Source organism: Pseudomonas sp. dw_612 (assembly GCF_018449725.1).
Classification (GTDB): Bacteria; Pseudomonadota; Gammaproteobacteria; order Pseudomonadales; family Pseudomonadaceae; genus Aquipseudomonas.
Map to the genome: position 1 here is coordinate 170948 of NZ_JAAVVC010000008.1, position 57671 is coordinate 228618.

Here is a 57671-nt window from a genome sequence, read left to right on the forward strand (position 1 = left end):
GGCCACAAGCTTCATGAGAACGTTTCGCCAGCATTTCTCGTCCTTGTACTGGACGTTCGGGCCAGGTCAGCTTCTTCAATCTGCCTTGTGGGCAGCGTGTATCCGGGAAAAACAGCTCGGCGGTCAGACGAGCTTGCTCAAACATGTTGCCTGGACTCCCGATCGGGGAGACGTCTGCATCATGCAAGGGCAAATCGACGGCGTCAACGGTTATGTAGTGATTATTTTTAGTCACTACATATTGTCGGACAAAGTGGTTTTGGAATTAGGAACGGTGTGCTGGAGGGCTTTGGGGCGGTCTTTCAAAGCGATAGAGCGTGCACGGATAGCCGCTCACCGCCAGTTGATGCGTGGTGAACTCACCTTGGGTCAGAGCGGGGATCACATGGGCCCAAAACAACCGCGCAGGCTGGTTCGCATCGATGTGGAAAATTTGCCACTGACCGGGCAACCGGCTCAAGAGGGCAGAGACGACAAACTTCGCGACGCCTTGGCCACGAAAGCGTCGGCTGACAAAAAAGTAGCCAATGTTGAATTCGGCGTCGGCAACGTGAATGTCATCATCGACGGTCACAAACCCGGCCAGTTCGCCATCGACCCTGATCAAGAACGGGCGCGTGGCCGGTTGCTGCCAGTAACCCGGTTTAGGCTGGATGTTGAATAAACCCTGCTCGCCCAGTTTCAACGGCAACCATTCGCTGAAGTCGTACACGTAGAACTGCATCAGGTTTTCAATGGTTTCCAGCTCATCGCGATGGGCGGCATGCAATTCGATTCGAGACATGGCGGGAGCGCTCTGGTAAGGCCTGATAGTTGTAGCAGCTGCCGAGGCACGAGGCTGCGTTCGGCTCTGTAGCAGCTGCCGAGGTACGAGGCTGCGTTCGGCTGCGAAGCAGTCGTGAAACCTGAGCACGCGGTCTTTCTGACGCACCGCGCCGCCTGATTTCACGGCTGCTGCGCAGCCGAACGCAGCCTCGTGCCTCGGCAGCTGCTACAGAGCCGGGCGCAGGCTTCAGTGGGGCGCGAAGTCGTATTTGCCACCGGTTTTCAACGCTGCGGCATAGGCCGGACGTGCCTGGAAGCGTTCAATCCACGCGGCGATATGAGGATAGTCACGCAACTTGCCTTGGGCCCGGGCGATCTCGCCGATAAAACTCATCTCGATATCGGCGGCGCTGAATTCATCGCCCAACAGGTAATCGGACTGGCTCAGTGCGGCGTCGAGGTAGCTCAGGTAATTGGCCACTTCCGAGTTGATTCGCGGATGTAGCGGCGCGCCGGCCTCACCCAACTTGCCCACGTACAGATTCAACATCAGCGGCAGCATCGCCGAGCCTTCGGCGAAGTGCAGCCACTGTACGTATTGATCGTAGGCGGCGGTGGATGGGTCAGGTTGCAGGCGACCCTGGCCGTGACGGCGAATCAGGTAGTCGATGATCGCGGCGGATTCGATCAGCTTCTGCGCGCCGTCCTCGATCACCGGCGATTTGCCCAAAGCATCGATGGCTTTCAATTCCGGCGGCGCGAGATTGGTTTTCGGGTCGCGCTGATAGAGCTTCAGTTCGTAGGGGATGGCCAGTTCTTCCAGCAGCCAGAGAATGCGCTGGGAGCGGGAGTTGTTCAGGTGATGGACGATGATCATGGTCGGTGCCTTTTCAGAAAGTGGGGCGATCGCCGGGCTTGAGCAACACTAGACCATTCGTGGCTGGCCGAAGTGCCCTCAAGCTTTACTCGCCGGTTTGGCCGCGCGTTTAGTGCCGGTCGCGGGCTTGCGCGGGGCGGTCTTGCGTTTTTTCTTCCATGGTGTGGCGCCTCGACCGGCCGGGCTTGCCGGCCCGCTGATGGTCATGCTCAGGCCCGCACAACGGGCGACTTGCTTGCTCATCCATGCCGCTTGCTTGGTGACGAATTCTTCCAGGCTCATTTCGCCGCTTTGCACCATGTCCAAGGCCTGTTCCCAGATTGCGGTGGTGCCAGGGTCAGCAATGGCTCGCGGTACGGCGTCGATCAGGCTGAACGCGGCCGGCGTGGCGGCCAACGCTTTGCCATTTTTCACCAGATAACCACGATCGAGCAGGCCCTGGATGATCGAGGCGCGGGTCGCTTCGGTGCCGATTCCGGTGGTGTCCTTGAGTTTCTGCTTGAGCAGCGGGTCTTCCACCAGTTTGGCGACGTTCTTCATCGCCTTGATCAGATCGCCTTCGGTGAACGGCTTGGGCGGTTGGGTCCAGAGATCCTTGAGTTTGACGTCATCTACCGCGTAATCGCGTCCTTCGGCCAATGCCGGCAGGGTTTGCGGTGCTGGCGCCTCACGCCCCTTGGCCGGCGCCAACGCTTCGGGCAAGGCACGTTTCCAGCCAGGTTCGACGATCTGCTTGCCCACGGCGCGCAAGGCTTCACCAGCACAATCGAAGTCGGCCTGGGTGCGGTCGTATTCGTGGTTAGGCAGGAACTGCGCCAGGTAACGCGCACGAATCAGGGTGTAAACCGCCCGTTGCTTGCCCACCAGTCGCTCAAGGTTTTTTGCTGCTGCGGTGGGGATGATGCCGTGGTGAGCACTGACCTTGGCGTCGTTCCAGGCCCGGGAACGCCGCTGCGGCTCCAGATGCTCGTTCAAGGCGTTCAGACTTGGGTCGGCCTGGCGCAGCGCGGCGAGAATGCCCGGGGCTTCGCTGTGCTGGCTCAGGGGCAGGTAGCCGCAATCACTGCGCGGGTAGGTGATGACTTTGTGGGTTTCGTAGAGGGCCTGGGCGATGTCGAGGGTTTCCTGGGCGCCGAGGCCGAGTTTCTTCGAGCAGACTTCCTGCAAGGTGCCCAGGTCGAACGGCAACGGCGCGATTTCACGCATACGCTCGGTGCGCAGCTTGATCACCCGGGCGCTCGTCGCACTGCTCATTGACGCCACCGCTTGTTGCGCCAGGGCCTGATTCAAACAGCGATCCTGATCGTCGCAGGCATCGGAAGGCGCACGCCACTGCGCCGTGAACGCCGTGCCGTCATGCAGCAATTGCACGTCGATGGCCCAATAGGCGACGGGGACGAAATCGGCAATGCTGCGATCCCGGTCCACCACCAACCGCAAGGTCGGCGTTTGCACGCGGCCCACCGGCAAAACCCCTTGGTAACCGGACTGTCGCCCAAGCAGAGTGAACAGACGGCTCATGTTCATCCCGATCAGCCAGTCGGCCCGAGAGCGGCCCAGCGCCGAGTGATAGAGGCTGAACGTCTCCGCCCCCGGCTTGAGCGCCGCCAACGCTTTGCGGATCGAGGCATCGTCGAGTGCCGAGAGCCACAACCGCCGGATCGGCCCCCGATAACGGCAATGCTCCACCAGTTCCCGGGCGATCATTTCGCCTTCGCGGTCGGCGTCGGTGGCGATCACCAGTTCAGTGGCCTCGCCGAGCAAGCGTTTGACCGCTTTGTATTGGCTGGCGGTGCGCGGTTTGACCGTCATCTTCCATTTGTCGGGAATGATCGGCAGGTCCGCCAGCACCCAGCGCTTGTAGCGCGCGTCATAGGCATCCGGCGGTGCGGTTTCCAGCAGATGGCCGATGCACCAGGTCACCGTGACGTTCGTTCCCAGCCAGCAACCGTCGCCCCGGCGCTTGGCGCCGAGCACTGCGGCGATGTCTTTGGCCTGGGAAGGTTTTTCACAGAGGTACAGCTGCATAACCACCATCGTTCAAGTCGGTTTGAAGAAGGTGAACAGAATGCGCAGGGATTTTGATTGGAGCAACCTTTATCTGTATGGATATACAGATAAAAGGTTGCCGATGATGACTGAAGCAGGACAACGGTGGGAGCGGCGGAGCAACGATTCGACTTGCTCGCGAAAGCGGTGTGCCTGGCGACAGGGATGCTGAATATGCGGGCCTCTTCGCGGGCAAGCCACGCTCCCACAATGGATGGGGGGTGTTTGTGGAGGGTGTGCTTGGCGCAGTTTTAGTGTGGGAGCGGGCTTGCTCGCGAAGGCGGTGTGTCTGGCGACAGGGATGTTGAATGTGCCGGCCTTTTCGCGAGCAGGCGCGCTCCCACGCTGGCCTCAATGCGACGACACAAACACCGAATTCTCCACCGGCGGCGGCAGTGCAAATGCGCCTTTCATCCGCGCCACTTCATCGGTGGGCGTTCGGCCAAACAGTCTTTTGAACTCGCGACTGAACTGAGAGCCGCTTTCATACCCGACGTCGGAGGCGGCCATCGACACGCTGTAGCCATTGCGCACCATCAACAGCCGGGCCTGGTGCAGGCGGGTGGATTTCAGGTACTGCATCGGCGAGGTGTGGGTGATGGCTTTGAAGTGCGCGTGAAAGGTCGGCACGCTCATGTTCGCCTCCGAGGCCAGTTGTTCGACGTCGAGCCGTTCGCCAAGGCTGGCGTGCATTTTGCGCAGGGCCAGGGAGATTCGGCCGAAGCGGCCGCGGGCGGTGAGGGCGGCGCGCATCGAGCCGCCCTGGGCGCCGGTGAGGATCCGGTAATAAATTTCCCGCACCAGCGACGGCCCAAGAATGCGCCCATCCAGCGGCGAGTCCAGGGCTTCCAGCAGACGCAACACCGATTGGCTCAGGCGTGGCTCCATCGGCGAGGCATACATGCCTTTGGGCTCGGCGGTGGGCGCGTCGTCGAGTTGCAACATCAGGGCGGCGGCGAGGTTGAAGTCCAGGTGAAAATAGATCGCCAGTAGCGGTTCCTCAGCGCTGGCGTCGGTTTCCATGGTGAACGGCACGGGCACGGCAACCGCCAGATAGTGCTGAGCGTCATAGAGGTAAGTCGCGTCGCCCCAATACCCGCGTTTGCTGCCCTGGCAGACGATGACAATGCCCGGATCATAGAGCACCGGCGTGCGCGCCAGCGCCCGGTTGGAGCGCAACAAGCGCACATCAGCCAATGCCGTCAGGTTGTAACCCTCGTTCGGCGCGAGTTTCCCCAGCAGCGCGATCATCCGTTGCTGGTCATCGTTTTGATCAACCCTTGAAGCGCCCACATGCCTTTCCCATTCAATATCACTGGGACTGAATGTGAACCGCTGCGCGACGCAAAGCAATCGGCTCATAGGATTAGGCAAAACACCCACAGTAATTGGCGTTCAGCCGTCACCGCTGCCTCCCTATCATGATCAACAACTTCACAACCCACGGCGGAACACGACCATGTCGGCAAACAAAACCCTCTTCATCACCGGCGTCAGCAGCGGCTTCGGCCGGGCCCTGGCCAACGAAGCCCTGGCCGCAGGGCATCGGGTGATCGGCACTGTGCGCAATGAAACGGCGCGCATCGAGTTTGAACAGCACCCCTCGAAAAACGCATTCGGCCGGTGCCTGGACGTCACCGATTTCACCGCCATCGATGCCGTCGTCGCCGAGGTCGAAAACACCCTCGGGCCGGTGGATGTCTTGGTCAACAACGCCGGTTATGGCCACGAAGGTATTTTCGAAGAATCGGCGCTGGAAGAGATGCGCCAGCAGTTCGACGTCAATGTGTTCGGCGCCGTAGCCGTGACCAAAGCCTTCGTACCGTTTTTCCGCCAGCGTCGGGCCGGGCACATCATCAACATCACCTCCATGGGCGGCTTCATCACCATGCCCGGCATCGCCTATTACTGCGGCAGCAAGTTTGCTCTGGAAGGCATTTCCGACACCTTGAGCAAAGAACTCAAACCGTTCGGCATCGCCGTCACCGCGGTGGCACCGGGCTCGTTTCGCACCGACTGGGCCGGGCGCTCGATGCGCCGCTCCGAACGCAGCATTGCCGACTATGACGCCACTTTCGACCCGATCCGCACCGCGCGCCAGAACAAGAGCGGCAAGCAGTTGGGCGACCCGCTGAGAGCCGCTCGCGCCATGCTCACCCTGATCGCCAGCGACGCACCGCCCGCGCATTTATTGCTGGGTAGCGATGCGCTGCAACTGGTGCGCGAACGGTTAGCGAACATGGCGCAGGAGATCGATGGCTGGGAGGCGGTGACGCGCTCCACCGATGGTTGAACCCTGCAGCTATCGAGAAATTGATTAGCGCCACGTTTCAAGCTGTGTCAGTTTCACCGCGCCTGTAATGGGGCGAGTGACAGGACGATCTCGCCAAGGGATCGCCGTGGTCTGTCGGAAACTGACTACTTTTGAACAAGGACGTAAGCAATGTCTCAAGCAAAATCCCGGGCCAGTGACGCCTACTCGACAGTCGATACGTTCAGCCATGTGTACGACCGTGGCGGCAGCGTTTTGGTGAACGGCAAGCCGTCGTTCACCGCCGATCAGGCGGCGGACCAGATCCTGCGCAAAGGCGCGTCCTGGCACGACCAGAACAGCGACGGCAAGATCGACCTGAGTTACACCTTCCTCACCGCGAAACCGGCGAACTACGACCCGGCCCTTGGCACGTTCAGTGAATTCAGCGCCCAGCAAAAAGCCCAGGCCGTGCTGGCGATGCAATCCTGGTCGGACGTGGCCAATGTCACCTTCAGCGAAGGCACCGGCCGCGACGGTCACATGACCTTCGGCAACTACAGCAACAACACCGGCGGCGCGGCGTTCGCTTATCTGCCCCAGGGCAGCCAGTACGACGGCCAGTCCTGGTACATGATCAACGACCAATACCAGGTCAACAAAACCCCGGACACCAACAACTACGGGCGCCAGACCCTGACCCACGAAATCGGCCACACCCTGGGCCTGTCGCACCCCGGCGTGTACAACGCCGGCAACGGCAACCCGACCTACAACGACGTGACCTACGCCCAGGACACCCGTGGCTACAGCCTCATGAGTTACTGGAGCGAAAGCAACACGCACCAGAACTTCAGCAAGGACGGCAGCGGCGCCTACGCCTCGGCCCCGTTGCTGGACGACATCGTTGCCGTGCAGAAACTCTACGGTGCCAACCTGGACACCCGCGCCAGCGATACGGTCTACGGCTTCAATTCCAATGCCGAAAGGGATTTCTACAGCGCCACGTCGGCGGCCTCGAAAGTGGTGTTTTCGGTGTGGGACGGCGGTGGTAACGACACCCTGGATTTCTCCGGTTTCAGCCAGAACCAGAAGATCAACCTCAACGCCGGTTCGTTCTCCGACGTCGGCGGTCTGGTCGGCAACGTCTCCATCGCTCATGGCGTGACCATGGAGAACGCCGTGGCGGGTTCGGGCAATGATCTGCTGCTCGGCAACGCGGTGGAGAACAGTCTGGAAGGCGGGGCCGGTAACGACATCCTTTACGGCGCTGGTGGCGGTGATTCGTTGTGGGGCGGGGCCGGGGCGGACACCTTTGTGTTTGGTGCGGCCAGTGATTCGACCATGACCGCGCCGGACTGGATCATGGATTTCACCAGTGGACAGGACAAAATCGACCTGTCGGGCATCGCCCAATTTGCCTCGGGCGCGGCGACGCTGAATTTCGTCAGCGGATTTACCGGGCATGCGGGCGATGCGATCCTGACGTACTTTGCGCAGACCAACCAGACCAGTTTGATGGTGGATCTGACCGGGCATGGCGCGGTGAATTTTGCGGTGGGGACGGTGGGGCAGGCGGCGGTGACGGATATCGTGGCTTGATTTGAAAAAAGGCTGGATCAAAAGATCGCAGCCTTCGGCAGCTCCTACGCGCCTGTGGGCGCCGCCGAAGCCTGCGATCTTTTGATTTTGTAGTTCCGTTCGGCTGCGAAGCAGTCGCGTCAGCCAAACATGCGTTATACCTGACAGTCGTGGTCACAGATTTTTGAGGGCTGCCGCACACCGCGTTTTCGTTCATCGCGAGCAAGCTTTGCTCCTACAGGTCCATCACCGTCATGAGGAACGCATTCCATGAAAAGCTCCGGTCCCAGTCCTGTCATCACCATCGCCGAGCAACCCGGTTGCCTGCTGGTGAAGTTCCACGGCATCCAGGTGGCCGCCTCCGCCCGGGCCCTGGTGTTGCTTGAGGCCAACTATCCTGCGGTGTATTACGTCCCGCGCGAAGACATCGACGAAAAGTATTTTGCCCGCACCGATCACACCAGTTATTGCCCCTACAAGGGCGATGCCAGCTATTTCAGTTTGCAGATTCCGGGGCATGAAGGCGCGAATGCGGTATGGAGTTATGAGAACCCCAAGGTGTCTGTGGAGCAGATTCGCAACTATGTCGCGTTCTATCCCGATCAGGTGAAGTTCGAGATCATTGAAAATTTTGAGTGATTGTGGTGAGGACGCTTGCCCTAAGGCCTATTAGTTAAGCCTCGGGCACCACAATCCCTGTGGGAGCGAGCTTGCTCGCGATGACGATCTATCGCTTGGCGCATGTGTCGTCTGCCAGTCCGCTATCGCGAGCAAGCTCGCTCCCACAGGTTCTGTGACTTGACTGACTGGCATCGGGGCAAGCTTCCTCGCCTCAAGGCTTGCTCAATTTAGCGAAGCGCAGCCACCAACGTCGATTCATCAATCTGCCCAATCGACGTCACCCCGGTCAACGTCATGGCCACGCGCATTTCCTTGGCGAAAATATCCAGCATGTTTTCCACCCCGCGTTGACCATCCGCCGCCAACGCATAAGCCATGGACCGCCCCAACAGCACGCCTTTCGCCCCCAGCGCCAGCATCCGCACCACATCCAGCCCCGAGCGAATCCCCGAATCCACCAGTACCGTCAGATCATTGCCGACGGCCTGCATGATCGGCGGCAACGCCTTGGTGGTCGACAGCACGCCATCCAGCTGCCGCCCGCCGTGGTTCGACACGACAATCCCATCCGCGCCAAAGCTCACTGCATCTTTTGCATCCTGCGGATCGAGGATGCCTTTGATGATCATCGGGCCTTTCCAGAACTCACGAATCCACTCCAGATCGCTCCAGCTGATCGACGGGTCGAAGTTATTGGCCAGCCAGCCCATGTAGTCTTCGAGGGTGACGGCTTTGCCCAGGTACTTCGAGATATTGCCCAAGTCGTGCGGGCGTCCCATAAGGCCGACGTTGAACGCCCAATCAGGCCGGGTCATCGCCTGAAGCATTCGCCGCGACGAGGCAAACGGGCCGGACATGCCCGAGTGTGCATCCCGGTAGCGAGCACCAGGCGTCGGCATGTCCACGGTAAACACCAGATTCTTCACCCCGGCAGCCTTCGCCCGCTCCAGAGCGTTTTTCATGAAGCCCCGGTCTTTCAGCACATACAGTTGAAACCAGATCGATTGTTGGCTTTGCGCCGAAACCTCCTCGATCGAACACACCGACACCGTGGACAGGCACAGCGGGATGCCTTTGTTCTCGGCGGCTTTCACGGCCTGCACCTCACCACGCCGGGCGAACATGCCCGTCAGGCCAACCGGCGCGAGGATGATCGGCATCGAAAGCGGTTGATCGAAGAGGGTGGTTTCGAGGCTCAGGGTTTCGACGTTCTTCAGAATGCGCTGACGCAGGCTGATGCCGGTCAAGTCGGCGCTGTTGGCCCGCAGCGTGTGCTCGGCATAAGCGCCGCCATCAATGTAATCGAACAGGAATCGGGGAAGTTTGCGCCGTGCGGCCTCGCGGTAGTCGGATGCGGATGAAATGATCATGGGGCCTCGTTCTGTGGGGTGGCGGGGCTAAAATGTTCATCGAGCTTAACCTGTTGCGAGGTGCTGTAGCAGCTGCCGAGGCACGAGGCTGCGTTCGGCTGCGAAGCAGTCGTGAAATCAAGCAACGCGGTGTTTCAGCAAGACCGTGTGCCGAGAGTTGACGACTGCTTCGCAGGCGAACGCAGCCTCGTGCCTCGGCAGCTGCTACAGGGCGAACGCAGCCTCGTGCCTCGGCAGTTGCTACACGAGCCGAGCGCAGTTGCAACAAGGGCGTAATTCGGGGTGATCAGTTTTTATCGAGATCCACGTTCTTCGTCTCACGCAAACAAATCAGCCCCACAATCAAACTCACCCCGGTAATCACCACCGGGTACCACAGCCCATAAAAGATGTCCCCGGTGTACACCACCAACGCAAACGACACGGTCGGCAGGAACCCGCCGAACCAGCCGTTGCCGATGTGGTAGGGCAGGGACATCGAGGTGTAGCGGATGCGCGTCGGGAACAGTTCGACCATCAGCGCCGCCAGCGGGCCGTAGCACATGGCAGAGATAATGATCAGCACGACCATCAACGCCACGATCATGGTTTTGTTGACCTGCTGGGTATCGGCTTGCGACGGATAACCCGCCAGAGTCACCGCGCCACGCAGGGCCGCTTCGTCGTAGCCATCTATTTTCACGTCGCCGATGCTGACTTGCACGCCCGCGCCCGCCGGAGCGGCAGCGCTGGTGTAAGGCAGGCCCTGTTTGACGAGGAAGGTCTTGACCTTGTCGCACGGGCTGTCAAATTTCGCCTTGCCCACCGGGTCGAACTGGAAGGTACAGGTGGCCGGGTCGGCCAGTACGGTTATCGGTGCCTGTTGGCGGGCCTGGTCGACCGCCGGGTTGGCGTAGTGGGCGATGGATTTGAAGATCGGAAAGTACAGCGCGGTGGCCAGCAACAGGCCGATCATCAGCACCGGTTTGCGCCCGACCTTGTCCGACAGCCAGCCGAAAAAGATGAAGAACGGCGCGCCAATGATCACGCTGACAATCAGCAGACTATTGGCCAGCGCCGGGTCCATTTTCAGGAACTGCGTGAGGAAGAACAGCACGTAGAACTGCGCGGCGTAGAAGGTCACCGCTTGCCCGGCGTTGATGCTGAACAGCGCAATCAGCACCACTTTGAGGTTTTCCCATTTGCCGAAGGAATCGCGCAGTGGCTGCTTGCACAGCTTGCCTTCTTCTTTCATTTTCACGAAGGCCGGCGACTCGTGCAGACTCAGGCGAATCCAGGTCGAAATGCCCAGCAGCACGATGGAAAACAGAAACGGAATGCGCCAGCCCCAGACTTCAAACTGGTCACCGGTGAAGTAGCGGCAACCGAGCACCACCAGCAACGACAGCAGCAGGCCGAGGGTCGCAGTGGACTGAATCCAACTGGTGTGGAAGCCGCGTTTGCCCATCGGCGCGTGTTCCGCCACGTAAGTCGCGGCGCCGCCGTACTCGCCACCAAGGGCCAGGCCCTGGAGCATGCGCAGTACCACGAGAATGATCGGCGCGGCGATGCCGATGCTGGCGTAGGTCGGCAGCAAACCGACGCAGAACGTCGCCAGGCCCATGAGCACGATGGTCGCGAGGAACGTGTATTTACGTCCGATCATGTCCCCCAACCGACCGAACACCAGCGCCCCGAACGGCCGCACGATGAAGCCGGCAGCGAACGCCATGAGCGCGAAGATAAACGCCGTGGTGTCGTTGACCCCGGCGAAAAACTGCTTGCTGATCACCGCCGCGAGGGCGCCGTAGAGGAAAAAGTCATACCACTCGAACACCGTCCCCAGGGACGAAGCGAAGATGACTTTCTTGGTGCCGCTGCTGACGCCCGCGCTGCGCGTGGCTTCCAGGGGCTGAACGTGTTCTGACATATCGGTATCCCTCACAGTGATTGTTTTTGTTGTTCCACTGGTGTTGCGTGTCCGTGAATCAGATGCGAATCCCTTGTGGGAGCGGGCTTGCTCGCGAAAGCGGTGTGTCAGTCAATATCTCTGTCGACTGACCGGACGCCTTCGCGAGCAAGCCCGCTCCCACAGGTGGGGTGTGTACAGCAGGGTTTAGGATCAACTGCGCCGCCTTCTCGGCAATCATCAGCGTAGGCGAACAGGTGTTGCCCGAGGTGATACGCGGCATGATCGACGCATCGGCGATACGTAAACCGGGAATGCCATGCACCTTGAGCTGGGCATCCACCACCGCATCCCCGTCATTGCCCATCCGGCACGTACCCACCGGGTGGAAAATCGTCGTACCAATCCGCGCCGCTGCTTCGTGCAATTCCTCTTCACTCTGCAAACTGTCACCCGGCAAATACTCGACCGGATTAAACGCCGCCAGCGCCGGTGCAGCCACGATGCGTCGGGTCAGACGAATCGCATCCGCCGCCACCCGCAGATCCTCGGGATGACTCAAATAGTTAGGCTGAATCAACGGCGCGTCCTGCGGATCGGCACTGCGAATTTCAATTCGTCCACGGCTCTGCGGCCGCAGATCACACACCGACGCCGTGAACGCAGGAAACCCATGCAACGGCTCGCCAAACCGCTCCAGCGACAGCGGCTGCACGTGATATTCCAGATTCGCTGACGTCTGTTCCGGCCCAGACCGGGCAAACGCGCCCAACTGACTCGGCGCCATGGACAGCGGCCCGCTGCGGTCATAGAGGTAGCGCAGGCCCATGCCCATCTTGCCCCACACACTGCCGGCGATCTGGTTCAGGGTGCGGGCGTTTTCCAGTTTGTAGATCAGCCGTAGTTGCAGGTGATCCTGCAGATTGCCGCCCACGCCGGGCAGCTCATGCACCACGCCAATTCCCAGGCGTTGCAGCAACGGACGCGGGCCGATCCCGGAGCGTTGCAGGATGCTCGGCGAACCCACGGAGCCGGCGCACAGCACGATCTCCTTGCGCGCCTTGAAGGTTTTCGCCTGGCCTTGGTAGCGAGTGATGACCGCAGAGGCGCGACCGTTTTCCAACAATACGCGATCGACTTCAACGTCGGTTAGCACAGTGAGATTGGCGCGATTTCGGATCGGTTTGAGAAACGCCTTGGCCGCGTTCCAGCGAATCCCGGCCTTCTGGTTGACCTGAAAGTAACCGCAGCCTTCGTTATCGCCCTGGTTGAAGTCGTCGATGCTGGCAATGCCGCTTTGCTCGGCAGCGCTGCGAAAGGCATCCAGAATCGGCCATGACAGCCGTTGGCGTTCGATCCGCCATTCCCCGGCCGCGCCGTGAAATTCCGAGTCGCCGGCAAAGTGGTTTTCGCTTTGCTTGAACAGTGGCAGCACGTCTTTCCAGGCCCAGCCCGGATTGCCGTCCGCCGCCCAGCCATCGTAATCGCCCGCCTGGCCGCGCATGTAGATCATGCCGTTGATCGAGGAACAACCACCGAGCACTTTGCCCCGTGGATAGCTCAGCGTGCGACCTTGCAGGCCGGATTGCGCTTCGGTCTTGAAACACCAGTCAGTGCGCGGGTTACCGATGCAGAACAGGTAACCCACCGGAATATGAATCCACGGATAGTTATCGCGCCCGCCGGCTTCGAGCAGCAGCACCCGGTGTTGCGCGTTGGCCGACAATCGATTGGCCAGCAAACACCCGGCCGGCCCGGCGCCGACCACGATGTAATCGTATTCATCCTGGGAGGTCTGCATCCCTTACCTCGTATTTTTTTTGTTGTTGGGCTTCATCCTAGTTGTTAGCTTTCGTATAAAGAATGTTAGTTTTTGCGCAGCTGCTGTGCGTTTTCAGACAGCGTAGCCCTAAGGAAGCCTGATGTTCGATTGGAACGACCTACGGTTTTTTCTCGAATTGCAACGCAGCGGCCGCTTGCTCACCGCCGCCCGCCGCTTGAACACCACCCACGCCACCGTGGCCCGGCACATCGAGGCGATTGAAAAAAGCCTCGGCACGGCGCTGTTCGTCCAGCACGCCCAGGGTTACCAGCTAACCCCGGCCGGCGAGGCGCTGCTCAAACACGCCGAAGCCATGGAAAACGTGGCGCTGCTGGCCCAGGAAGAAATCACCCAATCCACCGCGCCGCTGGGCAAAATCCGCGTTGGCGTGACCGAAGGGTTGGGCATCATGTTCCTCGCCAGCCGCATGAACGGCCTGTTTGAACGCTACCCCGGCCTCGAAGTGGAACTGGTCGCCGTGCCGCGCTTCGTCAGCATCCTCAACCGCGAAGCCGAAATCAGCATCCACCTCGAACGCCCGGCCGCCGACATGCTGGTCACGCGCAAACTCACCGACTATCGCCTGGCGCTCTACGCCAGCCAGGCCTACCTCGACAAAGCGCCACCACTCAACAGCCGCGAAGACCTCGGCCGCCATGCGTGGATCGGCTACGTCGACGACCTGCTGTTCAGCCAGGAACTGATGTTCCTCAACAGCTTCTGTCGCAACCCCCAAGTCGTGTTCCACAGCACCAGCGTCATCGCCCAGCAACAAGCCGCGCGCTCGGGGCTGGGGATCGCGGTGCTGCCGTGTTACATGGCCGCTGATGATGCGCAATTGGTGCCGTTATTGCCGGAGGAGAGCATTCTGCGCAGCTACTGGATCAGCACGCGGCGGGAGTTGCACAAGTCAGTGCGGCTGCGGGTGTTGTGGGATTACGTGGTGGGGTTGTGTGAGCGCGAGCAAGACTTATTGCTGGGCCCCAATCCCCTGTAAATGCAAATCCCCCTGTGGGAGCGGGCTTGCTCGCGAAGACGTCGGCACAGCCAGAACCCCTGTCACCTGACACACTGCATTCGCGAGCAAGCTCCCACATTTGTTCGCACGATTTATGGCCAACACAGTCCCCTGTAGGAGCTGTCGAGTGAAACGAGGCTGCGATCTTTTGATCCTTTCATCAGCCCCTCGCCCACAACACGTCAAAAAGTCCCGACACTCTTCGCCGTAAAAGCCAACTTAACAATGTTGTTGGGATCTGCCTGCCACTTCTGCACGTCGGTCGGTACGGTTTCGTTGCGCACGATGCATTTCCATTCCACATTTTTACCGTCGTCCGCACCGGGGAAAAGTACTTTCCCGGTCCATGTAGGGTAAGCAGCAGCATCGAGCTTTATGGCGTTGGCCGGGTCCCAGTTCCCCAGGTTCGGATGGTTGCCCACAACATAAACGCTATAGCCCGGTGTCGTGACGCCGTTGTCGCATTGGAAGGTCACTTCATCTTTTAGCGGCGTCCACTGCCCACCTTGGGCATATTGAAACATCAACAGCATCGCCAACAAGAGAGCACTCAGCGGCAACAAATAACGATCGCGAGACATGACGAACACCTCAAGTTATTCCAGTGGGCGCAGCTTATCCCCGACTGAAATGAAATTGACCTGTCATAAATGACAGTTCTTTAGAGCGCTTCGCGATAGTTGAATCGTTGCTTAGTAGCCGTGAAATTGTTTATCACGATGATGGGGGTTGCCTTCAGTCCCGACCATTTATCCGAAAACTACCCCAACCTGTAATTTCTGACAGTAGCCAACCTTTCCTGTCCGAGCGTTTGATATCCCCATGGGTACGGGTTATTACGTCGAAAGGAGCAAAGCATGAGCAAGCAATCCGACACATCAAACGTATCTGGCGCGCTTGCGCTGGACTATCTAATCCTGCCTGGCTGGGTACAAACGGTTCAACCTCCAGGCCTGGCTCATGGTGGGGTCTCTATTAAGGTGGCCGAGCAAGACAACGCCAGAGGACTTCTGTGCTTGATTGATCCGTGGCCAGACAGCGTGTTTGCGGTATTGGCTGTCTTTGACCGGGTCAATCTGCACCTCAATGGCGACACTCGGCCCGTGGACGGCAAAACCATTGCTCTAGGCGAGGAGAACGATCGAGTCGCTCTGTATGTACCTGTTGGTGCGCTACGCGACGGTGTCAACCAACTTCATTACGAGGTTATCCGCGTGAGCGGAAATCGTGAGTCTTCGAACGCACTGAACGTGTTGTTTTATCGCCCGGGTCCCACGAGTTTGCGCCTGGTCCTGCCAGCGGATGTGGTGCGGGACGGTGTCAGTGCCGCTCGCGCCGCACAAGGGGTGATTTGCGAATGCCACTACAGCACGCCCCACGCCTATGACACGGTGCGCTTGACCGGTAATTCCGCCACCGACAGCCGAACGGTGGTGGCGGGGCAGAACTCCCCCATATTGTTTACGCTCTACACCGATTTTTTCCGTAGGGCCGGCGATAACCCGGCAGCGCCGTTCTTTTTCGTCGCCGAGGATCAGTTGGGTAATCGTGCGCAATCGGCGACCGTTAACATCGATATTCACCTTGACCGAGTGGACCTGGACCTGCGCCCACCCGTGGTGTTGGAAGCCAGGGAAGCCGGTGGTACACGCCTGAACTTCCAGAAAGACTTTTATGAAGCGGATTTCGCTACCGTGACGGTCAATTACACCGGCTCCGCACCCGGGCAAACCGTGAAGTTGTATGCCATCGGCCGCGCCAATACTTACGGTTCGGAAATCCAGACCGTCCAGGCCACCGGGCAAACCTTGACCTTCCGGGTCCCGCGTCTGGAAGTAGTTGATTCGATCGGTTCGCGCATGACGTTCTACTACACCGTCAGGCTGCCCAGTACGAGTGAGGATAAGGAATCGCGATCGCTCGGTGTCGATGTCACCGCTCAACCGCTTCGTCTTCCCGAACCGACACTCAATGCCGGCAGGAATAATGCCCGAGTGTATTACCCCGCCCTGGTTGGCGAGTACCGAGTGCGGCTGAGGTTGTACGGTGTCGTTATCAGGAATTCTGACGAGATCTATATCAACAGGCCTGACTACATGGACATCGCCATCCCGCGAGACTGGCTGACTGAAAACATGAGCAGGGACGTCATCTTCAACTACACGCTGAGAAAAACCGGCACGAGCGAACTTATTCAATTTTCCTGGTGTTTGAGAGTGCAACTGTAACGCGGCATTCGAACTCCGGCTAACCCATTTTTATCGGGCTTAAATACAGCGACTTATTGTCGCTGTCTTCAGGCGAGGGCATTCTCATGCGCAAAATAATTGCATTCCTGTTCGTGACGCTAATGGTCGGTTGCAGTCAGCAATCGGTTCAACCTGTTATTGATACCACTGTTCCGAGAACGCCATTAAGCCAAACAATGGCCGGCCCGGAAGTTGCTGCTCAACTCAATACGCTATACGGACGAAGATTTACCAACTGCAACAACTCGGATTCGCAACCGGCATTCCTGTGTTCCGGTGTCACCCTGCGTGTCACGGTCAAAGACCCGGCCGGCGTATATAAAGTATGGGACCCCAGTCCAACGTCAGTGGCCAGCGGTGGTGTGTCATTTTCCTATTTGCGGGCCGACAGCAATTTTGGGCGGCTGGCGTGGGGCAATACCAATGGCTTGATTTTCTACCCCATTTTCGAGGCCCCGGTAGACAAGATTGACGTGGACTATCTGTGTGCCTACCCCATGGACGGTTGGAACTGGCACCGCACCTCGCCTTGTGGCATACACGCTTCTTATCCGAGCCAAAGCGGGCCTTGTCAGAATTCAAATATAATCATCGCCGAACAATGGATGACTCTCTGGAACAGTTCGCCCTCGAACCAGAACATCCGGCAATGCAGTTTCGACATCCGGGACGAAAGAAACACCTTGGCCGGCCCTGCGTTTTATCAGTTTGTGCGGGCGAAGGGGTTGCTTGGCGCTACCGGATTCGGTGAACAAAACGAGATCGTGATAAAAACCTGGCCGGCCGGTCGACCTAACACACTTCCGCTGATGGCATTCTTTTACGTACAGGGAGGCCCGAGTACAGCCTTGGCCGACGCTCAATACAATCAACGGGATTTCTACAACTCCACTAACCCGCGCATCACCGTGCCGATTATCCGTCTGACCATGGCAACTTCAGCTGCGGGGACCGCCAACTTCTCTTATATCCAAGCTGATCAAGTGGTCAGTGCCAAAAGAAATTAACGTCGCGGGAGTGCGCTTGTTTGTTTTTTGATCGGAGGGTGTTCGTGAATTTTTTGGCCGACTCTGATCCCCTGTGGGAGCGAGCCTGCTCGCGAAGGCGCCGCCACAGCCACAAGCAATGTCACCTGACACACCGCTTTCGCGAGCAGGCTCGCTCCCACATGGGTTCGGCGCTGTTCGCAGGATTTGTGGCCGAAACAGTCCCTTGTAGGAGCAAAGCTTGCTCGCGATGGCGGCAGTTGGCGCACTGCATAAACATGTTTAACCACGACTGTTTAAAGACACTCGGTGTTACGTCATAAGCGGCTACAACGCCTTGCGCCGTTGCCTACGCGTACGCCAGAATCCGCCGGCTTGTGCGGCTTTGGGGGGGGCTATATCGTTTCCGGGTCACTGCAAAACAGTGATCGGGTTTGGTAGCCCGCTTCGTTATCAGCCGCATGGCAACACCTTATGACGTCTCTTTCTTGGGACTCTGTTTTTATGGTGGTCATGCGTGGGGCCCCTTGTGGGCGCCGGGTTCTGGTACGACCGGTCTACCAACCCACGTATGGCCGCCACCCTTCGTTTGGTAGCGAGAGTGATGGCTCCCTAAAATTCGTATCAGAGGTTCCATCCATGTTCAAAGTTACTCCCAACCCCCCAGATACCGGTCCAGTACCCTACGACGCCTCTTTTGATCTTGACCCCAAGAAAATAAAAGCGGCGGCCGACCGCGCCCTCAGCTTCTACCTCAACCCCGGGGCGACGAAAACGCAGATACCGCCCCGCAGGTCCGGCACCTTCTTCACCATCGACGCAGCGGTGGATGACGAAACGTTGCTCGTCGACGCCAGCGAATCGTTGGCCTCAGCCCGCGAGATGGTCAACGACCTCGCCGAGCTGGAGGACGGCGCGCGACGCCGTACGATGCTGGTGCTGCATCGGGTGATCCTGATGGGAGAGTTAGCGGTCAATCGCGTACTGGATAACCACAAGCCTGGGTAGCAGCCGGGCGTTTCCCTTGTAGGAGCGAAGCTTGCTCGCGAAGGCGTCAGGTCTGACACACCGCGTCATCGTTCTTCGCGTGCAAGCCTCGCTCCTACATTTGCGCCTTACGCTGTCAATGTAGGAGCTGCCGAAGGCTGCGATCTTTTGATCTTGTTTTAAAGGCAAAGTCAAAAGATCGCAGCCTTCGGCAGCTCCTACGGGGAGCGTATTTCAGGCGAGGATTTCGAATGAGGTACTGGCCAACCGCTCGCCATTCACCATGATGTGCACGGCATGCTCACCGGCGTAATGCCTGCGCGTGGTCAACTCCTTGATCTGCTGCCCACGACTGACGAGTTCACTGGCATGCCCTGGCAGGGTCAGTGCTTTGAGCTTGAACACCTTCGCCGAAGTGCTGCCATTGGCTTTCACATAGTCAATCGCATAATCAATCACCAACCGCTGACTCGCCGCCATCGTGGATTTCACCGTAAACGACAACGCAATTTTCTCCCCCAACCGAATCACGGCCGGTTCAACCTTCACCCCGACAATCTCAACCTCAGGCTTGCCGCCAGCCCCAATCACCGCCAACGCCCGTTGATTGCCCTGTTTGATCAAACTGCGCAGCGCATGCTTGGCAATCCACGCGGTGTGTTTGTTCTCCAGCGACCAACCCTCGATCAAATCCAGTACCCACTCGGGATGATCCTTGGTGATGTCATTGAGGTGATTGGCCACGGACTTGCGCACGTAGAGGCTTTCATCAGCCTTGAGGTTATCGAGAATCGCCGCCGCCAACGTCGGGTCAGCCTGAATCGGTTCCAGGCGAAACGACCACGGCAAACGCGGGCGACTGCCTTCGCTGGCCAGCCTGCGCACATGTTCGTTTTCATCCAGGGACCAGACCTGCATCAGCGCCAATGAGCGCTCAAGATCGCTGCGCAGAAAATGCCGGATTGCGAACTCAGAGGAACCGAATGAGGTGAAAAACTTGAGCGCTTCCATCGACTGCTCAAAGTCATGCGCGCCATACATCGCCACATAATGCGGCAACGAGATGCTGACAAACCCGCTATTCAGCCGAGGGGCGAGGGCGCGCAGCACGTCGAGGGATTGTTCATAACCCAACGGCAACACCGCATGCAGGCACTCGCTGACCCGCGCCATGCGCTGCATGATCGACAGCTCGGCGAGTCCGTCATTGGCCATTTTCAGGAAGGCTTTGGCATTGAACGCCGGGTAAACCGCCGTCATTTCGGTCGCGATGTGCTTGAGGCGCTCGGCGTTGAAGATTTCCTTCAGCGCCGGGGCAGAGGTTTCAGCGGCGGTCATGGGCGAGTCCGTGGCGGAGGGAGGCTCAGGTTATCGGGGTCGCGACGAATGCCTCAAGCTTTTCCGCCTCGGCGGTGAATTGAGCGATCCTCGGAAACCGCGAAGCATCGACCTGATCCGGCACTACAAGGTTAGTGAAACTCCAGGCGACTGCGACGGTAATCCCGTCTTGGGCGATCTCGGAACCACCCGACAATGGCTGCTTCGACAGCTCCCGCTCCAACGCCGAATAGGCCGCAGCGAGTTGCCCTTCAACCCGCTCGACCCACGGCTGATACTGAATGTCCGCCGGCCGCAGATTACGTTCGTAGTAAAGCTGCACCGATTTTTCACACGCTGCCAATGCCAGCCCGATCACCCGCAACGAACGCAGACGCTGCTTCAAATCACCCGGCATCAGGCTTTTCGAAGGGCCGGCCAGCGCTTCCAGGTAGTCGATGATCAGCGTCGAATCCACCAACACCTCACCGTCATCCAGCACCAGCACCAGCGTCGGGGCCTTGACCACCGGGTTGATCTGCTGGAACTGCTCGAAATGCCGAAACACCGACACCGATTCGTGCTCAAGATCGATGCCCAAATGCCTGGCAGAAATCGCCACACGCCGCACATAGGGCGAGTCCAGCATGCCGATCAATTTCATCAACGTTCCCCTGTAGGAGCAAAGCTTGCTCGCGATGCGGACAACCTTAGCCAGCGGTTCTGCAACCTGCAAACGCGCCCGCGCTAATCCTCAAACCCCACCTGCTCATGAATCTCATCCACCTTCAATTCCAACCGATACGCGACCGCAATAAACAACGCCTGGCACAAGCACAACGTCGCACTCAACGAGCGAAACGCAAACGAGCTGCCTTCATTCACCAACAACACTGTGCTCGCGCGCTTGGCCAGCGGCGAGAGGTTGCTGTCGGTGATGATCAGGGTTTTCGCCTGATGGTGCTGGGCGATGCGCAGGCAATGTTGGGTCTCTTTGCCGTAGGGCGTGAAGCTGATGGCGATCACCAGATCATTGGCGCGTACGCTGCGCATCTGTTCGCGATAGCTGCCGCCGAGGCCGGAAACCAGGTGAATGCGCTTGTTGGTGTGTTGCAGGTTGTAAACCAGATAGTCCGCCACCGCGAACGAACGACGCACGCCGACCACGTAGATGTTGTCGGCGTTCACCACTAGGTCCACAGCCTTGTCGAAGGCGACATCGTCAAGTTCCATGCCCAGGCGTTCGATGCCCGACAACGTGGCGTTGACGCACTCGCGCGCGAGGTCGCCGCCGCTGGCCTTCTGCGATTTGTTGGCGATCATGCTGCGGATGCGCTGCTGGTAGTTCTGCACCGGCGTGGTTTTGTGGGTGTAGGCCTCGCGGAACAACGCCTGCATCTCGCTGAAACCGCTGAAACCGAAGCGCTGGGAGAAACGCACGATGGCCGACGGGTGCACTTCGCATTCCCGGGCGATGTCGCTGATGCGATCGACCATGATCCGGTCGCTTTGCTGGCTCATGTAGCTGGCGATGCGTTTGAGCTGGCGCGGCAGGCTTTCGTATTCGTTGGTGATCAGCTGCAGCAAACGCTCGGCGTTGATCGGTGGGCTCTCAAGATCGCTCTCGGGCGTGCTCTCGGTCGTAGCCGGCTGATCGGTGCGGGACATAGGAAATCCTTCTGGCTTGTTCTTATAGGAATGACGAATCGGTCATCCCCTGACAATAGGTTGGCTGTGCGCAGTCTACAGGGTAGGCCGGAATAAAATCTTGGGCTTGCCGTCGGCAAGCGGTCTGCTGAAACGATGAACCTCGTCTGGAACGCTCGTACCGGAGTTTATTGGAAAAAATATTCCACGTAAAAAATATATAGAATAAATATTGATTGTTCGGTCCCGGTCGTTTTAGTCTGCATCCACCAAGAGCGTTCGGCTCGTCCATCGTCCCGAACGCAGGCTGATAAAAATAACAGGAGCCAGCATGGGCCAGACTCGTTTTGCCAGTGGGCGTCAATTGGATCTGATTTGCCTGGGGCGCCTTGGCGTCGACCTCTATGCGCAGCAAGTCGGCGCGCGGTTGGAAGATGTTTCAAGCTTCGCCAAATACCTCGGTGGATCCTCCGCCAACATCGCGTTCGGCACCGCACGCCTGGGCCTCAAGTCGGCCATGTTGAGCCGGGTCGGCGACGACCACATGGGCCGCTTCCTGCTTGAATCCCTGGCCCGCGAAGGCTGTGACGTCAGCGGCATCAAGGTCGATCCGGAGCGTCTGACCGCCATGGTCCTGCTCGGCCTCAAGGACCGCGAAACCTTTCCGTTGGTGTTCTACCGCGAGAATTGCGCCGACATGGCGCTGCGGGCCGAAGACATCAGCGAAGCCTTTATTGCCTCCAGCAAAGCCTTGCTGATCACCGGCACGCATTTCTCCACCGACGGCGTGTACAAGGCGAGCATCCAGGCGCTGGATTACGCCGAGAAGCACAACGTCAAACGCATTCTGGACATCGACTATCGCCCGGTGCTCTGGGGTTTGGCGGGTAAGGCGGACGGTGAAACCCGTTTCGTCGCCGATCAGAACGTCAGCCAGCATGTGCAGAAAATCCTCCCGCGTTTCGACTTGATCGTCGGCACTGAAGAAGAGTTTTTGATTGCCGGTGGTTCCGAGGATTTGCTTACCGCTTTGCGTAACGTGCGGCGTCTGAGTAATGCGACGCTGGTGGTCAAGCTCGGCCCGCAAGGTTGTACGGTGATTCACGGCGTCATCCCGGTGCGTCTTGAAGACGGCGCGATCTACCCCGGCGTGCGCGTGGAAGTGCTCAACGTGCTGGGTGCCGGCGATGCCTTTATGTCGGGCTTCCTCGCCGGTTGGCTGGAAGACGCCAGCGACGAGCGTTGCTGCCAATTGGCCAATGCCTGCGGTGGGCTGGTGGTGTCGCGCCACGCCTGCGCCCCGGCGATGCCGACCCGCGCCGAACTCGACTATCTGTTCAACAGCCCGGTGCCGATTACCCGGCCGGATCAGGACGCCACGTTACAACGCCTGCATCAAGTCAGCGTGCCGCGCAAACAGTGGAAGCAACTGTTCATCTTCGCCTTCGACCATCGCGGGCAACTGGTGGAACTGGCGCACAAGGGCGGTCGCGATCTCGCGGCGATCGGCGAACTGAAACAACTGTTTATTAAAGCCGTGGAGCGGGTCGAAGTGGATTTGCGCGCGCAAGGCATCGAAGCGGATGTCGGGCTGCTCGCCGATCAACGCTTCGGCCAGGATTCGCTGAACGCTGCCACCGGTCGCGGCTGGTGGGTGGCGCGGCCGGTGGAAGTGCAGGGTTCGCGGCCATTGGCCTTCGAACACGGGCGGTCTATCGGCAGCAACCTGATTGCCTGGCCGCAAGAGCAGATCATCAAGTGCCTGGTGCAATTCCACCCGGACGACGAACCGCTGCTGCGTCTGGAACAGGAAGCGCAGCTCAAGGGTTTGTACCAGGCGTCCCAGGTCAGCGGTCATGAACTGCTGCTGGAAATCATCCCGCCGAAGGATCACCCATCGGCCCATCCCGACGTGCTGTACCGTGCGCTGAAACGCCTCTACAACCTGGGCATCTACCCGGCGTGGTGGAAGATCGAAGCGCAAAGTGCCGAGGAATGGAAACAGCTGGATGAGTTGATTCAGGAGCGCGACCCGTACTGCCGTGGCGTGGTGTTGCTGGGCCTGAATGCGCCGGCGGCGGCGTTGGCCGAAGGGTTTCAGCAGGCCAGCCAGAGCCAGACGTGCCGTGGATTTGCCGTGGGCCGCACGATCTTCCAGGAACCGAGCCGGGCGTGGATGGCGGGGGAAATCGACGATGAAACGCTGATCCGCCAGGTGCAAGGCACGTTTGTCGAATTGATAGATGCGTGGCGCACGGCCCGAAGCTGAACATTTTCGATATGTAACACTGAACCTGTGGGAGCGAGCTTGCTCGCGATGACGGCGGCACATTCAACATTTAATGTCGCCTGAGACACCGCCATCGCGAGCAAGCTCGCTCCCACAGGGTTCAGTGCCGTATTCAACGGTTAGGTACAACAATAAAAGGTGCAGCCATGCCCGCTATCCGAATTGGCATCAACCCGATCTCCTGGAGCAACGACGACTTGCCGTCCCTCGGTGGCGAGACGCCGCTGAGCACCGCGCTGAGCGAAGGCAAGGAAATCGGTTACGAAGGGTTCGAACTCAACGGTAAATTCCCCAAGGATGCCAAAGGCGTCGGTGACGTGCTGCGGCCTTACGATCTGGCGTTGGTGTCCGGCTGGTACTCCAGTCGGTTGGCCCGCCGTTCGGTGGCCGAGGAAATCGACGCCATCGGCAGCCATGTCGAGCTGCTGGCCAAGAACGGCGCCACGGTGCTGGTCTACGGCGAAGTCGCTGACTCGATTCAGGGCCAGCGCATTCCACTGGTCGAGCGCCCGCGTTTCCACACCGAACAGGCGTGGCAGGCATACGCCGACAAACTCACCGAACTGGCGCGTTTCACACTGTCCCAAGGCGTGCGCCTGGCGTATCACCACCACATGGGCGCCTACGTCGAATCCCCGGCGGACATCGACAAGTTGATGGCGTTGACCGGCAGCGAAGTCGGCCTGCTGTTCGATTCGGGCCATTGCTACATGGGCGGCGGCGAACCGTTGCACGTGCTGCGCAAACACATCGAACGCATTTGCCACGTGCATTTCAAGGACGTGCGCAAACCGGTGGTGCAACTGGCACGCAACCATCTGTGGAGCTTCCCGGACTGCATCATCAACGGCACGTTCACCGTGCCCGGGGATGGCGACATCGACTTCGCCGCGTTGCTCGACGTGTTGCTGGCCGCCGATTACCACGGCTGGCTGGTGGTTGAGGCCGAACAGGATCCAGCGGTGGCGCCGAGTTACGTCTACGCCAAGAAAGGCTTCGACACCTTGCGCGCGCTGCTCGACGAGAGGATTGCACGATGAGCCTGCTGGTCAAAAGCAATGCCCGGGGTCGGACCATGGTCGAACTGGGCAAGGGTGAGCTGGAATACGTCGGTTTCGCCGCGTATCGCTTGAGCCTCGGTGAAACCTTGCCGGTCAGCGCGGGCGATAAAGAACTGTGCCTGGTGCTGCTCAGCGGTCGTATTAGCATGAAGGGCGAAGCGCCGGGGCAGGGCGCGTTCGACTGGGACAACCTCGGTGATCGGCAATCGGTGTTCGAAGACAAATCGCCGTTCGCCGCGTATTTGCCGCCGGGCAGTCAGGCGCAAGTGGTGGCGCTCAGCGACGTGCAAATCGCCGTGTGCGCCGCGCCCGGTTCAACCGCCAACAACCTCGGCCCACGCCTGATTAAACCCGAAACCATGAAGCGCAGCGTGCGCGGCAAGGGCGCGAACACCCGTTACGTCTGCGACATCCTGCCCGACACCGAGCCCGCTCATTCGCTGCTGGTGGTGGAAGTGCGCACGCCGTCCGGGCATTCGTCGAGCTACCCGCCGCACAAGCACGACACCGACGATTTGCCGCACCAGAGCTTTCTCGAAGAAACCTATTACCACCAGATCAACCCGCCCCAGGGCTTCGTGTTCCAGCGGGTCTACACCGACGACCGCAGCATCGATCAGGCCATGGCCGTGGAAAACAGCGATTTGGTGGTGGTACCCAAGGGCTACCACCCGGTCAGCGTGCCGTACGGCTACGAGTCGTATTACCTGAACGTGATGGCCGGGCCGAAACGCGTCTGGCAGTTCCATAACGATCCGCAGCACAGTTGGCTGCTTGATCTTTGAACTAAAAAGCTTGAATTCGACACTTTGCACGGAGAACAAGAACAATGAGCAACACCCCGGTTTTAGGCCATTACATCAACGGCCAGGTGCAAGACAGCAGTAGCGAACGCTTCAGCAACGTATTCAACCCGGCCACCGGTGCGGTGCAGGCGCGGGTCGGATTGGCCAGCGAGAAGACCGTCGACGAAGCCGTTGCCTCGGCATTAAAAGCCTTCCCGGCCTGGTCCGAGCAATCGTCCCTGCGTCGCTCCCGGGTGATGTTCAAGTTCAAGGAACTGCTCGACCGCCACCACGATGAACTGGCTGAAATCATCAGCCGCGAACACGGCAAAGTGTTCTCGGACGCCAAGGGTGAAGTCACCCGTGGCATCGAAATCGTCGAGTACGCCTGCGGTGCGCCGAACCTGCTGAAAACCGATTTCAGCGACAACATCGGTGGCGGCATCGACAACTGGAACCTGCGCCAGCCCCTGGGTGTTTGCGCCGGGGTCACGCCGTTCAACTTCCCGGTGATGGTGCCGCTGTGGATGATCCCGCTGGCGCTGGTGACCGGTAATTGCTTCATCCTCAAACCGTCCGAGCGCGATCCGTCGGCCAGTTTGCTCATGGCGCGTTTGCTCACTGAAGCCGGTTTGCCCGACGGTGTGTTTAACGTGGTCCAGGGCGACAAAGTCGCGGTGGATGCCTTGCTGCAACACCCGGACATCGAGGCGATTTCCTTTGTTGGTTCGACGCCGATTGCCGAGTACATCCACCAGCAAGGTACCGCTCGCGGCAAACGCGTGCAGGCCCTGGGCGGTGCGAAAAACCACATGATCGTCATGCCGGACGCCGACCTCGATCAAGCCGCCGATGCCTTGATTGGCGCGGCGTACGGCTCGGCTGGCGAGCGCTGCATGGCGATTTCGATTGCGGTGGCGGTGGGTGATGTCGGCGATCAGTTGATTGCCAAGTTGTTGCCGCGTATTGATCAATTGAAAGTCGGCAACGGCATGCAGGGCGACAGCGATATGGGGCCGCTGGTCACCGCTGAGCACAAGGCCAAGGTTGAAGGCTTTATCGGCGAAGGCGTGGCCCAGGGCGCGCAGTTGATCGTCGATGGCCGCAACTTCAAGGTGCCCGGCGCCGAGAACGGTTTCTTTGTCGGCGCGACGCTGTTCGACAACGTCACGACTGAGATGAGTATTTACCAACAAGAGATTTTCGGCCCGGTGCTGGGCATCGTGCGCGTGCCGGACTTTGCCAGCGCCGTGGCATTGATCAACGCCCATGAGTTCGGCAACGGCGTGTCGTGCTTTACCAGTGACGGCGGCATCGCCCGAGCGTTTGCCCGCACGATCAAGGTCGGCATGGTTGGCATCAACGTGCCGATCCCGGTGCCGATGGCTTGGCACTCGTTCGGCGGCTGGAAGCGCTCGCTGTTCGGCGACCACCATGCTTACGGCGAAGAAGGCATCCGCTTCTACAGCCGCTACAAAAGCGTGATGCAGCGCTGGCCCGACAGCATCGCCAAGGGCCCTGAATTCAGCATGCCAACCGCCAAATAACTGATCACTGCGGAGAACAACAATAATGAGCAAGCCCCTGCGTTTCGCCCTGAACCGTATGGTCGCCCCCCGTTTGTCCCTACCGGCGTTCATTGAGCTGGCGGTGACCCTCAAGGCCGACGCCATCGAAATTCGCAACGACCTTAAAGGCATCGAAATCGAAGACGGCACCGCGCCGGAACGCGTGCGTGAACTGTGCACGGCCAAAGGCATCACCGTGCTGTCGATCAACGCGCTGTACCCGTTTGATGTGTGGAATGACGAGCGCCGTGTGCAGGCCTTGAAGCTGGCTGCGTATGCCCGGGATTGCGGTGCGCAGGGGCTGGTCATGTGTCCGCTGAATGACCGCGCCGATTCGCGCAATGAGGCGGAACGTGCTTCGGGGTTGCGCACGGCGTTGACTGAACTGGCGCCGATCCTGCGCGATCACGGGATTCTCGGGTTTATCGAGCCGTTGGGGTTTGAAGAGTGCTCGCTGCGGCGCAAACGTCCGGCGGTGGACGCGATCAAGGCGATTGGCGGGCTGGATGTGTTCCGCCTGGTGCATGACACCTTTCACCATCATCTGGCCGGCGAACAGGAGTTTTTCCCTGAGCTGACAGGGTTGGTGCACATCTCCGGCGTCGAGGATGCCGAAGCGCCGCTGAACAGCATCCGCGACGGCCATCGGGTGCTGGTGGGCGAGGGCGATATTCTGGGCAACGCTGCGCAGATCGAAACCTTGCTGGGCTCCGGTTACAGCGGTTACCTGTCGTTCGAACCGTTTGCCGACAGCATCCATGGCCTGGCGGACATCGAACAGGCGATCGGCGCAAGCATGAACCACCTGCAACAATCTCAAGGCTAATGAAGATCCCCCTTGTGGGAGCGGGCTTGCTCGCGAAAGCGGAGTGTCAGGCGACATCGATGCTGGATGTGCCGCCGCCTTCGCGAGCAAGCCCGCTCCCACAGGGATCGCATTTCAAGGCACACACCGGATTTGGCTTCAAAGGAAGGTGCAAGCATGACCACAACAAGACTGACCATGGCCCAGGCCCTGGTGAAATTCCTCGATAACCAGTACATCGAAGTCGATGGCGTCCAGAGCAAATTCGTCGCCGGGGTCTTTACCATTTTCGGCCACGGCAACGTGCTCGGTCTGGGCCAGGCGTTGGAACAGGACAGCGGCGACTTGATCGTGCATCAGGGCCGCAACGAGCAAGGCATGGCCCATGCCGCCATCGGTTTCGCCAAGCAACACCTGCGGCGCAAGATCTACGCCTGTTCCTCTTCGGTCGGCCCCGGCGCGGCCAATATGCTGACCGCTGCTGCCACGGCCACGGCCAACCGCATTCCCTTGTTGCTGCTGCCCGGCGATGTCTACGCCTGTCGCCAACCGGACCCGGTGCTGCAACAGATCGAACAGTTCCACGACCTGAGCATCAGCACCAACGACGCCTTCAAAGCTGTGAGCAAATACTGGGACCGCATCAACCGTCCCGAGCAACTGATGACCGCCGCGATCCACGCCATGCGCGTGCTCACTGACCCCGCCGAAACCGGCGCCGTGACCCTGGCCTTGCCGCAAGACGTGCAAGCCGAGGCCTACGACTACCCCGATTACTTCCTGCAAAAACGCGTGCATCGCATCGAGCGGCGTCCGGCCACCGAAGCCATGCTCGGTGATGCGCTGGCGCTGTTCAAAGGCAAGCGCAAGCCGCTGATCATTTGCGGTGGCGGGGTGCGTTACTCCGGCGCCAACGCGGCATTGCAGGCGTTTGCCGAGCGCTTCGATATTCCTTTCGCTGAAACCCAGGCCGGCAAGAGCGCGGTGGTGTCGAGCCATCCGCTGAACCTCGGTGGCATCGGCGAAACCGGTTGCCTGGCGGCGAATTTGCTGGCCAAGGATGCTGATTTGATCATCGGCATCGGCACCCGCTACAGCGACTTCACTACTGCGTCGAAGTCGTTGTTCCAGCACCCGGATGTGCAATTTCTCAACCTGAATATCAGCCCGTGCGATGCGCTGAAGCTCGACGGCGTACAACTGCTGGCCGACGCCAAAAGCGGTCTGCTGGCACTGGCCGATGCACTGGGCGACTACCGTTCGAGCTGGGGCGATCAGCCGCGCCAGGCCAAGGCGCAACTGGATGAAGAAGTCGATCGCATCTATCAGGTCGAATACCAGGCCAAGGATTTCGTCCCGGAAATCAACGACCACATGGACCCGGCCGTACTGCGGGAATTCATCGAGCTGACCGGTTCCTGCCTGACCCAGAGCCGCGTGCTCGGCGTGCTTAACGAAACCCTGGCCGACGACGCGGTGATCGTCGCCGCCGCCGGCAGCCTGCCCGGCGACTTGCAGCGCAGTTGGCGCAGCAAAGGCGTGAACACCTACCACGTCGAGTACGGCTATTCGTGCATGGGTTACGAAGTCAACGCCGCACTGGGCGTGAAACTCGCCGAGCCAGATCGCGAGGTCTATGCGCTGGTGGGTGACGGCTCGTACATGATGCTGCACTCGGAACTGGCGACCTCGATTCAGGAGCGGCGCAAGATCAACGTGGTGCTGCTGGACAACATGACCTTCGGCTGCATCAACAACCTGCAAATGGAACACGGCATGGACAGCTTCGGCACCGAGTTCCGTTTCCGCAACCCGGAAACCGGCAAGCTCGACGGCGGCTTCGTGCCGGTGGACTTCGCCATGAGCGCGGCGGCCTATGGCTGCAAGACTTACAAAGTGAACACCGTTGAAGAGCTGCAAGCGGCGCTGGCGGATGCACGGTTGCAGACGGTGTCGACCCTGATCGATATCAAGGTTCTGCCCAAAACGATGATTCACAAATACCTGTCGTGGTGGCGGGTCGGTGTGGCGCAGGTTTCCACCAGTGCGCGCACCGATGCGGTGGCCAAGACCCTGAACGAACGACTGGCCAAGGCCCGTCAGTACTGATTGCCCCTGAAACCAACAACAATTTTTCGCAGGAGAATCTTCATGTCGTTAAAGCTAGGCGTCATCGGCACCGGGGCCATCGGCCAGGACCATATCCGTCGTTGCAGCCAGACCTTGCTCAATAGCCAGGTCGTCGCGGTCACCGACATCAATTTGCAGCAAGCGGCGAACGTGGTGTCCGACCTGAAGCTGACCGCCGAGGTTTATCCCGACGGTCACGCGCTGATCAAGGCGCCAGAGGTCGAGGCGATCCTTGTCACCTCCTGGGGCCCGAGCCACGAAGAGTTCGTGCTGGCGGCGATTGCTGCGGGCAAACCGGTGTTCTGCGAAAAGCCCCTGGCCGTCACCGCCGAAGGCTGCCGCAAGATCGTCGAGGCCGAAGTGGCCCACGGTAAGCGTCTGGTGCAGGTCGGTTTCATGCGCCCGTACGATGAAGGCTATCGCGCCCTCAAAGCCGTGATCGACAGCGGCCAGATCGGTGAACCGCTGATGCTGCACTGCGCGCACCGCAACCCGACCGTGGGCGAGAACTACAAGACCGACATGGCGATCACCGACACGCTGATCCATGAACTGGATGTGCTGCGCTGGTTGCTTGATGACGATTACGTCTCGGTGCAGGTCGTGTTCCCGCGCAAATCCAGCAAAGCCCTCGCGCATTTGAAAGACCCGCAAATCGTCCTGCTGGAAACCGCCAAAGGCACGCGCATCGACGTGGAAGTGTTTGTTAATTGCCAATACGGCTACGACATCCAGTGCGAAGTGGTGGGGGAGACCGGTATCGCCAAATTGCCGGAACCGCAACAGGTGCAATTGCGCAGTGGCGCGAAGTTATCGAATGCGATTCTGATGGACTGGAAGGATCGGTTTATCGCTGCCTACGACGTTGAGCTTCAGGCCTTCATTGATGGCGTTCGCGCAGGTCAGGTGGGCGGGCCTTCGGCGTGGGACGGCTTCGCCGCAGCCGTGGCGGCAGACGCGTGCATCGAAGCGCAAAACAGCGGCCAGATCGTCAAGGTTGGCCTGCCGGAGCGCCCACACTTCTACGGCTAACCCCCGACCGCCGATCCCTACGGGGGACGGTGTCGATTTCGGGTGAAGGAGAACAAAAACATGCGCATCGCACTAGACCCCTACATGTACCGCAGCCTGTCCCTGGGCAAGATGGTCGATAAAGTCGCTGAGCTCGGTTACGAACACATCGAGCTATCACCCCGGGAAGACTTCCTGCCGTTCTACAAAGCCCCGCGGGTCGACAAGGCGCGAATCAAGGAGTTTCGCAAAGCCCTGAGCGACACCGGGGTCAAGCTCTCTTCCTTATTACCGATGTACCACTGGGCCGCTGCCGACGAGGGCTTGCGAGTCGCCGCTGTGCGCAACTGGAAGCGCGCGATCCAGATCGCCGTGGAGATGGATTGCGAGCTGGTCAACACCGAATTCACCGGCCAGTCGGACAACCCGCTGGTGTGCGAGAACCAGTTCATGCGCTCCATGGATGAGTTGATCCCCGAGTTCGAACGCGAAGGCATCAAGCTCGATATCCAGGCGCATCCGTATGATTTCTGCGAGCGCAATAACGAGTCGGTGGACATCATTCGCGGGCTCGATCGCGACTGGATCAACTACCTCTACGCCGCGCCGCACACGTTTTTCTATGACGACGGCGTGGGGGATATCGCCTCGATGCTCAAGTACGCCGGCTCGAAATTAAGCCACCTGATCATTGCCGACACCTACAACCACAAAGCGTCGTCGGGGTTGCGCTACATCGTCAACCCACCGGGCGTTGTCGCCACGGTGCATCAGCACTTGGACATCGGCCAGGGTGAGGTAAATTGGGACGCGTTTTTCGGCACCTTGCGCGAGATTCAGTTCGACGGCATCGCGACGGTGTCGGTGTTCGCGTGGGAAGACCGGCCGGATGAGTCGAATCGGATGATGCTGGAACGGGTCAAAAGCGAACTCTGTCGCTAACGGCCACCACAGAACCCTGTAGGAGCTGACGAGTGAAACGAGGCTGCGATCTTTTGATCTTATTTTCAAGAATCAAAGTCAAAAGATCGCAGCCTCGTTTCACTCGACCGCTCCTACAAGGGCCGGTGTAGATCCAGCCAGCGGCTACATAACAATAAGAAGGAATGCACACATGCGTATCGGACTTGTCGGTTACGGCCATGGCGGCCGGTTTTTCCATGCTCCGCTGCTCAGCAGCCTGCCGGGCGCCACGTTTGTCGGCGTGGTCACCCGTTCCCCGGAGCGCCGACAGTTGCTCGCCGCCGAACACCCCAACGTACCGGCGTTTGACAGCATCGGCCAACTGGTGGAAGCCGGGATCGATGTGCTGGTGGTGTCCACGCCGCTCAAGGGCCGCCCGGCGCTGGTGCTCGACGGCATCGAGCACGGGGTGGCGGTGGTCAGCGACAAACCGTTCGCCGCCGATGCGCAACAGGCGCAAACCCTGATCACCATGGCCGAGCGCCAGGGTGTGCGGCTCAGCGTTTACCAGAACCGGCGCTGGGATTCGGATTTCCTCACCGTGCGCAAACTCATTGAATCCGGTGCGCTGGGTCAGATCACCCGTTTCGAATCACGCATCGAACGCTACTCGCCGCAAGCGGTGAACAACGGCAGCGGCGGCGGGTTCCTGCGCGATTTGGGTAGCCATCTGGTGGACCAGGCGCTGCTGTTATTCGGCCCCGTCACGAAGGTGTATGCCGAGCTGGAATACCTGGAAAAAGGCCAGGCCTTCGACAACGGCTTCTTTATGTCCCTGACCCACGCCAACGGCGTCACCTCGCACCTGGGCGGCAGTTGTCTGCAAAACACCCCCGGACCGCGTTTTCGAGTCACCGGCACCCAAGGCTGCTACAGCGTCGATGGGTTGGACGGGCAGGAGGCCTTGGCGCTGGCCGGGCTCTCGCCAAAATCCGAAGGCGAATGCTGGGGTGTTGAAGAGCACCGGCGCTGGGGTTGGTTCGAACAGGGCGAAGTGCGCGAGCGCGTGCCGTCCGAGCGCGGTTGCTGGAACCAGTTCTATTTACAGCTACAAACCGCGTTACAGAGCGGTGGCCCACTGCCGGTCGAGGCCCGTGATGCACTGGCGGCCACCCGTGTGCTGGACGCTGCGCGATTGAGCGCTGAACGCCAGCAAGTGGTGGAATTGGGCCAGTTCGACGCCCGTGGAATAAAATCAGAATAAAATTCTAAAATGAGTTGATATAGAAATTATTTTCCAATAAAGTCATTTCCAGGTTGCCGACAATCAACGTCCAATCACGCTCAAGCCAGGCTTGAACGGGTGCAGGACGAACCAAAAACAAGAAACAAAAGCCAGGTACCGTCGATGAAAACCTTTAACGCTGCTTTGCATGTTTTACGTTCCGCTTCACACCTCTTTCGCGACCTGCCTCGCGCCTCGTTTCATTCCATTTCCCGTTTGCTGTGCGTTGAACGCAACGGCGCCCTGGTCTGCTGCATCCCAGGCGCACCGATTGTCCGCTTGCCCCGTCACTGAAATCGTCACGCCTTATCCATAAAACCAACAAGAATGTGGAGAAAGACTTTTCATGAAGACCCAGATCCGTTTCACCGCACTTGCCTTGTCCCTGATGTTCGCCAGCGGCGCTGCACTGGCCGATATGAAGATCGGTGTGAGCATGTCCCAGTTCGATGACACCTGGCTGACCTACCTGCGCGAATCCATGGACAAGAAAGCCAAGTCCTACCCCGATGGCGTGCAGCTGCAATTCGAAGATGCCCGCAGCGATGTGGTCAAGCAGTTGAGCCAGGTGGAAAACTTCATCAGCCAGAAGGTCGATGCCATTGTGGTCAACCCGGTGGACACCGCCGCCACCCGTAAAATCACGGACGCCGCGGTCAAGGCCGGTATTCCGCTGGTCTACGTCAACCGTCGCCCGGATGACCTGAAACTGCCCAAAGGCGTGGTCACCGTCGCTTCCAATGACCTGGAGGCCGGTGAAATGCAGATGCAGTACCTGGCCGACAAAATGGGCGGCAAGGGCGACATCGTGATTCTGCTCGGCGATCTGGCAAACAACTCCACCACCAACCGCACCAAAGGCGTCAAAGAGGTGCTGGCCAAATACCCGAACATCAAGATCGAGCAGGAGCAGACCGGTACCTGGCTGCGGGATAAAGGCATGACCCTGGTCAACGACTGGCTGACCCAGGGCCGCAAGTTCGATGCGGTGGTGGCCAACAACGACGAAATGGCGATCGGTGCCGCGATGGCCCTGAGTCAGGCCGGCGTCGACAAAAGCACGGTGCTGATCGCCGGGGTCGACGGTACGCCGGACGGCTTGAACGCGATCAAGAAAGGCAACATGGCGGTCTCGGTGTTCCAGGACGCCAAAGGTCAGGCGGATGGTTCCATCGACACGGCGGTGAAAATGGCCAAGAACGAACCGGTTGAACAGAACGTCTGGGTGCCCTACCGCTTGATCACCCCGCAAAACGTCGACACGTTCAAATAGCCTGTCCGTTCAATAACAACAATAAGCACGCAAGGTTGCCACCGCGACCTTGCTGATGGAGTACCTGATCATGTTCGCTTCAGCGACTGTTTCGAGCACCCCGTTGGTGGGTAGCCAGCCAACCGCAACACCTGTCGATGAGCCGTACCTGCTGGAGATCATCAACGTCAGCAAGGGTTTTCCCGGTGTGGTGGCCTTGTCCGATGTGCAACTGCGGGTGCGCCCCGGTTCCGTGCTGGCCTTGATGGGCGAGAACGGCGCGGGCAAATCGACCCTGATGAAAATCATCGCCGGCATCTACCAGCCGGACGCCGGTGAAATTCGCCTGCGGGGCAAACCGGTGGTCTTCGAAACGCCCTTGGCGGCGTTGCAGTCCGGGATCGCGATGATCCACCAGGAACTGAATCTGATGCCGCACATGAGCATCGCCGAGAACATCTGGATCGGTCGCGAGCAGCTCAACGGCTTCCACATGATCGATCACCGCGAAATGCACCGCTGCACGGCGAAACTGCTGGAACGCCTGCGCATCAACCTCGATCCGGAAGAGCAGGTCGGCAACCTGAGCATCGCCGAACGGCAGATGGTCGAGATCGCCAAGGCTGTGTCCTACGATTCCGACGTCCTGATCATGGACGAACCGACCTCGGCCATCACCGACAAGGAAGTCGCCCACCTGTTCTCGATCATTGCCGACCTCAAGAGCCAGGGCAAAGGCATCATCTACATCACCCACAAAATGAACGAAGTGTTCGCCATCGCCGACGAAGTGGCGGTGTTCCGTGACGGCGCCTACATCGGCCTGCAACGGGCCGACAGCATGGACGGCGACAGCCTGATTTCGATGATGGTCGGCCGTGAGCTGAGCCAGTTGTTCCCGGTGCGCGAGAAGCCGATTGGCGATTTGCTGCTGTCGGTGCGCGACCTCAAGCTCGACGGCATTTTCAAAGGCGTGTCCTTTGACCTGCATGCCGGGGAGATTCTCGGCATCGCCGGGTTGATGGGCTCCGGGCGGACCAACGTCGCCGAAGCGATTTTCGGCATCACTCCCAGCGACGGCGGCGAGATTCGCCTCGATGGTCAGGTGGTGCGTATCAGCGATCCGCACATGGCCATTGAGAAGGGCTTCGCGCTGTTGACCGAGGATCGCAAACTCAGTGGCCTGTTCCCGTGCCTGTCGGTGCTGGAAAACATGGAAATGGCCGTGCTGCCGCATTACGCCGGTCACGGTTTCATCCAGCAGAAAGCCCTGCGGGTGTTGTGCGAAGACATGTGCAAGAAGCTGCGGGTCAAGACCCCGTCGCTGGAGCAATGCATCGACACCTTGTCCGGCGGTAATCAACAGAAAGCCTTGCTGGCACGCTGGCTGATGACCAATCCCCGGATCCTGATTCTCGACGAGCCAACCCGTGGCATCGATGTCGGCGCCAAGGCCGAGATTTATCGGCTCATCTCTTACCTCGCCAGCGAAGGCATGGCGGTGATCATGATTTCCTCGGAACTGCCGGAAGTGCTCGGCATGAGCGACCGGGTGATGGTCATGCACGAGGGCGACCTGATGGGCACCCTCGACCGCAGCGAAGCGACCCAGGAACGGGTGATGCAATTGGCCTCGGGCATGTCCGCGGTTCACTAATTGATGTCGGCGATGGCTGCGGCCAGCGCTGGCGACGGGATAGAAGGGTGAGTGGTTATGAACGCGATACTGGAAAACAAGCCAGCAACGGCACCGACCAAGAGTCGTCGGCGCTTTCCGACGGAACTGAGCATCTTCCTGGTGCTGATCGGCATCGGCCTGGTCTTTGAAGTGTTCGGCTGGATCGTGCGCGATCAGAGTTTCCTGATGAACTCCCAGCGTCTGGTGCTGATGATCCTGCAAGTGTCGATCATCGGCCTGCTGGCCATCGGTGTGACCCAGGTGATTATCACCACCGGTATCGACCTGTCCTCCGGTTCGGTGCTGGCGCTGTCGGCGATGATTGCCGCCAGCCTGGCCCAGACCTCGGACTTTGCCCGGGCGGTGTTTCCGTCGCTGACCGATTTGCCGGTGTGGATACCGGTGATTGCCGGGCTTGGGGTCGGGTTGCTGGCGGGGGCGATCAACGGCAGCATCATTGCGATCACCGGAATCCCGCCTTTTATTGCCACCCTCGGCATGATGGTCTCGGCCCGTGGTCTGGCGCGGTATTACACCGAAGGCCAACCGGTGAGCATGTTGTCCGATTCCTACACCGCCATCGGCCACGGCGCCATGCCGGTCATCATTTTCCTGGTGGTGGCGGTGATCTTCCACATCGCCCTGCGCTACACCAAGTACGGCAAATACACCTACGCCATCGGCGGCAACATGCAGGCGGCGCGGACTTCCGGGATCAACGTCAAGCGGCATCTGGTGATCGTCTACAGCATCGCCGGGTTGCTCGCGGGCCTGGCAGGTGTGGTGGCTTCGGCCCGTGCCGCGACCGGGCAGGCCGGGATGGGCATGTCGTATGAACTGGATGCGATTGCCGCTGCGGTGATCGGCGGCACCAGCCTGGCGGGCGGCGTCGGGCGCATCACCGGGACCGTGATTGGCGCGTTGATTCTCGGGGTGATGGCCAGCGGCTTTACCTTTGTCGGGGTTGATGCGTATATTCAGGACATCATCAAAGGATTGATTATTGTTGTGGCCGTGGTCATCGACCAGTACCGCAACAAGCGCAAACTCAAGCGCTGAATCCGAAACAAACCGCAAAATGCGCCACGCCTGATCCGCGTGGCGCAGCCGTTTGTCTTCTATATACAGCCGCTTGACTGAATTTCTTGCTATAAACGCACTCCGATAACCACCGCAACCGCTGCCAAAGCGCACTTTCCGGGTGTTGTCGGACAAATTCGCTGTCTTTTCAGTTGCTGAGGCCTCAAGTCGGCCTTAGACTGCCGCCCCTCGTAAATTGAGTGCCGGGTGGCGCTTGGAGTACATGGCGCCTTTCCGACGGCCGACGAGGTCCGACGGAACGCTCCCTAATTCGCCTTAATGCACGTTTTTTTATAGAGATATCAATGACAAAGGACAAGTTGCTGGCCATGCCGGCGGATGACTACATGAATGCCGAGCAACATGCTTTTTTCTATGAGCTGTTGCAGAACATGAAAGTCGAAACCCACGAGCGCATCGAACAGAACCGTATCGCCATCGAAAGCCTGGACACTCCGGCTGACCCGGCCGATGCGGCTTCCGTTGAAGAAGAGCGCACCTGGCTGGTCAACGCGATCGATCGCGACCAGCGCATGCTGCCTCAGTTGGAACAGGCTCTGGAACGCATCAAAGAAGACAGCTTCGGCTGGTGCGACGACAGCGGAGAGGCCATTGGCCTGAAACGCCTGCTGATCAGCCCGACCACCAAGTACTGCATCGAAGCTCAAGAGCGCCACGAGCAAATCGACAAGCACCAGCGTCAGGCTTGATTCTGCAAGGCAACCCACACATTGTGGGGTGCCCTGAAAAGATCGCAGCCTTCGGCAGCGCCTACACCGATCCCGTAGGAGCTGCCGAAGGCTGCGATCTTTGCTTTTCGTCGTCTGCGAAACTCTCCGCACTTCTTTTGACCTGCTGCAACATCCACTACTAACGGACCATAGATAATGGCCCACTAGTGGCGTTTAATGCAGTCACAACAAATAGAAATCGCATGGGGTGACGAAGATGACGAGAGACGGATCTCTGGTTGGGCATGTGCCTGCACCAGTGCTTGCGCCGAAAAACCTCTGGCTGACGCCCACTGTGCAAAGCATCGCCCTGGTGCTGTTGCTCTGTGGCATGAGCCTGGGCGGCGCATCGCTTTACATCGGCCTGCCCGTGGCGGTGCTGATCATCTGGCTGCCGCGCCTGCGTTCGCGCGCGATCCCCGATTCAACCCCGGCGGACAACACCAGCGCCATCGCCGAGCTGACCCGCGACCTTTCCTACACCACCAGTCACAACGCACTGTCCGCCGCTGGCGTGGCGTTTTCGGTCAAGCAACTGGCCGAGAAGGTGCAATCACAACTCGACGCGGCCAAGCGGATCGTCAGCAACGCGGAAGTGATGATCAGCACCGAGCAGGCGACGTCGACACTCAGCCGAGAAGCCCTGACCGCGGCCAGTGAGGCCCACCAGAGCAGTGCTGCCGGGCGCACCGAACTGATCGAATCCATCTCGCGCATGCATCAGCTCAGCCAACGCGCCAGCGCCAGCCGAGAATTGATCGAAGCCCTGAGTTTGCGCAGCGATGACATTCAGCGGGTTACCCTGGTGATCCAGTCCATCGCCAGCCAGACCAACCTGCTGGCGCTGAACGCCGCCATCGAAGCGGCACGGGCCGGGGAACACGGTCGCGGGTTTGCGGTGGTGGCGGATGAAGTGCGCGGCCTCGCTGCCCGCACCGCAACGGCGACCGGTGAAGTCGGGGAGATGGTCGCCGACATCCAGCAACGCACAGCGCAAGTGGTGGAGCAGATTCGCCAGCTCTCCAGCGACCTGGACGTCGGCGTCAAACAGGTGGAACACACCGGCCAGCATCTGGAAAACATCGCGCGCCTGGCTGCCGGTGTGGAGCATCAGGTCGGCGAAATCGCCCGGGGCGCCGACACCAACCGCGAACAACTGGACAGCCTGTTTCATGCCATCGAGCAGATGCGCAGCGATTTGGCGATCAGTGATCAGCAGACTCAGCATCTGGCCAAGGCTGCGGTGCAGATGGAAGGGCAGGCTGAAACCATCAGCGAGCGCCTGGCTGAGGTCGGGCTGGACGACTATCACCAACGGATTTATGACCTGGCCCGTGAGGGTGCGAGTCAGATTGCCGCGCGTTTTGAGGCGGATATCGATCAGGGGCGGGTCAGCCTCGATGACCTGTTCGATCGCAATTACCAGGCGATTCCCAACACCAGCCCGGCCAAGTTCCAGACGCGCTTCGACCGTTACACCGATCAGGTGTTGCCGGCGATTCAGGAACCGCTGCTACCGCGTCATGAGGGTTTGGTATTTGCCATCGCCTGCACCCAGCAGGGCTACGTGCCGACTCATAACACGGTGTTCAGCCAACCGCTGACCGGGGATGCTCAGGTCGATACCTTGCAGAACCGCACCAAACGCAAGTTCGCTGATCGCACCGGGATTCGTTGTGGCAGCCATCAGCAGCCGGTGCTGTTGCAGACGTATACCCGCGATACCGGTGAGTTGATGCACGACTTGTCGGTGCCGATCATGGTCAAGGGGCGGCATTGGGGTGGGTTGCGGTTGGGGTATAAACCGGAGAAACCACGCTAGGTGCGTGGTTCTGTATACAGATGTCGAAGCAAGGTTTCGCCTGTAGCAGCTGCCGAGGTACGAGGCTGCGTTCGGCTGCGCAGCAGTCGTAAAACCTGAACGCGCGGGTCTTACTGAAGAAACGCGCCGGCTGATTTCACGACTGCTTCGCAGCCGAACGCAGCCTCGTACCTCGACAGCTGCTACGAGCGAATGCCAGTTGCTACAGGTGGGGGGCTAGTGAACCTGATGCATCCGCAGATTCAGATCATCCACCACCCGTGCCCAGTCCGCGTCTTCACGCAGTTGTTCTTTCAGGAAGCCTGCTTGTTGCGGCGTCCAGAATTCGGCGTCGATCAGTTTTTTGTCGTCGGGAAGTGGTGAGTGACTGCCAATGAAATCGTCGATGGCCTTCTCGCTGGAGTCCAGGCCGAGCTGGTCGAACAAACCTTTTAAATCGTGTGTAGGTGAATCCATGTTCATCTCCTTGCGGGTCGCGTCGAGTGCGAGGTCTGAGGGGCGGCTTCACTGCATCTGAGGGAGCCGCGCTTCAGGAGTTCGATTGCGATGGTCGAAAGCAGGAGAGAGCATAGACGGCAAAGCCGGATCAGGCTTTCAATGCACCGTCATCGACCGCCAGCTTCAACGCCTTGGCGGCTTCCTGGGCGGCGATGAAGGCGACGTCCGAGGTTTTGAACCAGCGATCCTTCTCGACCTGGTGATAGGTCACGGTGGTCAAGGGTGGTTTGGCACGCATCACAATGACAGCCTGGAATTCGCCGTCGACTTCTCTGGCTTCGCCCCGGATAAAAAATTCACCGATATCAAATTCCGTCACGTAGCAGCCTTCCCTTGAAAATATTCTGTTGTATTGAAAACCGTCCGCCGAGGGGCCGGGATTCATGGGTTGCGCAGTATGGCAGTAGTTGCCGGCCGACGGCTGAGTTAAGTCGTCGGCGTGACGAAACGTCATCAGGGAATGCAAGGCTTGACGTCAGGTGCGTGCCGCCAGCGAGCGGGCGAGGGCGCAGGCTTCGTTATGGTCTGCGCGGAAACCTCTGACACGGCCAGTGGCCGTTTCCTTGATGTGGAAGAACGCCTTGCCGGCCGGCACCACCTGAAAAGCAGGCAGGGCAAGCGCTTGAAGGGTTGGGGCAAAGGCCTGAAACACCAGTGGGGGCAGGGGCGCCGGAGGGTTTGTGTGAGGCGTCGAGTGCTTCGCAAAGTGGGTCATGGTGCACATAAGAAGTCCTTTTCGTATTTTTACCGACGTGTGTTCGTCGTTTTGAGTAGTCTCGACGAGCATGGCTGCTCTAGAATCGCCAACACTGGTTGACGATTGGCATCCATCTAAAGCAATTTTTTACGGGCGATATGTCGGAAAAGTGCTTTTCTTGAAGGGATTTTTCCCTAAAGTTGGTAGGCCGCCTTTTCTGGCCTCCAGAAGGGTGTTTTCCTTCAACGTTTGGCGAACGTCAGGGAGGACGGCGCGAGTGACAATCCAGTAATCTCTCTTACCTCGCGATGGATGAGCGCTCTGCTCAGTTCAGGATTCGACCCGGCCCATTCGGCAACACCTTCGCCATGGCCGCTTTTTTCTGCTGTGCGTTTTTCCTGCGTGCAGCATCATTTTCAGATGTGGGGATGTTTCCTTGGCAGTAAGTAATCTTGATATGCACGCGTTGTTCGTCCTGGGCGATTTGCGTGCGAAGTTGGTTAAACAGTTCCAGTCCCGTTTTGTCTATGTCACCGAACAGAACGCCGAAGGCATCTACATTGCCGAAATCGATACCGAAGAAGCGCTGGTGGTGGACGACAAGCCTGGCCTGAAACTCAAGGTCGGCGATCACTTCAGCGCCTCGGTATTGCCCAGTCGCGAAGGCGGCAAACTGGACATCAAGTTCCGTGAAATCAAACTGACGGTTTACGGTTTGGGCGATTACGCGTTTGTCACCACCGCTGATGGTCACGGGATCGTGTTCAAGGAAGGCCATAGCGTGGTGATGGTATTCGCCGCCCACCAGCAGTTGCAGGAAGGCCTGACCAAAACCCTGAAAGCCGTGACGGCCAAGGCTGCGAAATGGCGCAAAGGTGAACTGGTGACCTTCAAGGCCAGCGAGTAATGCCTCTGACCCGCGCCGATTTCCATGTGCAGAACCTTGCCAGTGCACAGGTCGAGGCCCAGCGCCTGTTCGACCAGAAGGCGATTCTGCAGGGCGGCTGGCTGACGTGGGTGGCGTCACAGATCTACACCTTGCGTCCGGCTGAGTACGCCAGCATGGTGCGAAGGGAGCTGGCCCGGTTGCAGCAACCTTCTGAAAAGTAATCCTCGTACCTCATCACCCCTAAAAAGCGGGAACCTCTACTACAGTCAATGGACTGAGTATTCAGAGGCTTGCGGTCTTGTCTGTCAGGCCATCCTGCTATTGCTGTGAACAGCACGAGGTGCAAAAGCATGAAAGGACTTCGACGGTTGCTGGCCGCTACCCTGGCCACCTTTGGTTTGTTGGCTGCGCCGGTCCCGGTGTTCGCCGCCCAGGCGCCGATCCACTTCGCCGACCTGAACTGGGAAAGCGGCAGCCTGATCACCGATATCCTGCGGATCATCGTCGAGAAGGGCTACGGCCTGCCGACCGATACGTTGCCGGGCACCACCATCACCCTGGAAACCGCCCTGGCCAACAATGACATCCAAGTCATTGGTGAAGAGTGGGCCGGCCGCAGTCCGGTGTGGGTCAAGGCCGAAGCCGAAGGCAAGGTCGCGAGCCTGGGCGATACGGTCAAGGGTGCCACCGAAGGCTGGTGGGTGCCGGAATACGTGATCAAGGGCGACCCGGCCAAGGGCATCAAACCCCTGGCGCCAGACCTGCGCAGCGTCAGCGACCTGCCGCGCTACAAGGACGTGTTCAGCGACCCGGAAAGCCCGGGCAAGGGGCGCTTCCTCAACAGCCCGATCGGCTGGACTTCGGAAGTGGTAAACAAGCAGAAACTCACGGCCTATGGCTTGAACGACAGTTATGTGAATTTCCGTAGCGGTTCCGGCGCAGCGCTGGATGCGGAGATTGCTTCGTCGATCCGCCGTGGCAAGCCGGTGCTGTTCTATTACTGGTCGCCGACGCCGTTGCTCGGGCGCTTCAAGTTGATTCAACTGGAAGAACCGCCGTTTGACGCCGAAGCCTGGAAAACCCTGACCGACGCCGACAACCCGAATCCGAAACCGACCCGTTCGTTGGCTTCAAAGCTATCGATTGGGGTGTCCACGCCGTTCCAGAAACAGTACCCGCAGATTGCCGAGTTCTTCAGCAAGGTCGATTTGCCGATCGGGCCGTTGAACAAAGCCTTGGCGGAAATGAGTGAAAAGCACACTGCACCGCGCCAGGCGGCCGAGGCGTTCATGAAGGCGCATCCGCAGGTTTGGCAGGCGTGGGTGCCGAAGGATGTGGCGGATAAGGTTAGCGCGTCACTGAACTGACCGCATTCCCTGTAGGAGCAAGGCTAGCCCGCGATGGCGATTTCACTGACGCCATCGCGGGCAAGCCTTGCTCCTACAGGGGCACGCATTCCAAATGTGGGAGCGGGCTTGCTCGCGAAGCTTTTGCTCTTAGAACTTAGTCTGTACGGCTAACTCGAAAGTGCGCGGTGTGCCGAGGTAGTAAGCCGGCGACACATGCGCAAACTCGGCATACACCTCGTTGGTCAGGTTACGCACCCGGCCGGTGACGGTGGTGTGTTGGTCGACCTTGTAGCTCAGGAAACTTCCGAACAGCGTGTACGACGGCACGGTCATGGTGTTGGCATTGTCGGCAAACACTGAAGCCACGTATCGCGCATCGACGCCACCCTGCCATTGCGGCGCGAAGTCGTAGGTCAGCCACAGGTTGCCGACCCGATCCGGCACGTTGGTCGGTGTGTTGCCTTTACGTGAAACCACCACGCCCGCCGCGTTCTTCTCGCTGAACTCGTCGTATTGCGCATCGACCCAGGCGAAGTTGCCTTCGGCCAACAGTTTGTCGGTGATCCTGAAAGATGTGGCCAACTCAATGCCTTTCGAGGTTTGCTGACCCACCGGAATACTTTGCGTCGGGTCGAGTGGATCAGTCACCGCGAAATCCTTGCGCTCGATCGTATACGCCGCCACCGTCGCCGAGCCGCGACCGCCCAGATAATCAAACTTGCTGCCGACTTCCCATTGCTTGCCGGTGGATACGTCGAAATCTTGCGTGCCATTGGGCTGTTCGGCGGCGGTGCTGTATTGCACGTAGACGTTGGCCGTGGGGATGAACTGGTAAGTCAGTCCGACCCGCCCGGTGACCGGTTCCCAGCTGCGCTTGAGGTGCCGGGGATTGCTGGCGGTCACCTCGCGGTGGTTGGTCACGTCCAGGTCGATGTCGTCGTAACGCAGGCCGGTCAGCAGCGCCAGTTTGTCGGTCAATGCCAGGCGGTTCTCGACGAACAGCGCCTTGGTCGTGACCTCGTTGGTTTTGTCACTGATCAGCTTCGGGTTGGTGCCGGGGATGTCATAGAAGTGCCCGGGCTGGAAGTTGTTCGGATCAACCGTGCTGGCACCTTTGACGTTCAGCGGCGAGTTGGTGGTCTGGTTGACCTTGTACTCGAAACCGCCGGACCAGGTGGTGTCCAACCCAAACAGCGTGTTGTCGTGACGCAACTCGAACTGGTCGCCGTTCTGCTCGCCCTGATGCCGCACCTGATACGCCGTGGAACGGTTCACCGCGCTGTTATCGGCGTTGTATTGGTAGGTTTCCAGGTTGCGATAGTCGCGCTGGCTGTCGAGGTGATACAGCGTGTTGCGCAGAGTGGTGCTGTCGTTGATCCGGTAATCAATGATCGAGCGCACCCATATCGTGCGCTGTTCGTAGCGACCGTCCTCGACGTTGTAGTTATTGAAGCGATTGTGTTTATCGATCTTCAACTCGCCAGCCTTGGGGTTAAGGACCGGCGTGCCCCAATAAGGACTGTCCTCGTGTTCGTCCTGATATTCCAGGGCCAGGGTGTGGGACAGGTTGGGCGTCAGGTCGCTGAGCAGCGAAAATGCCATGCTCCAGGCGTCGCGCTCCTGACGGTCGATGTAGCCGTTGCTGGTGTTGTGGCTGACGTCGAGCCGCGCGTAGTGCTGAACGTCCGCCCCGGCTTCGCTGAGGGCGTGGTTGAGGCCAAATGCGGTCTCGGTGGTGTCGTAGCTGCCGTAGCTGACCCGACCTTCGGCGGCTTGCTCTTCGCGGGTCGCCAGTTTGGTCACGTAGTTCAGCGAACCACCCACGGAACCGGCACCATTGATCAGCGACGAGGGGCCGCCCACCAGCTCCACCCGATCATAAATCCACGCGTCCACCGGGCGCGCCAGACCGCTCGATACGTTGATGCCGTTGAACATCTGGGTGATTTGGCTGTTGGTGAAACCGCGATAGGACACGAACCCGCCGAAACCCGGTGGGGCGCTGGCGTTCACGCCGGGCAAGGTATTGGCGGCGTCCTGGAAGTTCTGCGCACCGTGGCGCTCGATGTCATTGCGGTTGGCGATGGCCACCGAGGCCGGGGTGTCCCGCACACTCAGGCCCAGCCGCGAGGCCATGCCGCTGGGTTGGTCAAGGCTCAGGCCGGGTTCGTTGCCGGCTTCACCGTCAATGGTGATCGGCGCCAGATCCACAGTGGATTGCGCCCAGGTGTTAACGGACAGGCAGCCGAACAGGCTGGCCAAAAGAGGAAGATGTTTCATCAGTGAATCCTGAATGCTTGGCTAGGAAACAGCGCACAGGCAAACGCCACGCGTTAGCGCAGTGGGCTGATCAGAAGGCGAAGTCGTTCAGGCGAAAGGCGGGGCGCGAGGGTTGGCGGACGGCCAGGTGTAGCGGGTGGGAAGGTCGATGTGCGCAACAACGGCCAGTGGTGGGCTGTGCTGTTGCGGGAGGATCGCCAGGGTCAGGCTGGAATTGAGCGCCGGGCCCATGCCGCCGGTGGAGCACAGCGGGCAGCCAAACGCCTTGGACAGGGTCGGCAGCTTCTCTTCGGAGGTGTCCGAGGCGGCGGGTGCCTGGGTCGCCGGATCGACGGCGCAGAACTGGCCGCCGAGGCCGTTGAGCTGCATCCCGACCATTTGCCCGTGACCGATACTGCAGGCGAACACGTTGAACAGGACGCAGCAATAAAGCATCCAGGCCATCAATGTGCGATCAGTTCGGGCGAATTTCATGGGGCGGCACTTTACCACCGCCGATGACATTTACCCTTACAAAAATGCTCGATGAAGTTCATCCTGCTGCGACATTTCACGCTGGAAGTCTGAATATGAGCCTTATGGTCGCGCAATGGATTGCTGCAATCTTCCTGTTGATCAGCCTGATTCACTTGTATTGGGCGGCAGGCGGCAAGTTGGGAAGCGAGGCGGCAGTGCCGCGAGTGCCCGGGGAGGGTGGCGGGGAATCAAGGCCAGCGTTCAAGCCTTCGGGGTTTGCCACATTGCTGGTGGCGGTGGGTTTGCTGCTGATCGCGATGCTGGTGTGTTTGCGGGTCGGTCTGTACCTGCCGACGGTGCAGCACTGGTCGCTACAATGGGTGATCAGCGCCATTGCGATGCTGATGTTCGCCCGGGCGATCGGCGATTCGAACCTGATGGGGTTCTTCAAGCAGGTCAAGGGTTCGAAATTTGCCCGGCTCGACACCTGGGCTTATTCGCCGTTGTGTGTGGTGTTGGGGGCCGGGTTATTGGCAGTGGCCTGGATCTGATCCGGGAGTAAAGCAAGATCAAAAGATCGCAGCCTTCGACAGCTCCTACAGGTGTACACATAACTCTGTAGGAGCTGCCGAAGGCTGCGATCTTTTGCTTCTAACTTTTGCTTTCGGTGTGCCGACTACTCACCTCAGCCGGCACATCATCCCCGGCCATACGCTTGCGGAACAACGCGGCCCGCGCCAGCAGCAACGTGGTCACCGGCACCGTGATCGCCAGCAAAATCGGAATCAGCCACGCGTGCAATACCGGCGCGGACTTGAGCGCCGAAAAGTAAATGATCGACGCCAACGCCACACACCACGCGCCCAAGGTCGACGCCAGGGCGGGCGGGTGCATGCGCTGGAAGTAATCCTTCATCCGCAGCAACCCGACCGCGCCAATCAGCGCAAACAGACTGCTGAGCACCAACAGGATCGCCACCGGAATCTCGACCCACAACGACAGTTCGCCATTCATTCGATCACCTCGCCACGCAGCAGGAATTTGGCCAGGGCAAACGAGCCGACGAAGCCGAACAGGGCGATCAGCAGCGCCGCCTCGAAGTAGGTGTCACTGGCATAACGAATGCCCAGGGTCAGCATCATCAGCATGGCGATGATGTACAGGTAATCCAGGGCCAGAACACGGTCCTGGGCCGATGGCCCCTTGAACAGGCGCACTAGCGTCAGGATCATCGCCACGGAAAAGATGAACAGGCTCAGCAGGATCGCATTCGACAGCAAGGCGCTCATTCGAAGATCTCCATCAAGGGACGCTCGTAGGTCGTCTTGAAATGCTCGATAAACGACGCTTCGTCATCCAGATCGAACACGTGCAGCAACAGGATGCTGCGGTCCAGCGCCAGTTCTGACCAGACCGTGCCGGGGACCACCGTGCAGATCATCGACAGCGCCGCGAGGCCGTTGGCGTCACGCAAGTCCATCGGCACTTTGACAAATGCCGAGCGTGGTGGACGCCGACCAGCGTTGAGCACGCCCCAGGCCACCGCGAGGTTGGACGTCACCACATCGCGACCGACCAGGAAAAACAGCCGCACCATCACGCCGGGCCGTCGAATGCGGATGGGGAGCGGCCGCAATTTGCGCATCATCAGCGGCGCGCAAAGCCCCAGCACCGCGCCCAGCAGCAGATTGCCGGGGCTCAGGGACAGGTTCAGCAACAGCCACAACAGCCACAGCGCCAGGGACAACCACGGTGCCGGAAACAGACGCTTCATGGTTGCACCTCCGCCATCGCAGCCTTGGCTTCAGGGCTCGGAACCGCGCGGGTGCCGAGCACCGCCATTACATATTGCTGCGGGTTGTTCAAGGCATCCGCGGCAGCCTGGGTGTAGCGCAGCAGCGGTTCGGCCTTGAACGTCAACACGATGCTCAGCCCCAGCAGCGCGATGATCGGCACGCATTCGAAGCGGCGCAGCAGTGGCGATGGCCGCTCTTCCGGGGTCCAGAAACGCTGGATGCCCAGGCGCGAGAAAGCAATCAGCGAAGCCAGCCCGGACAGGACCAGCAATGCCAGCAAGCCCCACGCCGCGTTCGATACCGGCACGTCACCGCTATTGCCGATACCCATTGGGTTGAGCAGGGCGCTAAGCAAGCCGAGCTTGCCGATAAACCCGGACAGTGGTGGCATGCCAATGATCAGCAGCGAGCAGGCAATGAAACTCAAACCGAGGAACGCCATGGTCCAGGGGATCACCTGGCCGACCACGGCTTTCTGTTCGTCGTCGAGGTTGATGCCTTTGGGCGGTTGCAGGGATTCCATCGGCCGTGGCAGCAGGTCGCCGTCGTCGTACAGCGGCATTTCGTTGACCGAACGGGAGCGCTCAATCAACTCGGCCAGCAGGAACAGCGCACTCAATGCCAGGGTCGAGCTGACCAGATAGAACAGCGCCGCGCCAATCAGGTTGGGTTGGGCGAAACCGATGGCCGACAGCAGAATCCCGGCAGACACCAGAATGCTCAGGCTGGCCAGGCGTTCCAGGCGTTGCGCGGCCAGAATCGCCACCCCGGCGCAGACGATGGTCGCCATGCCGCCGTAGATCAGCCAGTCTCCGCCAAAGTAGGCGGACGCCCCGGCCTGACCAGAGAACAGCAGCGTCCACAATCGCAGCAAGGTGTAGACGCCAACCTTGGTCATGATCGCGAACATTGCCGCCACCGGTGCGCTGGCTGCGGAATAGGCCGGCACCAGCCAGAAGTTCAGCGGCCACATCCCGGCCTTCGCCAGGAACGCCACCGCCAGAATCGCCGCGCCGGCATGCAGCAGGCCGCGATCGGCTTCCGGCACCAGCGGTATTTTCAGCGCCAGGTCGGCCATGTTCAGCGTGCCGGTGACGCCATAAATCAGCGCCGCGCCAATCAGGAACAGCGACGAGGCCAGCAGGTTGATCGAGATGTAATGCAGCCCCGACGACACCCGCGCCCGACCCGAACCGTGCAACATCAGGCCATAAGACGCGGCCAGCAACACTTCGAAGAACACGAACAGGTTGAACAGGTCTGCCGTCAAAAACGCGCCGTACAGGCCCATCATCTGAATCTGGAACAGCGCGTGGAAGCTTGAGCCGGCACCGTCCCAGCGAGCCATGGCGAACAGTAGGGCGCTGACGCCGATGATCCCGGTCAGGACCAGCATCAACGCCGAGAGGCGATCCACCACCAGCACCAGGCCGAACGGCACTTGCCAGTTGCCCGGCAGGTACACGCCGATGGAACCAGGCACGCCAGTGGTTTGCGTCCATTGCAGCAACAACACCGAAATCCCCAGGCCCAACAGGCTGGAGAACAGGTTGATCTTGGCTTTCAACGGACGATGTTTTTCGCCGAGCATCAGCATGATGGCGGCGGTCAGCAGCGGCAGCAGAATCGGTGCGGCGATCAGGTGCGTCATCGCATTCATTCTTTAGGCTCCCGGCCATCCACATGGTCGGTGCCGGTCAGGCCCCGGGAGGCGAGCAACACCACCAGGAACAGCGCGGTCATGGCGAAGCTGATGACGATCGCGGTCAACACCAAGGCTTGCGGCAGCGGATCGGTGTAATGCAGCAAATCCTGCGGCACGCCGTCCTTGATGATCGGCTCCTTGCCGATGAACAGGCTGCCCATGCTGAAGATGAACAGGTTGACGCCGTAGGACAGCAGGCACAGGCCCATGACCACCTGGAATGTCCGCGGTCGCAGGATCAGCCAGACGCCAGATGCCGCGAGGACGCCGATGGCGATTGCGATGACTTCTTCCATCAGACGGCTCCCTTGGCGGCAACGGATCGGGGCAGCACGGCGGATTTAGGCTGCGCTGCGGTTTTGTGACCCCGTACCGATTGGTGGGCAAGGGCGGTGAGGATCAACAGCGTCGAACCGACCACCACGGCGTACACGCCAATGTCGAAGAACAGCGCGCTGGCGATATGAATGTCGCCCAGCACCGGCAGTTCGAAATGCCAGGTGTGGGTGGTCAGGAACGGATAGCCGACCGCCATCGCCCCCAGCCCCGTAGCCGTGGCGAACAACAACCCGGTGCCCATCCAGCGCAGAGGGCGCAGGCTCATTTGCGCCTCGACCCATTGGGTGCCGGCGACCATGTATTGCAGGATAAAGGCGACGGACATCACCAGCCCGGCGACAAAACCGCCGCCCGGTTGGTTGTGGCCGCGCATGAACAGATAGAACGACACCACCATGGCAATCGGCAGCAACAGGCGCACCAGCACCGCCGGCACCATCATGAAACCGAGGGCGGTATCGCTGGCGTGGCGTGGGTTGACCAGGTCGGTGACCACGTCGGGCGCGAGCAACCGCTGCTGGGCCGGCAGTTGCAGGCTTTCTTTCGGTGGGCGGAAACGGCGTAGCAGGGCGAACACGGTCAGCGCCACGGCGATCAGCACGGTGATTTCACCGAGGGTGTCGAAGCCACGGAAGTCCACCAGCATCACGTTGACCACGTTGCTGCCACCGCCCTCGGGCAGGGCGCGGCTGAGGTAGAACGAGGAAATATCGTTCGGCGTCTGGCGGGTCAACATCGCGTAGGCCAGCAATGCCATGCCGCCACCGACCAGGGTCGACAGCAGCAAGTCACGGATACGACGGATGCGCGCCTTGCGCAGGGTGCTTGGCAGCGGCGACACCTCTTCGATGCGGCGTGGCAGCCAGCGCAGGCCCAACAGGATCAGCACGGTGGTCACCACTTCGACCACCAGTTGCGTGAGCGCCAGATCCGGCGCCGAGAACCAGACGAAGGTCACGCAGGTCATCAACCCGCACACGCTGACCATGGTCAGGGCGGCGAGACGGTGGTACTTGGCCTGCCACGCCGCGCCGAGGGCGCAGGCAATCGCCAGCAGCCACAGGATTACGAACACAATCGAACCCGGGATTTTCGGCCGGTCGCCCCAACTCAGGCTGCTGTGGAGCATCGGGATCAACCCGGCCAGCACGGCGGCGAGCACCATCAGGAACAATTGGGTTTGCAGGCGTTTGGTGCTGATCCGCCGTTCCAGGCGACGGGCCAGACGCATCATCACCACCAGACTGCGCTCGAACAGGCGCTTGCCATTGAAGCGGCCAACCAGCGGCGGGAATTTGAAGCGCCCGCGCTTGAGCTGATTGCGCAGTAGCAGGTAGAGCACGATGCCGCCGGACATGGCGATCAGGCTCATGATCATCGGCGCGTTCCAACCGTGCCAGATCGCCAGACTGTATTCCGGCAGCGTGCCGCCGACCACGGGCAATGCCGCCGCCGCGAGCAACGGGCCGACCACCTGCGCCGGGAAGATCCCGACGATCAGGCAGGTGAACACCAGCAACTCGACCGGCGCGCGCATCCAGCGTGGCGGCTCGTGCGGGGTGTGCGGCAGGTCGGTGGCGGGCGGGCCGAAGAACACGTCAACGGTAAAGCGCAGGGAGTAGGCGACGCTGAACGTACCGGCGATGGTCGCGACAATCGGCAAGGCCATCTCGACCCAGGCCGTGGCGTTGATGAACACGGTTTCGGCGAAAAACATCTCTTTGGAGAGGAAGCCGTTGAGCAACGGCACACCGGCCATCGAGGCACTGGCGACCATGGCCAGGGTGGCAGTGAACGGGATCAGCTTGATCAGGCCGCTGAGCTTGCGAATGTCCCGGGTGCCACTTTCGTGGTCGATGATCCCGGCGGCCATGAACAGCGAGGCCTTGAACGTGGCGTGGTTGAGAATGTGGAACACCGCGGCCACGGCGGCCAGCGGACTGTTCAGGCCCAGCAGCAGGGTGATCAGGCCAAGATGGCTGATGGTCGAGTAGGCTAGCAAACCCTTGAGGTCGTTCTGGAACATCGCGCAATACGCGCCGAGCAGCAGGGTGCAGGCCCCGGCCCCGCTGACGATGTAGAACCATTCTTCACTGCCGGACAGCGACGGCCACAGCCGTGCGAGCAGGAACACCCCGGCCTTGACCATCGTCGCCGAGTGCAGATAAGCCGAAACCGGGGTTGGTGCCGCCATTGCGTGGGGCAGCCAGAAGTGGAAGGGGAATTGCGCGCTTTTGCTCAAGGCGCCGATCAGGATCAGGGGCAGCAGAATAGGGTAGAGGGCATGTGCGCGAATCAGATCGCCGGCGGCCAGGACCTTGTCCAGGTCATAGCTGCCGACCACATGGCCGAGCAGCATGACCCCCGCGAGCAAGCACAAACCCCCGGCCCCGGTGACCATCAGCGCCATATAGGCGCCGCGTCGCGCATCGGCGCGGTGGTGCCAGTAGCCGATCAACAGGAACGAGAAGAGGCTGGTCAGCTCCCAGAAAAACACGATCTGGATCAGGTTGCCGGAAATCACCAGCCCGAGCATGGCGCCCATGAATGCCAGGAAAAACGCGAAGAATCGTGGCACCGGATCGTCCGGCGACATGTAGTAGCGGGCGTACAGCGACACCAGCGTGCCGATACCCAGCACCAACAGCGAGAACAACCAGGCAAACCCGTCCATGCGCAGGACGAAATTCAAGCCGAGGCTCGGTAGCCAGAAAAACTCTTCGCGTATCACGCCGCCATGGGCGATTTGCGGGTACAGGAGGGCGACCTGGATGGTGCCAATCAAGGCCACCAGGCCAGCCAACAGCGATTCGGTGTTACGCGCGTTATGTGGCAGCAAAGCCGCGACACAGCTGCCGATAAAAGGCAGAAGCAGTAGAACTATCAGGGACATAGGCTTCTAATCTGCGGAAGTTTGTGATGCATCATACGTGCCGGAATCAGGATCACCAAACGGCAACCTGTGGCAGGATCCTTCAAGGTAGGCGGGATAGGCCGGTTTTGCTCGTTCTGACGGGAATGATTGCAGCAGGTCCGACCCCTTCGCGAGCAGGCTCGCTCCCTCAGGGATCAACGGCGGACACAGATCCTGCATTCACTGACAATCCCCTGTGGGAGCGGGCTTGCTCGCGAAGGGGCCGGCACATCCAATGTCAATGTCACCAGATAGACCGCTTTCGCGAGCAAGCCCGCTCCCACAAGGGGTCTGCGGTTTACATGCCGAACTCTGTGGGAGCGAGCCTGCTCGCGAAAGCGGTGTATCAGTCACATCAAACTAATCGACAGCCTCAGTCTCCGAGACGCTCTCAACCTGCTCCCGCTGTTTACCCTTGGTCTTCAACTCACTGACAATCACCGCCGCCACAATCAACCCCGCCCCCAGCAACGCAATCGCCGGCAAGCGCTCCCCGGCAATCCGCCCGACAATCCCGGCCCACACCGGCTCACCGGCATAGATCAATGTCGCCCGGGTCGGCGAAACGCTTTTCTGCGCCCAGTTCATCGCCACCTGAATCGCCGCACTCGCTGCACCCAAACCCAATGCGCTGCCCAACAGCAGCCATGAGAAGTGCGGAATCGCTTCCTGGGTCGGCACCACCATCAGAAACGCCAGCATCGACGTGACCGCCAATTGCACCACCGTCACCCGCCGCACATCGACCTGACCGGCATAGGTGCTGATCAGAATGATTTCGGCGGCAATCGCCACGGTGCTGATCAACGTGGCGATTTCGCCGGGGCTGAAGTTCAACGAAGCACCGGACGGCCCGGACAACATCATCAGCCCGGTGAACGCGAGCATGATGCCAATGCTCGGCATCAACCCCGGCCGTTTGCCAAAGACTAGCCATTGCAGCAACGGCACAAACGGCACATACAACGCGGTAATAAACGCCGACTGGCTACTGGGAATCGTCTGCAAGCCCACGGTCTGCAAGCCATAACCGAGCATGATCGCCACACCAATGAAGAAGCCGGCCTTGAGTTCCAGCAGCGTCACTGCCCGCAGGCTGCGCCAGGAGAACAACGAGACAATGCACGCCGCGGCGGCAAAGCGCAGGCCCACGAAAAACATCGGCCCGCTGACGGTCATTGCATGTTGCACCAGCAAAAACGTCCCGCCCCAGACCATTGTGATCAGGCCCAGCACGCACTCGGCCTTGCTGAACCGCGAGAAACGGGAAGAAGCCTGAGGGGAGTTCGCTGACATCATGACCTTGCGCGCTACTTGGGGCGGACGCACAATGCGCCCGAATGTTGCGCAGTATACTGCCCAACCCCATCGAGTGAGCAATATAGTGCACAAAGATTCTCCGCCGCGGGCTTCGGTCCTCCAGCACGTCAGCCAGAACGTTCGACGCTTGCGCCACGCCGCCGATATGAGCCAGACCGCGCTCGCGGAAAAATCCGGGGTCAGTCGCCGAATGCTGGTGGCCATCGAGGCTGGCGAGAAAAACGTCAGCCTGACCACCCTCGACCGCGTGGCCGAAGCGCTGGACGTGGCGTTCAGCGACCTGATTCAGGCGCCGGATGCCCGCGACACGAGTCGCATCAACGAAGTGGCCTGGGCCGGCAAAATCCCGGGCAGCAAAGCGGTGTTGCTCTCCAAAGCCACCGCTATCCGTGAAGTGGAACAGTGGGAATGGTGCCTGCAACCGGGGGAAATCTACCCGTCACAACCGGATGCCGACGGCTGGAGCGAACAGATCTACGTGTTCGAAGGCTGCCTGACCCTGATGCTCGGCGACACCCCGCAGAGAATCGCCGCCGGTGAGTTTTTCATGTTTGCCAGCAACCAGCCGCATTCCTATCGCAATGAAGGCGACGTGGCGGCGCGGTTTGTGCGCAATGTGGTGATCTGACTGTTTACAGGCCAACAGTGGATGAACACTTTGCTGTTTTTAAGCTGCAAGTATTTCTCGGATAATTCGACAAGCTATTGAAATAGAACGAATTTATATTCAGGCACGACTCCTGCAAAAGCTCCAGGGTATTCACCCGGAACCACGGAGTCGGCTCATGACAACTTCACCTCCCACTGCCCACCTGATCCGCTCGGACGCCGAAGCCATCGCGGTCGCGCACAAGCTCGCCGCACGCTTCGCCGTCGAGGCCAGCGTTCGGGATCGCGACCGACGCCTGCCAGTGGCCGAACTCGACGAGTTCTCCGCCAGCGGTCTGTGGGGCATCACCGTGCCCAAGGACTACGGCGGCGCCGGGGTGTCCTACGTGACCGTGGCTGAAGTGATCAAGATCATTTCCGCCGCCGATTCATCCCTCGGCCAGATCCCGCAAAACCACCTCGGCGTGCTCGACATCCTGTTGCAAACCGCCACCGAGGAGCAGAAGCGCTATTACTTCGGCAAAGTCCTGCAGGGCCACCGCTTTGGCAATGCCTTTTCCGAATTCAAAAGCAAAAATGCCGGTGCCTTTGAAACCCGCATCCGTTTCGATCAAGACAGCGCGCAAATCGACGGCGAGAAGTTCTACTGCACCGGCGCGTTGTTCGCGCACATCGTGCCCGCGGTGGCGGTCAACGAGCAGAATCAGGCGTTTATTGCTTTCATCGAACGCGACAATCCCGGTTTGACCGTGATCGACAGTTGGGACGGTTTCGGCCAGCGCACCACGGCCAGCGGTGGCGTGACGCTGAATGCGGTGAAAGTACCGTTGAACGCGGTCATCCCGGCCCATAAAGCCTTCGACGAACCCACCGCCGACGGCCCGATTTCGCAAATCATCCAGGCCGCCGTGGACACCGGCATCGCCGTCGGCGCGCTGGAAGAAACCAAGCGCTACGCCCGCGAATCCCGCCCGTGGATCGACAGCGGAAACGATCACGGCTGGCAGGACCCGTTCAGCATCGCCGCGATTGGCGACCTTGAATGGCGCGTCCACGGCACCGAAGCGATCCTGAAGAAGGCCGGGCTGGCCATCGACGCCGCGTTGCTCAACCCCAACGAAGACACCGTCGCCCATGCCTCCGTGGTGGTGGCCCAGGCCAAAGTGCTGTCCGCCGAGATCGCGTTGCTCGCCAGCAGCAAACTCTTCGAACTGGCCGGCACCCGCTCGGTGCTCGGCAAATACAACCTCGACCGCCACTGGCGCAACGCCCGGACTCACACACTGCATGATCCGGCGCGCTGGAAATTCCACCTGATCGGCAACTACCTGCTCAACGGCGTGAAACCCGCGCGCCACGCCTGGAACTGAGGAGCCCACCATGAATGCCTTGACTCAACCGATTAGTGCCGGGCAACCCCTGGCCAAAAGTCAGCACGACGTGCACAACGCCCGCAACCTGCTGGAGGCGACCCTGCGGTTTGTCCGCCAACAAGGGCAAACCGCGCAGGATCCTTACGTCATCAGCCGTTTCGGTGATTTGCACATTCGCATCGAAGTCGCCGCCGCGCTGCTGGAACGTGCCGAAGCCTTCCTCGATAGCCATGAAGATGACACTGAAATCAGCGTCGCCATCGCTGAATCGCACCTGGCCAGCGCCGATGCCTTGAACGCTGTCAGCAACGCCGAATTTGAACTCACCGGCCAACGCACCCCGTTGCACGGTTCACTGCACGATCCGCTGCGCTGGAAACTCCACCTCATCGGCAACTTCCGCCTCAACGGCATCCATCCCCCAAGCTTCAGGAGCGCCGTTTGATGGCCCGTGAAATTCGTCTTAACGCGTTTGACATGAACTGCGTCGGCCATCAGTCACCGGGTTTGTGGGCGCATCCCCGTGATCGTTCCTGGCAATACAAGGACCTCGAATACTGGACCGACCTGGCGAAAATCCTCGAGCGCGGCAAGTTTGACGGCTTGTTCATTGCCGACGTGCTGGGCATTTACGACGTCTACAACGGCAACGGTGACGCGGCGATCCGTCAGGCGGCGCAGGTGCCGGTCAATGATCCGCTGCAACTGATCCCGCCGATGGCGCTGGTCACCGAGCACCTGGGTTTCGGCCTGACCGCGTCGCTGTCCTTCGAACACCCGTATCCGTTCGCCCGACGCCTTTCGACCCTCGATCACCTGACCAAGGGCCGTGCCGGCTGGAACATCGTTACCTCCTATCTGGAGAGCGGCGCAAAGAACCTCGGCCAGAAAAACCAGACCGAACACGACGCCCGTTATGACTTCGCCGAAGAGTACCTGGAGGTTTGTTACAAACTCTGGGAAGGCAGTTGGGAGGAGGGCGCGATCCTGCGCGATCGTGAGCGGCGGATCTTCAGTGACCCGAGCAAAATCCATGAGATCCAGCACGTTGGTAAACACTTCCAGGTGCCGGGTATTCACCTCTGCGAGCCTTCGCCGCAACGCACGCCTGTGTTGTATCAGGCCGGTGCGTCGAGTCGCGGCAAGCAGTTCGCGGCTGAGCATGCGGAGTGTGTGTTCGTCGCGGCGCCGTCGAAAGTGCTGCTGAAGAAAACCGTTGCGGATATCCGCCGTCGTGCGGCTGAAGCGGGGCGCGATCCGAAGAAGATCCTGATCTTCAACCTGCAAACGGTGATCCTCGGCGAGACCGATGCCAAGGCCAAAGCCAAGTTCGAGGAGTACAAAACCTGGGTCAGCTATGAAGGCGCGATGGCGCTGATTTCGGGCTGGACCGGGATTGATTTCAGCCAGTTCAAACCGGAAGAACCGCTCAAGCACGTGCACACCAATGCGATTCAATCGGCGGTCGAAGCGTTCTCCACGGCGGACCCGAACAAAGTCTGGACCCCGAATGAATTGGCCGATTGGGTGGGGATTGGCGGGTTTGGTCCGTTGTTCGTCGGCAGCCCGGAAACCGTCGCCGATCTGTTGCAGGAATGGGTTGAAGAAACCGATGTG

At 59.8% G+C, this 57671-nt stretch carries 51 protein-coding genes and 1 pseudogene (1 of these 52 cut by a window edge); 29 read left to right on the top strand and 23 right to left on the bottom strand.

Going from position 1 to position 57671, the window contains the following annotated elements:
• Nucleotides 1–265 precede the first annotated feature (265 nt).
• The 4 genes from HB680_RS15080 to HB680_RS15095 all read right to left on the bottom strand — a co-directional run bounded on the left by HB680_RS15080 (nt 266) and on the right by HB680_RS15095 (nt 4942).
• Nucleotides 266–784 (bottom strand): GNAT family N-acetyltransferase, encoded by a 519-nt coding sequence (locus HB680_RS15080; RefSeq protein ID WP_213939418.1) that lies wholly within the window; start codon nt 782–784, stop codon nt 266–268.
• Nucleotides 785–1012: 228 nt separating this feature from the next.
• Nucleotides 1013–1642: a glutathione S-transferase gene (locus HB680_RS15085; protein ID WP_213939419.1), complete on the bottom strand. Its 630-nt coding sequence runs from the start codon at nt 1640–1642 to the stop codon at nt 1013–1015.
• A gap of 78 nt (nt 1643–1720) precedes the next feature.
• On the bottom strand, nt 1721–3670 hold the full coding sequence (locus HB680_RS15090; RefSeq protein WP_213939420.1) for a DNA topoisomerase III: 1950 nt from the start codon (nt 3668–3670) through the stop codon (nt 1721–1723).
• 372 nt (nt 3671–4042) lie between these two features.
• The gene (locus HB680_RS15095; RefSeq protein WP_213939505.1) at nt 4043–4942 is read right to left on the bottom strand and encodes an AraC family transcriptional regulator; all 900 of its coding nucleotides are present in this window, start codon (nt 4940–4942) and stop codon (nt 4043–4045) included.
• Nucleotides 4943–5150: 208 nt separating this feature from the next.
• On the opposite strand from HB680_RS15095, the gene HB680_RS15100 reads away from it, so the two are divergent.
• The 3 genes from HB680_RS15100 (at nt 5151) to HB680_RS15110 (ending at nt 8162) form a co-directional block, all read left to right on the top strand.
• The gene (locus tag HB680_RS15100; protein WP_213939421.1) at nt 5151–5984 is read left to right on the top strand and encodes an oxidoreductase; all 834 of its coding nucleotides are present in this window, start codon (nt 5151–5153) and stop codon (nt 5982–5984) included.
• A 150-nt stretch (nt 5985–6134) separates the two neighbouring features.
• Nucleotides 6135–7544, top strand: a complete 1410-nt coding sequence (locus HB680_RS15105; protein ID WP_213939422.1) for a serralysin family metalloprotease — start codon at nt 6135–6137, stop codon at nt 7542–7544.
• Nucleotides 7545–7793: 249 nt separating this feature from the next.
• Nucleotides 7794–8162, top strand: a complete 369-nt coding sequence (locus tag HB680_RS15110; protein WP_213939423.1) for a DUF427 domain-containing protein — start codon at nt 7794–7796, stop codon at nt 8160–8162.
• Between the two features lie 209 nt (nt 8163–8371).
• Here the strand turns inward: HB680_RS15110 and lldD are convergent, their stop codons facing one another.
• The 3 genes from lldD to HB680_RS15125 all read right to left on the bottom strand — a co-directional run bounded on the left by lldD (nt 8372) and on the right by HB680_RS15125 (nt 13203).
• Complete coding sequence (gene lldD / locus HB680_RS15115) at nt 8372–9514, bottom strand: FMN-dependent L-lactate dehydrogenase LldD (RefSeq protein ID WP_213939424.1); 1143 nt, start codon at nt 9512–9514, stop codon at nt 8372–8374.
• A gap of 286 nt (nt 9515–9800) precedes the next feature.
• Nucleotides 9801–11423: an MFS transporter gene (locus HB680_RS15120; RefSeq protein WP_213939425.1), complete on the bottom strand. Its 1623-nt coding sequence runs from the start codon at nt 11421–11423 to the stop codon at nt 9801–9803.
• 58 nt (nt 11424–11481) lie between these two features.
• A complete protein-coding gene (locus HB680_RS15125) occupies nt 11482–13203 on the bottom strand; it encodes a GMC family oxidoreductase N-terminal domain-containing protein (RefSeq protein ID WP_213939426.1) in 1722 nt (573 codons plus the stop codon).
• A gap of 121 nt (nt 13204–13324) precedes the next feature.
• Between HB680_RS15125 and HB680_RS15130 the strand changes: the two genes are divergently transcribed.
• Entirely contained in the window at nt 13325–14221 is an 897-nt protein-coding gene (locus HB680_RS15130; RefSeq protein WP_213939427.1) for a LysR family transcriptional regulator, read from the top strand.
• Nucleotides 14222–14424: 203 nt separating this feature from the next.
• On the opposite strand, the gene HB680_RS15135 is transcribed toward HB680_RS15130, so the two are convergent.
• Nucleotides 14425–14823: a carbohydrate-binding module family 20 domain-containing protein gene (locus tag HB680_RS15135; RefSeq protein WP_218627679.1), complete on the bottom strand. Its 399-nt coding sequence runs from the start codon at nt 14821–14823 to the stop codon at nt 14425–14427.
• A 276-nt stretch (nt 14824–15099) separates the two neighbouring features.
• On the opposite strand from HB680_RS15135, the gene HB680_RS15140 reads away from it, so the two are divergent.
• The 3 genes from HB680_RS15140 (at nt 15100) to HB680_RS15150 (ending at nt 18485) form a co-directional block, all read left to right on the top strand.
• Nucleotides 15100–16470, top strand: a complete 1371-nt coding sequence (locus tag HB680_RS15140) for a hypothetical protein (protein WP_213939429.1) — start codon at nt 15100–15102, stop codon at nt 16468–16470.
• A gap of 86 nt (nt 16471–16556) precedes the next feature.
• Nucleotides 16557–17498 carry a halovibrin HvnC gene (locus tag HB680_RS15145; protein ID WP_213939430.1) on the top strand — a complete coding sequence of 314 codons (942 nt, stop codon included), beginning with the start codon at nt 16557–16559 and terminating at the stop codon, nt 17496–17498.
• A gap of 618 nt (nt 17499–18116) precedes the next feature.
• Nucleotides 18117–18485, top strand: coding sequence for a DUF6124 family protein (locus tag HB680_RS15150; protein WP_213939431.1), 369 nt, complete (start codon nt 18117–18119; stop codon nt 18483–18485).
• A 213-nt stretch (nt 18486–18698) separates the two neighbouring features.
• Here the strand turns inward: HB680_RS15150 and HB680_RS15155 are convergent, their stop codons facing one another.
• From HB680_RS15155 to HB680_RS15165, 3 genes are all read right to left on the bottom strand, one after another.
• Nucleotides 18699–19802, bottom strand: coding sequence for a DNA alkylation repair protein (locus HB680_RS15155; protein WP_213939432.1), 1104 nt, complete (start codon nt 19800–19802; stop codon nt 18699–18701).
• Between the two features lie 25 nt (nt 19803–19827).
• On the bottom strand, nt 19828–20445 hold the full coding sequence (locus tag HB680_RS15160) for a glutathione S-transferase (protein WP_213939433.1): 618 nt from the start codon (nt 20443–20445) through the stop codon (nt 19828–19830).
• A gap of 83 nt (nt 20446–20528) precedes the next feature.
• Complete coding sequence (locus HB680_RS15165; RefSeq protein ID WP_213939434.1) at nt 20529–21449, bottom strand: MurR/RpiR family transcriptional regulator; 921 nt, start codon at nt 21447–21449, stop codon at nt 20529–20531.
• Nucleotides 21450–21759: 310 nt separating this feature from the next.
• Here HB680_RS15165 and iolC point away from each other — a divergent pair, with 310 nt between their 5' ends.
• The 14 genes from iolC to HB680_RS15235 all read left to right on the top strand — a co-directional run bounded on the left by iolC (nt 21760) and on the right by HB680_RS15235 (nt 39829).
• Entirely contained in the window at nt 21760–23697 is a 1938-nt protein-coding gene (iolC, locus tag HB680_RS15170) for a 5-dehydro-2-deoxygluconokinase (RefSeq protein ID WP_213939435.1), read from the top strand.
• 167 nt (nt 23698–23864) lie between these two features.
• On the top strand, nt 23865–24758 hold the full coding sequence (gene iolE, locus HB680_RS15175; RefSeq protein WP_213939436.1) for a myo-inosose-2 dehydratase: 894 nt from the start codon (nt 23865–23867) through the stop codon (nt 24756–24758).
• Nucleotides 24755–25564 carry a 5-deoxy-glucuronate isomerase gene (gene iolB, locus HB680_RS15180; RefSeq protein ID WP_213939437.1) on the top strand — a complete coding sequence of 270 codons (810 nt, stop codon included), beginning with the start codon at nt 24755–24757 and terminating at the stop codon, nt 25562–25564. The genes iolE and iolB overlap by 4 nt, the downstream gene beginning before the upstream one ends.
• A 44-nt stretch (nt 25565–25608) precedes the next feature.
• Nucleotides 25609–27111 (top strand): CoA-acylating methylmalonate-semialdehyde dehydrogenase, encoded by a 1503-nt coding sequence (locus tag HB680_RS15185; protein WP_213939438.1) that lies wholly within the window; start codon nt 25609–25611, stop codon nt 27109–27111.
• Nucleotides 27112–27136: 25 nt separating this feature from the next.
• Nucleotides 27137–27958, top strand: a complete 822-nt coding sequence (locus HB680_RS15190; protein ID WP_213939439.1) for a TIM barrel protein — start codon at nt 27137–27139, stop codon at nt 27956–27958.
• Nucleotides 27959–28114: 156 nt separating this feature from the next.
• Nucleotides 28115–30046, top strand: coding sequence for a 3D-(3,5/4)-trihydroxycyclohexane-1,2-dione acylhydrolase (decyclizing) (gene iolD / locus HB680_RS15195; protein WP_213939440.1), 1932 nt, complete (start codon nt 28115–28117; stop codon nt 30044–30046).
• Nucleotides 30047–30088: 42 nt separating this feature from the next.
• Nucleotides 30089–31099 carry a Gfo/Idh/MocA family oxidoreductase gene (locus tag HB680_RS15200; protein WP_213939441.1) on the top strand — a complete coding sequence of 337 codons (1011 nt, stop codon included), beginning with the start codon at nt 30089–30091 and terminating at the stop codon, nt 31097–31099.
• A gap of 60 nt (nt 31100–31159) precedes the next feature.
• Complete coding sequence (locus HB680_RS15205) at nt 31160–32020, top strand: sugar phosphate isomerase/epimerase (RefSeq protein WP_213939442.1); 861 nt, start codon at nt 31160–31162, stop codon at nt 32018–32020.
• A 172-nt stretch (nt 32021–32192) separates the two neighbouring features.
• Entirely contained in the window at nt 32193–33245 is a 1053-nt protein-coding gene (locus tag HB680_RS15210; RefSeq protein WP_213939443.1) for a Gfo/Idh/MocA family oxidoreductase, read from the top strand.
• 367 nt (nt 33246–33612) lie between these two features.
• Nucleotides 33613–34539: a sugar ABC transporter substrate-binding protein gene (locus HB680_RS15215; protein ID WP_213939444.1), complete on the top strand. Its 927-nt coding sequence runs from the start codon at nt 33613–33615 to the stop codon at nt 34537–34539.
• Nucleotides 34540–34609: 70 nt separating this feature from the next.
• Complete coding sequence (locus HB680_RS15220) at nt 34610–36175, top strand: sugar ABC transporter ATP-binding protein (RefSeq protein ID WP_213939445.1); 1566 nt, start codon at nt 34610–34612, stop codon at nt 36173–36175.
• 57 nt (nt 36176–36232) lie between these two features.
• On the top strand, nt 36233–37255 hold the full coding sequence (locus tag HB680_RS15225; protein ID WP_103303414.1) for an ABC transporter permease: 1023 nt from the start codon (nt 36233–36235) through the stop codon (nt 37253–37255).
• 326 nt (nt 37256–37581) lie between these two features.
• The gene (locus HB680_RS15230; protein ID WP_010459637.1) at nt 37582–37986 is read left to right on the top strand and encodes a TraR/DksA family transcriptional regulator; all 405 of its coding nucleotides are present in this window, start codon (nt 37582–37584) and stop codon (nt 37984–37986) included.
• A gap of 238 nt (nt 37987–38224) precedes the next feature.
• Nucleotides 38225–39829 carry a methyl-accepting chemotaxis protein gene (locus HB680_RS15235; RefSeq protein ID WP_213939446.1) on the top strand — a complete coding sequence of 535 codons (1605 nt, stop codon included), beginning with the start codon at nt 38225–38227 and terminating at the stop codon, nt 39827–39829.
• A 216-nt stretch (nt 39830–40045) separates the two neighbouring features.
• Here HB680_RS15235 and HB680_RS15240 read toward each other — a convergent pair whose 3' ends face one another.
• The 3 genes from HB680_RS15240 to HB680_RS15250 all read right to left on the bottom strand — a co-directional run bounded on the left by HB680_RS15240 (nt 40046) and on the right by HB680_RS15250 (nt 41051).
• Entirely contained in the window at nt 40046–40285 is a 240-nt protein-coding gene (locus HB680_RS15240) for a DUF2789 domain-containing protein (RefSeq protein WP_213939447.1), read from the bottom strand.
• A 130-nt stretch (nt 40286–40415) separates the two neighbouring features.
• Complete coding sequence (locus HB680_RS15245) at nt 40416–40646, bottom strand: hypothetical protein (RefSeq protein ID WP_213939506.1); 231 nt, start codon at nt 40644–40646, stop codon at nt 40416–40418.
• A 156-nt stretch (nt 40647–40802) separates the two neighbouring features.
• Nucleotides 40803–41051, bottom strand: coding sequence for a hypothetical protein (locus HB680_RS15250; RefSeq protein ID WP_213939507.1), 249 nt, complete (start codon nt 41049–41051; stop codon nt 40803–40805).
• 409 nt (nt 41052–41460) lie between these two features.
• Between HB680_RS15250 and HB680_RS15255 the strand changes: the two genes are divergently transcribed.
• The 3 genes from HB680_RS15255 to HB680_RS15265 all read left to right on the top strand — a co-directional run bounded on the left by HB680_RS15255 (nt 41461) and on the right by HB680_RS15265 (nt 43280).
• Nucleotides 41461–41931 carry a hypothetical protein gene (locus HB680_RS15255; RefSeq protein WP_054052821.1) on the top strand — a complete coding sequence of 157 codons (471 nt, stop codon included), beginning with the start codon at nt 41461–41463 and terminating at the stop codon, nt 41929–41931.
• A complete protein-coding gene (locus HB680_RS15260) occupies nt 41931–42134 on the top strand; it encodes a hypothetical protein (protein WP_149658377.1) in 204 nt (67 codons plus the stop codon). The genes HB680_RS15255 and HB680_RS15260 overlap by 1 nt, the downstream gene beginning before the upstream one ends.
• Nucleotides 42135–42263: 129 nt before the next feature.
• Entirely contained in the window at nt 42264–43280 is a 1017-nt protein-coding gene (locus HB680_RS15265; protein WP_213939448.1) for an ABC transporter substrate-binding protein, read from the top strand.
• A gap of 129 nt (nt 43281–43409) precedes the next feature.
• Here HB680_RS15265 and HB680_RS15270 read toward each other — a convergent pair whose 3' ends face one another.
• Both HB680_RS15270 and HB680_RS15275 read right to left on the bottom strand, forming a co-directional pair.
• On the bottom strand, nt 43410–45542 hold the full coding sequence (locus tag HB680_RS15270) for a TonB-dependent receptor (RefSeq protein ID WP_213939449.1): 2133 nt from the start codon (nt 45540–45542) through the stop codon (nt 43410–43412).
• 87 nt (nt 45543–45629) lie between these two features.
• Nucleotides 45630–46016 (bottom strand): DUF2946 domain-containing protein, encoded by a 387-nt coding sequence (locus HB680_RS15275; RefSeq protein ID WP_213939450.1) that lies wholly within the window; start codon nt 46014–46016, stop codon nt 45630–45632.
• 95 nt (nt 46017–46111) lie between these two features.
• Between HB680_RS15275 and HB680_RS15280 the strand changes: the two genes are divergently transcribed.
• A complete protein-coding gene (locus HB680_RS15280) occupies nt 46112–46549 on the top strand; it encodes a DUF3995 domain-containing protein (RefSeq protein ID WP_213939451.1) in 438 nt (145 codons plus the stop codon).
• A 100-nt stretch (nt 46550–46649) separates the two neighbouring features.
• Here the strand turns inward: HB680_RS15280 and HB680_RS15285 are convergent, their stop codons facing one another.
• The 7 genes and pseudogenes from HB680_RS15285 to HB680_RS15315 form a co-directional block, all read right to left on the bottom strand.
• The gene (locus HB680_RS15285; protein ID WP_213939452.1) at nt 46650–47012 is read right to left on the bottom strand and encodes a Na+/H+ antiporter subunit G; all 363 of its coding nucleotides are present in this window, start codon (nt 47010–47012) and stop codon (nt 46650–46652) included.
• Entirely contained in the window at nt 47009–47287 is a 279-nt protein-coding gene (locus HB680_RS15290; RefSeq protein ID WP_213939453.1) for a K+/H+ antiporter subunit F, read from the bottom strand. Before HB680_RS15290 ends, HB680_RS15285 begins: the two co-directional genes overlap by 4 nt.
• A complete protein-coding gene (locus tag HB680_RS15295; RefSeq protein WP_213939454.1) occupies nt 47284–47772 on the bottom strand; it encodes a Na+/H+ antiporter subunit E in 489 nt (162 codons plus the stop codon). The genes HB680_RS15290 and HB680_RS15295 overlap by 4 nt, the downstream gene beginning before the upstream one ends.
• Nucleotides 47769–49454, bottom strand: a complete 1686-nt coding sequence (locus tag HB680_RS15300; protein ID WP_213939455.1) for a monovalent cation/H+ antiporter subunit D — start codon at nt 49452–49454, stop codon at nt 47769–47771. Before HB680_RS15300 ends, HB680_RS15295 begins: the two co-directional genes overlap by 4 nt.
• Entirely contained in the window at nt 49451–49795 is a 345-nt protein-coding gene (locus tag HB680_RS15305) for a Na+/H+ antiporter subunit C (protein WP_007986256.1), read from the bottom strand. Before HB680_RS15305 ends, HB680_RS15300 begins: the two co-directional genes overlap by 4 nt.
• Nucleotides 49795–52731 (bottom strand): monovalent cation/H+ antiporter subunit A, encoded by a 2937-nt coding sequence (locus HB680_RS15310; protein WP_213939456.1) that lies wholly within the window; start codon nt 52729–52731, stop codon nt 49795–49797. The genes HB680_RS15305 and HB680_RS15310 overlap by 1 nt, the downstream gene beginning before the upstream one ends.
• Nucleotides 52732–53112: 381 nt before the next feature.
• Nucleotides 53113–54121, bottom strand: a pseudogene (locus HB680_RS15315) (DMT family transporter).
• 15 nt (nt 54122–54136) lie between these two features.
• On the opposite strand from HB680_RS15315, the gene HB680_RS15320 reads away from it, so the two are divergent.
• The 4 genes from HB680_RS15320 to HB680_RS15335 all read left to right on the top strand — a co-directional run.
• The gene (locus tag HB680_RS15320; RefSeq protein ID WP_213939457.1) at nt 54137–54700 is read left to right on the top strand and encodes a helix-turn-helix domain-containing protein; all 564 of its coding nucleotides are present in this window, start codon (nt 54137–54139) and stop codon (nt 54698–54700) included.
• 157 nt (nt 54701–54857) lie between these two features.
• Nucleotides 54858–56051: an SfnB family sulfur acquisition oxidoreductase gene (locus HB680_RS15325; RefSeq protein ID WP_213939458.1), complete on the top strand. Its 1194-nt coding sequence runs from the start codon at nt 54858–54860 to the stop codon at nt 56049–56051.
• Nucleotides 56052–56061: 10 nt separating this feature from the next.
• On the top strand, nt 56062–56499 hold the full coding sequence (locus tag HB680_RS15330; protein WP_213939459.1) for an acyl-CoA dehydrogenase: 438 nt from the start codon (nt 56062–56064) through the stop codon (nt 56497–56499).
• A protein-coding gene (locus HB680_RS15335) for an LLM class flavin-dependent oxidoreductase (RefSeq protein WP_213939460.1) crosses the window boundary here: on the top strand, nt 56499–57671 show its 5' portion. The gene runs 231 nt beyond the window's last position; 1173 of the gene's 1404 nt are visible here — the first part of the coding sequence; the start codon lies at nt 56499–56501; the stop codon falls past the right edge of the window. Before HB680_RS15330 ends, HB680_RS15335 begins: the two co-directional genes overlap by 1 nt.

Coding starts and splice junctions, on each gene's coding strand:
- HB680_RS15080 (WP_213939418.1), bottom strand. CDS start 784: ATGTCTCGAATCGAATTGCATGCCGCCCATCGCGATGAGCTGGAAACC.
- HB680_RS15085 (WP_213939419.1), bottom strand. CDS start 1,642: ATGATCATCGTCCATCACCTGAACAACTCCCGCTCCCAGCGCATTCTC.
- HB680_RS15090 (WP_213939420.1), bottom strand. CDS start 3,670: ATGCAGCTGTACCTCTGTGAAAAACCTTCCCAGGCCAAAGACATCGCC.
- HB680_RS15095 (WP_213939505.1), bottom strand. CDS start 4,942: ATGATCGCGCTGCTGGGGAAACTCGCGCCGAACGAGGGTTACAACCTG.
- HB680_RS15100 (WP_213939421.1), top strand. CDS start 5,151: ATGTCGGCAAACAAAACCCTCTTCATCACCGGCGTCAGCAGCGGCTTC.
- HB680_RS15105 (WP_213939422.1), top strand. CDS start 6,135: ATGTCTCAAGCAAAATCCCGGGCCAGTGACGCCTACTCGACAGTCGAT.
- HB680_RS15110 (WP_213939423.1), top strand. CDS start 7,794: ATGAAAAGCTCCGGTCCCAGTCCTGTCATCACCATCGCCGAGCAACCC.
- lldD (WP_213939424.1), bottom strand. CDS start 9,514: ATGATCATTTCATCCGCATCCGACTACCGCGAGGCCGCACGGCGCAAA.
- HB680_RS15120 (WP_213939425.1), bottom strand. CDS start 11,423: ATGTCAGAACACGTTCAGCCCCTGGAAGCCACGCGCAGCGCGGGCGTC.
- HB680_RS15125 (WP_213939426.1), bottom strand. CDS start 13,203: ATGCAGACCTCCCAGGATGAATACGATTACATCGTGGTCGGCGCCGGG.
- HB680_RS15130 (WP_213939427.1), top strand. CDS start 13,325: ATGTTCGATTGGAACGACCTACGGTTTTTTCTCGAATTGCAACGCAGC.
- HB680_RS15135 (WP_218627679.1), bottom strand. CDS start 14,823: ATGTCTCGCGATCGTTATTTGTTGCCGCTGAGTGCTCTCTTGTTGGCG.
- HB680_RS15140 (WP_213939429.1), top strand. CDS start 15,100: ATGAGCAAGCAATCCGACACATCAAACGTATCTGGCGCGCTTGCGCTG.
- HB680_RS15145 (WP_213939430.1), top strand. CDS start 16,557: ATGCGCAAAATAATTGCATTCCTGTTCGTGACGCTAATGGTCGGTTGC.
- HB680_RS15150 (WP_213939431.1), top strand. CDS start 18,117: ATGTTCAAAGTTACTCCCAACCCCCCAGATACCGGTCCAGTACCCTAC.
- HB680_RS15155 (WP_213939432.1), bottom strand. CDS start 19,802: ATGACCGCCGCTGAAACCTCTGCCCCGGCGCTGAAGGAAATCTTCAAC.
- HB680_RS15160 (WP_213939433.1), bottom strand. CDS start 20,445: ATGAAATTGATCGGCATGCTGGACTCGCCCTATGTGCGGCGTGTGGCG.
- HB680_RS15165 (WP_213939434.1), bottom strand. CDS start 21,449: ATGTCCCGCACCGATCAGCCGGCTACGACCGAGAGCACGCCCGAGAGC.
- iolC (WP_213939435.1), top strand. CDS start 21,760: ATGGGCCAGACTCGTTTTGCCAGTGGGCGTCAATTGGATCTGATTTGC.
- iolE (WP_213939436.1), top strand. CDS start 23,865: ATGCCCGCTATCCGAATTGGCATCAACCCGATCTCCTGGAGCAACGAC.
- iolB (WP_213939437.1), top strand. CDS start 24,755: ATGAGCCTGCTGGTCAAAAGCAATGCCCGGGGTCGGACCATGGTCGAA.
- HB680_RS15185 (WP_213939438.1), top strand. CDS start 25,609: ATGAGCAACACCCCGGTTTTAGGCCATTACATCAACGGCCAGGTGCAA.
- HB680_RS15190 (WP_213939439.1), top strand. CDS start 27,137: ATGAGCAAGCCCCTGCGTTTCGCCCTGAACCGTATGGTCGCCCCCCGT.
- iolD (WP_213939440.1), top strand. CDS start 28,115: ATGACCACAACAAGACTGACCATGGCCCAGGCCCTGGTGAAATTCCTC.
- HB680_RS15200 (WP_213939441.1), top strand. CDS start 30,089: ATGTCGTTAAAGCTAGGCGTCATCGGCACCGGGGCCATCGGCCAGGAC.
- HB680_RS15205 (WP_213939442.1), top strand. CDS start 31,160: ATGCGCATCGCACTAGACCCCTACATGTACCGCAGCCTGTCCCTGGGC.
- HB680_RS15210 (WP_213939443.1), top strand. CDS start 32,193: ATGCGTATCGGACTTGTCGGTTACGGCCATGGCGGCCGGTTTTTCCAT.
- HB680_RS15215 (WP_213939444.1), top strand. CDS start 33,613: ATGAAGACCCAGATCCGTTTCACCGCACTTGCCTTGTCCCTGATGTTC.
- HB680_RS15220 (WP_213939445.1), top strand. CDS start 34,610: ATGTTCGCTTCAGCGACTGTTTCGAGCACCCCGTTGGTGGGTAGCCAG.
- HB680_RS15225 (WP_103303414.1), top strand. CDS start 36,233: ATGAACGCGATACTGGAAAACAAGCCAGCAACGGCACCGACCAAGAGT.
- HB680_RS15230 (WP_010459637.1), top strand. CDS start 37,582: ATGACAAAGGACAAGTTGCTGGCCATGCCGGCGGATGACTACATGAAT.
- HB680_RS15235 (WP_213939446.1), top strand. CDS start 38,225: ATGACGAGAGACGGATCTCTGGTTGGGCATGTGCCTGCACCAGTGCTT.
- HB680_RS15240 (WP_213939447.1), bottom strand. CDS start 40,285: ATGGATTCACCTACACACGATTTAAAAGGTTTGTTCGACCAGCTCGGC.
- HB680_RS15250 (WP_213939507.1), bottom strand. CDS start 41,051: ATGTGCACCATGACCCACTTTGCGAAGCACTCGACGCCTCACACAAAC.
- HB680_RS15260 (WP_149658377.1), top strand. CDS start 41,931: ATGCCTCTGACCCGCGCCGATTTCCATGTGCAGAACCTTGCCAGTGCA.
- HB680_RS15265 (WP_213939448.1), top strand. CDS start 42,264: ATGAAAGGACTTCGACGGTTGCTGGCCGCTACCCTGGCCACCTTTGGT.
- HB680_RS15270 (WP_213939449.1), bottom strand. CDS start 45,542: ATGAAACATCTTCCTCTTTTGGCCAGCCTGTTCGGCTGCCTGTCCGTT.
- HB680_RS15275 (WP_213939450.1), bottom strand. CDS start 46,016: ATGAAATTCGCCCGAACTGATCGCACATTGATGGCCTGGATGCTTTAT.
- HB680_RS15280 (WP_213939451.1), top strand. CDS start 46,112: ATGAGCCTTATGGTCGCGCAATGGATTGCTGCAATCTTCCTGTTGATC.
- HB680_RS15285 (WP_213939452.1), bottom strand. CDS start 47,012: ATGAATGGCGAACTGTCGTTGTGGGTCGAGATTCCGGTGGCGATCCTG.
- HB680_RS15290 (WP_213939453.1), bottom strand. CDS start 47,287: ATGAGCGCCTTGCTGTCGAATGCGATCCTGCTGAGCCTGTTCATCTTT.
- HB680_RS15295 (WP_213939454.1), bottom strand. CDS start 47,772: ATGAAGCGTCTGTTTCCGGCACCGTGGTTGTCCCTGGCGCTGTGGCTG.
- HB680_RS15300 (WP_213939455.1), bottom strand. CDS start 49,454: ATGAATGCGATGACGCACCTGATCGCCGCACCGATTCTGCTGCCGCTG.
- HB680_RS15305 (WP_007986256.1), bottom strand. CDS start 49,795: ATGGAAGAAGTCATCGCAATCGCCATCGGCGTCCTCGCGGCATCTGGC.
- HB680_RS15310 (WP_213939456.1), bottom strand. CDS start 52,731: ATGTCCCTGATAGTTCTACTGCTTCTGCCTTTTATCGGCAGCTGTGTC.
- HB680_RS15325 (WP_213939458.1), top strand. CDS start 54,858: ATGACAACTTCACCTCCCACTGCCCACCTGATCCGCTCGGACGCCGAA.
- HB680_RS15330 (WP_213939459.1), top strand. CDS start 56,062: ATGAATGCCTTGACTCAACCGATTAGTGCCGGGCAACCCCTGGCCAAA.